Annotated in this window: 57 protein-coding genes, 2 tRNA genes and 2 rRNA genes (2 of these 61 cut by a window edge); 60 read left to right on the forward strand and 1 reads right to left on the reverse strand. The window is 43.5% G+C overall.

Going from position 1 to position 57671, the window contains the following annotated elements; genetic code table 11:
- The 11 genes from CDO84_RS20460 to rsmI form a co-directional block, all read left to right on the forward strand.
- Window positions 1-757: the 3' portion of a toxic anion resistance protein gene (locus CDO84_RS20460; protein ID WP_040081091.1), read on the forward strand. 404 nt of this gene lie to the left of the window's left edge; 757 of the gene's 1161 nt are visible here — the last part of the coding sequence; its start codon lies off the left edge, out of view; the stop codon is at window positions 755-757.
- Window positions 758-838: 81 nt separating this feature from the next.
- Window positions 839-2281 carry an aminotransferase class I/II-fold pyridoxal phosphate-dependent enzyme gene (locus tag CDO84_RS20465; protein WP_040081089.1) on the forward strand — a complete coding sequence of 481 codons (1443 nt, stop codon included), beginning with the start codon at window positions 839-841 and terminating at the stop codon, window positions 2279-2281.
- Window positions 2278-2916 carry a dTMP kinase gene (gene tmk / locus CDO84_RS20470; protein ID WP_040081088.1) on the forward strand — a complete coding sequence of 213 codons (639 nt, stop codon included), beginning with the start codon at window positions 2278-2280 and terminating at the stop codon, window positions 2914-2916. The genes CDO84_RS20465 and tmk overlap by 4 nt, the downstream gene beginning before the upstream one ends.
- A 73-nt stretch (window positions 2917-2989) precedes the next feature.
- The gene (gene darA, locus CDO84_RS20475; RefSeq protein WP_003242755.1) at window positions 2990-3319 is read left to right on the forward strand and encodes a cyclic di-AMP receptor DarA; all 330 of its coding nucleotides are present in this window, start codon (window positions 2990-2992) and stop codon (window positions 3317-3319) included.
- Window positions 3320-3331: 12 nt separating this feature from the next.
- The gene (locus tag CDO84_RS20480; protein ID WP_040081086.1) at window positions 3332-3772 is read left to right on the forward strand and encodes a YaaR family protein; all 441 of its coding nucleotides are present in this window, start codon (window positions 3332-3334) and stop codon (window positions 3770-3772) included.
- A gap of 11 nt (window positions 3773-3783) precedes the next feature.
- Window positions 3784-4773, forward strand: coding sequence for a DNA polymerase III subunit delta' (gene holB / locus CDO84_RS20485; protein WP_014662475.1), 990 nt, complete (start codon window positions 3784-3786; stop codon window positions 4771-4773).
- A 2-nt stretch (window positions 4774-4775) separates the two neighbouring features.
- Window positions 4776-5603: a competence/sporulation regulator complex protein RicT gene (ricT, locus tag CDO84_RS20490; protein WP_003226767.1), complete on the forward strand. Its 828-nt coding sequence runs from the start codon at window positions 4776-4778 to the stop codon at window positions 5601-5603.
- Window positions 5604-5617: 14 nt separating this feature from the next.
- Window positions 5618-5977 carry a replication initiation-control protein YabA gene (gene yabA / locus CDO84_RS20495; protein WP_003218308.1) on the forward strand — a complete coding sequence of 120 codons (360 nt, stop codon included), beginning with the start codon at window positions 5618-5620 and terminating at the stop codon, window positions 5975-5977.
- A 58-nt stretch (window positions 5978-6035) separates the two neighbouring features.
- Complete coding sequence (locus CDO84_RS20500) at window positions 6036-6779, forward strand: tRNA1(Val) (adenine(37)-N6)-methyltransferase (protein ID WP_040081085.1); 744 nt, start codon at window positions 6036-6038, stop codon at window positions 6777-6779.
- A complete protein-coding gene (locus tag CDO84_RS20505) occupies window positions 6766-7065 on the forward strand; it encodes a GIY-YIG nuclease family protein (protein WP_014662477.1) in 300 nt (99 codons plus the stop codon). Before CDO84_RS20500 ends, CDO84_RS20505 begins: the two co-directional genes overlap by 14 nt.
- Window positions 7040-7918, forward strand: coding sequence for a 16S rRNA (cytidine(1402)-2'-O)-methyltransferase (gene rsmI, locus CDO84_RS20510; RefSeq protein ID WP_040081083.1), 879 nt, complete (start codon window positions 7040-7042; stop codon window positions 7916-7918). Before CDO84_RS20505 ends, rsmI begins: the two co-directional genes overlap by 26 nt.
- A gap of 48 nt (window positions 7919-7966) precedes the next feature.
- Here rsmI and abrB read toward each other — a convergent pair whose 3' ends face one another.
- Window positions 7967-8257: a transition state genes transcriptional regulator AbrB gene (gene abrB, locus CDO84_RS20515; RefSeq protein ID WP_003226760.1), complete on the reverse strand. Its 291-nt coding sequence runs from the start codon at window positions 8255-8257 to the stop codon at window positions 7967-7969.
- Window positions 8258-8751: 494 nt separating this feature from the next.
- Here abrB and metG point away from each other — a divergent pair, with 494 nt between their 5' ends.
- The 49 genes from metG to CDO84_RS20770 all read left to right on the forward strand — a co-directional run.
- Window positions 8752-10746 (forward strand): methionine--tRNA ligase, encoded by a 1995-nt coding sequence (metG, locus tag CDO84_RS20520; RefSeq protein WP_040081081.1) that lies wholly within the window; start codon window positions 8752-8754, stop codon window positions 10744-10746.
- 78 nt (window positions 10747-10824) lie between these two features.
- Window positions 10825-11592: a TatD family hydrolase gene (locus tag CDO84_RS20525; protein WP_014475570.1), complete on the forward strand. Its 768-nt coding sequence runs from the start codon at window positions 10825-10827 to the stop codon at window positions 11590-11592.
- Window positions 11593-11747: 155 nt separating this feature from the next.
- Window positions 11748-13061, forward strand: a complete 1314-nt coding sequence (locus tag CDO84_RS20530) for a ubiquitin-like domain-containing protein (RefSeq protein ID WP_040081079.1) — start codon at window positions 11748-11750, stop codon at window positions 13059-13061.
- Window positions 13062-13204: 143 nt separating this feature from the next.
- Complete coding sequence (gene rnmV, locus CDO84_RS20535; RefSeq protein WP_014662481.1) at window positions 13205-13765, forward strand: ribonuclease M5; 561 nt, start codon at window positions 13205-13207, stop codon at window positions 13763-13765.
- A complete protein-coding gene (gene rsmA / locus CDO84_RS20540) occupies window positions 13758-14636 on the forward strand; it encodes a 16S rRNA (adenine(1518)-N(6)/adenine(1519)-N(6))-dimethyltransferase RsmA (protein WP_040081077.1) in 879 nt (292 codons plus the stop codon). Before rnmV ends, rsmA begins: the two co-directional genes overlap by 8 nt.
- 360 nt (window positions 14637-14996) lie before the next feature.
- Window positions 14997-15869 (forward strand): sporulation-specific protease PrtG, encoded by an 873-nt coding sequence (prtG, locus tag CDO84_RS20550; protein ID WP_040081075.1) that lies wholly within the window; start codon window positions 14997-14999, stop codon window positions 15867-15869.
- A gap of 209 nt (window positions 15870-16078) precedes the next feature.
- On the forward strand, window positions 16079-16339 hold the full coding sequence (gene veg / locus CDO84_RS20555) for a biofilm formation stimulator Veg (RefSeq protein WP_003218330.1): 261 nt from the start codon (window positions 16079-16081) through the stop codon (window positions 16337-16339).
- A gap of 159 nt (window positions 16340-16498) precedes the next feature.
- Complete coding sequence (locus CDO84_RS20560; RefSeq protein ID WP_040081073.1) at window positions 16499-16684, forward strand: small, acid-soluble spore protein, alpha/beta type; 186 nt, start codon at window positions 16499-16501, stop codon at window positions 16682-16684.
- Window positions 16685-16830: 146 nt separating this feature from the next.
- Window positions 16831-17700 carry a 4-(cytidine 5'-diphospho)-2-C-methyl-D-erythritol kinase gene (ispE, locus tag CDO84_RS20565; protein WP_040081072.1) on the forward strand — a complete coding sequence of 290 codons (870 nt, stop codon included), beginning with the start codon at window positions 16831-16833 and terminating at the stop codon, window positions 17698-17700.
- A gap of 55 nt (window positions 17701-17755) precedes the next feature.
- Entirely contained in the window at window positions 17756-18613 is an 858-nt protein-coding gene (gene purR / locus CDO84_RS20570; RefSeq protein WP_014662485.1) for a pur operon repressor, read from the forward strand.
- A complete protein-coding gene (gene ridA / locus CDO84_RS20575; RefSeq protein WP_003226738.1) occupies window positions 18610-18987 on the forward strand; it encodes a 2-iminobutanoate/2-iminopropanoate deaminase in 378 nt (125 codons plus the stop codon). Before purR ends, ridA begins: the two co-directional genes overlap by 4 nt.
- Before the next feature lie 194 nt (window positions 18988-19181).
- Complete coding sequence (gene spoVG / locus CDO84_RS20580; RefSeq protein ID WP_003218346.1) at window positions 19182-19475, forward strand: septation regulator SpoVG; 294 nt, start codon at window positions 19182-19184, stop codon at window positions 19473-19475.
- Between the two features lie 192 nt (window positions 19476-19667).
- Window positions 19668-21038 carry a bifunctional UDP-N-acetylglucosamine diphosphorylase/glucosamine-1-phosphate N-acetyltransferase GlmU gene (glmU, locus tag CDO84_RS20585; protein WP_040081070.1) on the forward strand — a complete coding sequence of 457 codons (1371 nt, stop codon included), beginning with the start codon at window positions 19668-19670 and terminating at the stop codon, window positions 21036-21038.
- Window positions 21039-21060: 22 nt separating this feature from the next.
- Complete coding sequence (locus CDO84_RS20590; RefSeq protein ID WP_003218353.1) at window positions 21061-22014, forward strand: ribose-phosphate diphosphokinase; 954 nt, start codon at window positions 21061-21063, stop codon at window positions 22012-22014.
- Window positions 22015-22098: 84 nt separating this feature from the next.
- A complete protein-coding gene (locus CDO84_RS20595) occupies window positions 22099-22716 on the forward strand; it encodes a 50S ribosomal protein L25/general stress protein Ctc (RefSeq protein WP_040081068.1) in 618 nt (205 codons plus the stop codon).
- Window positions 22717-22822: 106 nt separating this feature from the next.
- Window positions 22823-23389, forward strand: a complete 567-nt coding sequence (gene pth, locus CDO84_RS20600) for an aminoacyl-tRNA hydrolase (protein ID WP_040081067.1) — start codon at window positions 22823-22825, stop codon at window positions 23387-23389.
- Between the two features lie 59 nt (window positions 23390-23448).
- Window positions 23449-23679 carry an anti-sigma-F factor Fin gene (fin, locus tag CDO84_RS20605; RefSeq protein WP_003243417.1) on the forward strand — a complete coding sequence of 77 codons (231 nt, stop codon included), beginning with the start codon at window positions 23449-23451 and terminating at the stop codon, window positions 23677-23679.
- Window positions 23680-23748: 69 nt separating this feature from the next.
- The gene (gene mfd / locus CDO84_RS20610) at window positions 23749-27282 is read left to right on the forward strand and encodes a transcription-repair coupling factor (RefSeq protein ID WP_040081065.1); all 3534 of its coding nucleotides are present in this window, start codon (window positions 23749-23751) and stop codon (window positions 27280-27282) included.
- 135 nt (window positions 27283-27417) lie between these two features.
- Window positions 27418-27954: a stage V sporulation protein T gene (gene spoVT / locus CDO84_RS20615; protein WP_014662490.1), complete on the forward strand. Its 537-nt coding sequence runs from the start codon at window positions 27418-27420 to the stop codon at window positions 27952-27954.
- Window positions 27955-28136: 182 nt separating this feature from the next.
- The gene (locus CDO84_RS20620; protein ID WP_040081063.1) at window positions 28137-29735 is read left to right on the forward strand and encodes a putative polysaccharide biosynthesis protein; all 1599 of its coding nucleotides are present in this window, start codon (window positions 28137-28139) and stop codon (window positions 29733-29735) included.
- Window positions 29725-31194, forward strand: a complete 1470-nt coding sequence (mazG, locus tag CDO84_RS20625; protein WP_014662492.1) for a bifunctional methyltransferase/pyrophosphohydrolase YabN — start codon at window positions 29725-29727, stop codon at window positions 31192-31194. The genes CDO84_RS20620 and mazG overlap by 11 nt, the downstream gene beginning before the upstream one ends.
- A gap of 2 nt (window positions 31195-31196) precedes the next feature.
- Window positions 31197-31457 (forward strand): RNA-binding S4 domain-containing protein, encoded by a 261-nt coding sequence (locus CDO84_RS20630; RefSeq protein WP_003226716.1) that lies wholly within the window; start codon window positions 31197-31199, stop codon window positions 31455-31457.
- Window positions 31458-31535: 78 nt separating this feature from the next.
- Window positions 31536-31838, forward strand: a complete 303-nt coding sequence (gene yabP, locus CDO84_RS20635; RefSeq protein WP_003226714.1) for a sporulation protein YabP — start codon at window positions 31536-31538, stop codon at window positions 31836-31838.
- Window positions 31835-32470, forward strand: a complete 636-nt coding sequence (gene yabQ / locus CDO84_RS20640; RefSeq protein WP_014662494.1) for a spore cortex biosynthesis protein YabQ — start codon at window positions 31835-31837, stop codon at window positions 32468-32470. The genes yabP and yabQ overlap by 4 nt, the downstream gene beginning before the upstream one ends.
- A gap of 17 nt (window positions 32471-32487) precedes the next feature.
- Window positions 32488-32865 (forward strand): cell division protein DivIC, encoded by a 378-nt coding sequence (gene divIC / locus CDO84_RS20645; RefSeq protein WP_040081060.1) that lies wholly within the window; start codon window positions 32488-32490, stop codon window positions 32863-32865.
- 80 nt (window positions 32866-32945) lie between these two features.
- The gene (locus CDO84_RS20650) at window positions 32946-33332 is read left to right on the forward strand and encodes a S1 domain-containing RNA-binding protein (protein WP_003218379.1); all 387 of its coding nucleotides are present in this window, start codon (window positions 32946-32948) and stop codon (window positions 33330-33332) included.
- Window positions 33333-33500: 168 nt separating this feature from the next.
- Window positions 33501-33577, forward strand: a tRNA-Met gene (locus CDO84_RS20655).
- Window positions 33578-33586: 9 nt separating this feature from the next.
- Window positions 33587-33658 (forward strand) — tRNA-Glu (locus tag CDO84_RS20660).
- A gap of 200 nt (window positions 33659-33858) precedes the next feature.
- On the forward strand, window positions 33859-36342 hold the full coding sequence (gene spoIIE, locus CDO84_RS20665; RefSeq protein WP_040081059.1) for a stage II sporulation protein E: 2484 nt from the start codon (window positions 33859-33861) through the stop codon (window positions 36340-36342).
- Between the two features lie 84 nt (window positions 36343-36426).
- On the forward strand, window positions 36427-37164 hold the full coding sequence (locus tag CDO84_RS20670; RefSeq protein WP_082032930.1) for a vWA domain-containing protein: 738 nt from the start codon (window positions 36427-36429) through the stop codon (window positions 37162-37164).
- Entirely contained in the window at window positions 37130-38146 is a 1017-nt protein-coding gene (gene prkT / locus CDO84_RS20675; protein ID WP_040081057.1) for a serine/threonine protein kinase PrkT, read from the forward strand. The genes CDO84_RS20670 and prkT overlap by 35 nt, the downstream gene beginning before the upstream one ends.
- A gap of 103 nt (window positions 38147-38249) precedes the next feature.
- Window positions 38250-39668, forward strand: coding sequence for a tRNA lysidine(34) synthetase TilS (tilS, locus tag CDO84_RS20680; protein ID WP_040081055.1), 1419 nt, complete (start codon window positions 38250-38252; stop codon window positions 39666-39668).
- Window positions 39665-40207 (forward strand): hypoxanthine phosphoribosyltransferase, encoded by a 543-nt coding sequence (gene hpt, locus CDO84_RS20685; RefSeq protein ID WP_014662497.1) that lies wholly within the window; start codon window positions 39665-39667, stop codon window positions 40205-40207. The genes tilS and hpt overlap by 4 nt, the downstream gene beginning before the upstream one ends.
- Before the next feature lie 97 nt (window positions 40208-40304).
- A complete protein-coding gene (gene ftsH / locus CDO84_RS20690; RefSeq protein ID WP_014662498.1) occupies window positions 40305-42218 on the forward strand; it encodes an ATP-dependent zinc metalloprotease FtsH in 1914 nt (637 codons plus the stop codon).
- Between the two features lie 192 nt (window positions 42219-42410).
- Window positions 42411-43187: a type III pantothenate kinase gene (locus CDO84_RS20695; RefSeq protein WP_003218395.1), complete on the forward strand. Its 777-nt coding sequence runs from the start codon at window positions 42411-42413 to the stop codon at window positions 43185-43187.
- A gap of 11 nt (window positions 43188-43198) precedes the next feature.
- A complete protein-coding gene (hslO, locus tag CDO84_RS20700; protein ID WP_014662499.1) occupies window positions 43199-44074 on the forward strand; it encodes a redox-regulated molecular chaperone HslO in 876 nt (291 codons plus the stop codon).
- Window positions 44075-44120: 46 nt separating this feature from the next.
- Window positions 44121-45014 (forward strand): peptidyl-prolyl cis-trans isomerase, encoded by an 894-nt coding sequence (locus CDO84_RS20705; protein ID WP_040081053.1) that lies wholly within the window; start codon window positions 44121-44123, stop codon window positions 45012-45014.
- Between the two features lie 75 nt (window positions 45015-45089).
- On the forward strand, window positions 45090-46016 hold the full coding sequence (gene cysK, locus CDO84_RS20710) for a cysteine synthase A (protein WP_014662501.1): 927 nt from the start codon (window positions 45090-45092) through the stop codon (window positions 46014-46016).
- A 163-nt stretch (window positions 46017-46179) separates the two neighbouring features.
- Window positions 46180-47592: an anthranilate synthase component I family protein gene (locus CDO84_RS20715; protein WP_040082473.1), complete on the forward strand. Its 1413-nt coding sequence runs from the start codon at window positions 46180-46182 to the stop codon at window positions 47590-47592.
- A 13-nt stretch (window positions 47593-47605) separates the two neighbouring features.
- Window positions 47606-48190 carry an aminodeoxychorismate/anthranilate synthase component II gene (pabA, locus tag CDO84_RS20720; RefSeq protein ID WP_014475585.1) on the forward strand — a complete coding sequence of 195 codons (585 nt, stop codon included), beginning with the start codon at window positions 47606-47608 and terminating at the stop codon, window positions 48188-48190.
- A complete protein-coding gene (gene pabC, locus CDO84_RS20725) occupies window positions 48190-49071 on the forward strand; it encodes an aminodeoxychorismate lyase (RefSeq protein ID WP_014662503.1) in 882 nt (293 codons plus the stop codon). Before pabA ends, pabC begins: the two co-directional genes overlap by 1 nt.
- Entirely contained in the window at window positions 49053-49910 is an 858-nt protein-coding gene (gene folP, locus CDO84_RS20730; protein WP_040081051.1) for a dihydropteroate synthase, read from the forward strand. Before pabC ends, folP begins: the two co-directional genes overlap by 19 nt.
- Window positions 49903-50265, forward strand: a complete 363-nt coding sequence (folB, locus tag CDO84_RS20735; RefSeq protein ID WP_040081049.1) for a dihydroneopterin aldolase — start codon at window positions 49903-49905, stop codon at window positions 50263-50265. The genes folP and folB overlap by 8 nt, the downstream gene beginning before the upstream one ends.
- Entirely contained in the window at window positions 50262-50765 is a 504-nt protein-coding gene (gene folK / locus CDO84_RS20740) for a 2-amino-4-hydroxy-6-hydroxymethyldihydropteridine diphosphokinase (RefSeq protein ID WP_040081047.1), read from the forward strand. The genes folB and folK overlap by 4 nt, the downstream gene beginning before the upstream one ends.
- On the forward strand, window positions 50717-50926 hold the full coding sequence (locus tag CDO84_RS20745) for a helix-turn-helix domain-containing protein (protein ID WP_014662507.1): 210 nt from the start codon (window positions 50717-50719) through the stop codon (window positions 50924-50926). The genes folK and CDO84_RS20745 overlap by 49 nt, the downstream gene beginning before the upstream one ends.
- A gap of 23 nt (window positions 50927-50949) precedes the next feature.
- Window positions 50950-51951: a tRNA dihydrouridine synthase DusB gene (dusB, locus tag CDO84_RS20750; RefSeq protein ID WP_040081046.1), complete on the forward strand. Its 1002-nt coding sequence runs from the start codon at window positions 50950-50952 to the stop codon at window positions 51949-51951.
- A 91-nt stretch (window positions 51952-52042) separates the two neighbouring features.
- The gene (lysS, locus tag CDO84_RS20755; protein ID WP_040081045.1) at window positions 52043-53542 is read left to right on the forward strand and encodes a lysine--tRNA ligase; all 1500 of its coding nucleotides are present in this window, start codon (window positions 52043-52045) and stop codon (window positions 53540-53542) included.
- A 309-nt stretch (window positions 53543-53851) separates the two neighbouring features.
- Window positions 53852-55401 (forward strand): 16S ribosomal RNA (locus tag CDO84_RS20765).
- A gap of 170 nt (window positions 55402-55571) precedes the next feature.
- Window positions 55572-57671 (forward strand): 23S ribosomal RNA (locus tag CDO84_RS20770); it runs 828 nt beyond the window's last position.
- The 16S and 23S rRNA genes sit together here, the layout of an rRNA operon.

The raw sequence follows: 57671 nt of genomic DNA on the forward strand, positions 1-57671 counted from the left end.
AGAGGTGCTGTCTAAATATCAAAAGACCAGCGTGCAGATAGACAGAATCAGCTTGAAGCTGGAGCACTCTAAAAATGCTTTAATCAGTGACAATAAGCTATTAGAGCAGTTATATGAAAAAAATAAAGAGTATTTCGCAGCGCTGAATGTTTATATTGCTGCAGGAGAACTGAAGCTGGAGGAATTAAAAACAAAAACAATTCCTGAACTGAAGCAACAGGCTGAATCGAGTGATCATAACCAAATGGCCGTTCAAGAAGTAAATGATTTGATGCAATTTGCTGACCGATTAGATAAAAGAGTGCACGATTTGCTGCTTAGCAGGCAAATTACAATCCAAAGTGCTCCGCAAATCAGACTGATTCAAAATACAAACCAAGCGTTAGCTGAAAAGATCCAGTCATCCATTGTGACAGCGATTCCGCTTTGGAAAAATCAAGTTGCGATCGCACTGACACTTTTAAGGCAGCGGAATGCAGTGGATGCACAGCAGAAAGTATCGGATACAACCAATGAGCTTTTGCTGAAAAATGCGGAGCTTTTAAAAACCAATACAATTGAAACCGTACGGGCAAATGAACGAGGCCTAGTTGATATAGATACCTTAAAAAAGGTGCAGGAAAGCTTAATAAGCACGCTTGAAGAAACATTGACTATACAAGAAGAAGGACGGATCAAACGCCGTCAGGCAGAAGAAGAGCTCATGATGATGGAAGGCGACCTAAAGCAAAAGCTGCTTACAATAAAGGAAAGATAGTTACCAGTAAGTCTGGCTTTAAGTTCTGTCAGAGGCACGATATAATAAAGTGTAAGAAGACACATTCAAAGGATTGTTTTCATGAACACACCTTTATATAAAGCATTAATTCAACATGCGAGAAGAAATTCTCATTCATTTCATGTTCCGGGACATCACAATGGAGATGTCTTTTTTGATGACACCAAGTCAATATTCGATCCTCTTCTCACCATTGATGTAACTGAACTGGCAGGGCTGGATGATCTCCATCATCCTTCCGGGGTAATTAAGGAAGCTCAGGAGCTTGTCAGTCAATTATATGGTTCGGCCGAAAGTTTTTTTCTGGTGAACGGTACGACTGTCGGAAACTTAGCGATGATTTTATCTGTTTGTGAACCTGGTGATACAATTTTGGTTCAAAGAAACTGTCATAAGTCTGTATTTCATGCTGTTGATTTGGCTGGTGCAGAGCCGGTTTATCTCGCACCTGACGTTGATCCAGCGATGCATGTGCCTATGCATGTTCCGCTTGGTACAATTAAAGAAGCCTTGGCAGCATATCCTGATGCGAAAGGCTTGGTACTGACCAATCCCACATATTATGGGCATAGTGCTGATTTGACCGAGATCATTACGGAGGCCCATCATTACGGGATTCCTGTTTTGGTGGACGAAGCACATGGCGCACATTTTATTTTAGGAGAGCCTTTTCCAGTCTCAGCTTTAAAAATGGGGGCAGATATTGTTGTTCAGTCGGCCCACAAAACATTGCCTGCCATGACGATGGGCTCTTATTTGCACCTCAACAGCAGCTGCAGAGTTGACAGGGATCGGGTGGCAGAGTATTTAAACCGATTACAAAGCAGCAGCCCGTCTTATCCGATTATGGCTTCGTTAGACATTGCCCGTGCTTATGTACAGCATATTATAGAAGAACAAAAGCTTCCTGACATTTTGCAGCGAATACAAACACTTAAACAAACGTTTGATTCACTTACAAATGCAGAAGCTGTTAACCCTGCTAATACACAGGTTATAGCGGACCCGCTGAAGCTTACCATTCGTTCAAAACGCGGGCATTCTGGCTATACACTGCAAAGCATATTAGAGCGTGCTAACATATTCACTGAGCTTGCTGACGAAAATCAAGTACTGCTCGTTCTCCCACTGGGAGGAAAACGGAGAATAAACGCTGAAACCATTAGAAGCATTGATGAGGAGATTGAGAAAACGCCTCCGGATCAGCCTTTTGTGCCTGCAGAATGGGGAGCGCAGCCTGTTACTGTCTTGCCTTATCAAAAAAAGGTTTTATATTCGTTTAAGAAAGAATATGTGGACTTTGGGGAAGCGGCAGGTCGGCTGAATGCAGAGGATATCATCCCTTATCCTCCGGGTATCCCGATGATTATGGCGGGAGAAAGAATAACAAAAGAAAGTGTGCAAAAGCTCAGCCGCTTGATCAGCATGAAAACGCATGTTCAAGGGAATATGAAAATCAAAGAGAAACAACTACTTGTTTATATAGAAGAGGAGAAATCATGAGCGGTTTATTTATTACATTCGAAGGTCCTGAAGGGGCGGGGAAAACAACTGTTCTCCAGGAAATCAAAAACATACTGTCAGCTGAAGGCCTTCAGGTTATGGCAACTCGAGAGCCGGGCGGAATAGATATTGCAGAACAAATTCGAGAGGTTATTCTGAATGAGCACAACACATTAATGGACCCAAAAACAGAAGCTCTCTTATATGCGGCTGCGAGACGCCAGCATTTAGTTGAAAAAGTAAAACCTGCTTTAGATCAGGGGCATGTCGTTCTTTGCGACAGATTCATAGACAGTTCGCTTGCGTATCAAGGATATGCAAGAGGACTTGGAATTGATGAGGTTCTGTCCATTAATGAATTTGCCATTGGAGATATGATGCCCCATGTAACGGTTTATTTTTCAATTGATCCGGAAGAAGGACTGAAGCGTATTTATGCAAACGGCTCACGGGAGAAAAATAGGCTCGATTTAGAAAAACTGGACTTTCATACAAAGGTACAGGAAGGTTATCAAGAGCTGATGAAACGATTTCCGGAAAGATTCCATTCAGTTGATGCCGGGCAATCTAAAGACCTTGTCGTTCAGGATGTTCTAAAGGTGATCAATGAAGCATTGAAAAAAATTCAATTGTGACCTGTTTCCCAATAGTTGATATAATAATGTAAACGAGATCATGTTGTTTCCAATCTAAAGGAGGCCTTCACAGATGAAATTGATAGTGGCAGTTGTACAAGATCAGGACAGCAACAGACTTTTGAAAACCTTAACGGATCACAACTTCAGGGTCACAAAGCTTGCGACGACGGGAGGATTTCTTAAATCAGGCAATACAACGTTTATGATTGGTGTTGAGGATATACGCGTCAATAAAGCGTTGAGTCTTATTAAAGAAAACGGACAGAAACGTGACCAAATGATTGCCCCTGTATCTCCAATGGGCGGAAATGCTGATTCTTATGTCCCTTATCCAGTCGAAGTTGAAGTTGGCGGAGCGACAGTATTTGTCCTTCCAGTCGATGAATTTCATCAATTTTAAGGATTTGAAACTGTGAAAATTAATAAAGATATACGTACATTTATAGATAATAAGCAGCTTCCCTCTGTGAAAACATCTGAGATCACAGCATCATTTAAAACATCAATGGAAAACCAAAGCGGCAAATTGAAGCTTGATCAGCTTACCAGGCTGTTATCCGATATAGAGGCATTTGGAAAAAGGCTAACGAAATCGCGGAATTTTAAAGACTTAGCGAGATTTAAAGGACTTGTGAAACGTTTTGTCAAAGAAGCTGTGGACAGCGGCCTTTCACATGAAACGTCGAAAAGCTTTGATCTTTACGGGAACAGCAGAACGCTGGGACTTGTGAAAGAAATAGATGAAAAATTGATACAGCTTACAGAAGAGATGATGGATCAGGAAAAACCGGCAATTGATTTGCTGGAGCGTATTGGCGAAATAAAAGGTTTATTGATTAACCTTTACACATAGAGAGTGATACAATGGCAATATCCTGGAAGGAAATGAACGAGCTTCAGCCCAGAGTGATGAAGCTTTTATATAATAGTATTGAGAAGGACAGATTATCACACGCTTATTTGTTTGAGGGAAAAAAAGGAACAGGCAAGCTTGATGCCGCGCTGCTTCTTGCAAAAAGCTTCTTTTGTTTGGAGGATGGCGCGGAGCCTTGTGAGAGCTGCCGAAACTGTAAACGGATAGAGTCAGGGAACCATCCCGATCTCCATCTTGTTCAGCCTGATGGCTTATCAATCAAAAAGGCGCAAATTCAAGCGTTGCAAGAAGAGTTTTCTAAGACTGGGCTTGAATCGCATAAAAAGCTGTATATTATTTCGCACGCAGATCAAATGACAGCAAATGCGGCGAACAGCCTGCTGAAATTTTTAGAAGAACCGAATAAAGACACAATGGCCATCCTCATCACTGAGCAGCCCCAAAGGTTATTGGATACCATCATTTCAAGATGCCAAACCCTTCCCTTTCAGCCTTTGCAGCCAAAAGCAATTGAAGACAGACTGATCGAACAGGACGTCTCGCCTCATATGGCAAGGCTTCTGGCCAACATGACCAATAATGTGGCAGAAGCAGTCGAATTAAGTCGAAATGATGAGTTTGCAGAGTCTAGAGCGAAAGTGATAAAATTGTATGAAGTCCTACACCAGCGGAAAGGACATGCTTTTTTCTTTATTCAAGATCAATGGATGCCCTTTTTCAAAGAAAAAACCCATCAAGAAATGGGTCTTGATATGCTCTTATTGATATATCGTGATGTGTTGTCCATCCAAATAGGAAATGAAGATAAATTGATTTATCAAGACTTATTCCAATCAATAAAACAGCATGCGCTACAATCAACACAACAAAGCGTTACGAATCAGATACTTGCTGTTTTAGAAGCAAAGAAACGGCTTCATTCCAATGTGAATGTACAAGGATTAATGGAGCACTTGGTGTTAATGTTGCAGGAGGGATAAGCTTGTACAATGTAATTGGTGTCCGCTTTAAGAAAGCGGGTAAAATATATTATTTTGATCCGAATGGATTTCATATAGAACATGACAGCTGCGTAATTGTAGAAACTGTCAGAGGCGTTGAGTACGGCCAGGTCGTGATTGCAAATAAACAGGTGGATGAGCATGATGTGGTGCTTCCCCTTCGAAAAGTGATACGTGTGGCTGACGAGCGCGATCTTCTCATTGTAGAAGAGAATAAACAAGAAGCACTATCAGCATTTGATATCTGTCAAAAGAAAGTGATTGAACACGGCTTGGATATGAAGCTGGTCGATGTTGAATTCACGTTTGATCGCAATAAAGTCATTTTTTACTTCACTGCTGATGGCCGAGTGGATTTTAGAGAGCTTGTAAAGGATTTGGCTTCTATCTTTAAGACAAGAATTGAGCTGCGCCAAATCGGAGTGAGGGATGAGGCGAAAATGCTCGGAGGAATCGGTCCTTGCGGAAGAATGCTTTGCTGTTCAACTTTTCTTGGAGATTTTGAACCCGTTTCCATTAAAATGGCCAAGGATCAGAACTTGTCTTTAAATCCTACGAAGATTTCAGGTCTTTGCGGACGTTTGATGTGCTGTTTAAAATATGAGAACGATGAGTATGAGACCGCAAAAGAACAGCTTCCGGATATTGGAGAAATGATTACGACAGCAAACGGCCCCGCGAAGGTCGTCGGACTAAATATTCTGGAACGGGTGCTTCAGGTGGAACTGATAAACCGTGAAAAAGTGATAGAATATACTTGGGAAGAGCTCTTGGAAGAGGGCGTCGTATCCGCACAAACCACAGATTAACGAGGTGTGGAACCTTGGATAAAAAAGAGTTATTTGATACAGTCATTAACTTAGAAGAACAAATTGGTTCACTGTACCGGCAGCTGGGGGATTTGAAGCAGCATATCGGTGAGATGATTGAGGAAAATCATCATTTACAGCTTGAAAACAAGCATTTGCGCAAACGGCTGGACGATACGACGCAGCAGATTGAAAAGTTCAAAGCTGATAAAAAAGAATCAAAAACACAGAAGACAGAGCAAACTGATATAGGGGAAGGATATGATAATCTGGCACGACTGTATCAAGAAGGATTTCATATCTGCAATGTCCACTATGGAAGTGTTCGAAAAGAAGATTGTCTTTTCTGTCTGTCATTCTTAAATAAAAAATAGGGAAAAGGCTTCCGCATAAGACGGAAGCCTTTTTCAAAGGTACTGAAAGGATAAGAAGATGGTTTCATTACGTGATGATGAAAGATTAGATTATTTGCTGGCAGAGGACATGAAAATCATACAAAGTCCAACGGTGTTTGCTTTTTCATTGGACGCTGTGCTTCTGTCCAAATTTGCGTACGTTCCGATACAAAAAGGAAAAATTGTTGATTTGTGCACCGGCAATGGCATTGTGCCGCTGCTGCTCAGTACAAGATCAAAAGCAGACATTCTTGGAGTCGAAATTCAAGAAAGGCTGCATGATATGGCTATTCGCAGTGTGGAGTACAATAAGCTGCAGGGTCAGATTCAGATCATACATGATGATCTGAAAAACATGCCGGAGAAACTTGGACATAATCGATATGATGTTGTCACCTGCAACCCGCCGTATTTTAAAACGCCGAAACAAACTGAACAAAACATGAACGAGCATCTCCGAATCGCAAGACATGAAATCCACTGCACACTGGAGGATGTCATTTCAGTCAGCAGCAAGCTGCTCAAACAAGGAGGAAAAGCAGCGCTTGTTCACCGGCCGGGACGGCTTCTCGAGATTTTTGAACTGATGAAGGCTTATCAAATCGAGCCAAAGCGTGTGCAATTTGTCTATCCGAAGCAAGGGAAAGAAGCCAATACCATTTTGGTTGAAGGGATCAAAGGCGGGCGTCCAGATTTGAAAATTCTTCCTCCTTTGTTCGTTTATGATGAACAAAATGAATATACAAAAGAGATCAGGACCATTTTATATGGAGACAAATAATCATTTCTTCTACGTCGTGAAATGTAGGGACAATAGCTGGTATGCCGGGTATACCAACGATCTGCATAAACGGGTGAAAACACACAATGACGGAAAGGGCGCAAAGTATACAAAAGTAAGACGTCCGGTTGAATTGATTTTTGCTGAAGCTTTCGATACCAAACGAGAAGCTATGCAGGCTGAATATTATTTCAAAAAACTAACTCGAAAGAAAAAAGAGCTTTATATAGAAGAAAAGCGGAACAGCAAGGAGGCTGTATATGTTAAGGCGCCAAATGAGCTTTAATAAAAAGTCGGACATGGGAATTCTTTACTTGGTCCCAACCCCAATTGGAAATTTAGAGGATATGACATTCCGGGCGATCGATACGCTGAAATCAGTGGATGCGATTGCTGCGGAAGATACGAGGCAAACGAAAAAGCTTTGTCATGTATATGAAATTGAAACACCGCTGGTCAGCTATCATGAACACAATAAAGAAAGCAGCGGGCACAAAATTATTGAATGGCTGAAATCGGGAAAAAACATTGCTCTTGTCAGTGATGCCGGTCTGCCGACAATTTCTGATCCTGGAGCTGAAATCGTGAAAGATTTTACGGATATAGGCGGTTATGTTGTTCCGTTGCCGGGAGCCAATGCTGCATTAACAGCTCTTATTGCTTCAGGTATTGTACCGCAGCCTTTTTTCTTTTACGGTTTTCTTAACAGACAGAAAAAAGAAAAGAAGAAGGAGCTGGAAGCCCTTAAAAAACGGCGGGAAACGATCATTTTTTATGAAGCGCCTCACAGATTGAAGGAAACCTTGTCAGCGATGGCAGAGATATTAGGGGATCGAGAAATTGCCGTAACGCGTGAACTCACTAAAAAATATGAAGAGTTTATCCGAGGAACGATATCCGAGGTCATCGAATGGGCAAACGAGGATCAGATACGCGGCGAGTTTTGTCTTGTCGTAGAAGGAAGTAATAATGAAGAAGCAGATGAGGAAGAACAATGGTGGGAAACCCTCACTGCGAAAGAACATGTCGAGCATTACATCTCGAAAGGCGCTACTTCTAAAGAAGCCATTAAAAAAGCAGCAGTCGATCGCAATGTACCAAAGCGTGAAATGTACGATGCTTACCATATTAAGCAATAAAAAAACGTTCTTGTGTCATAACAAGAACGTTTTTTGTACAAGAAATGATTATTTAAGGTTTTGAAGCTGGTTTTGGATTTCGCTGATGATTTGCTCAGCGCCTTCTTTACTAAGAACCAATTTACCGCCTGCAAGTTTAAGGTTATCATCAGAAACTTCACCAGTTACTTGGCAAGTCATGTTTGGTTTATATTTTTTAAGGATGATTTTTTCATCATCAACATAAATTTCAAGAGCATCTTTTTCTGCGATTCCGAGAGTACGACGCAATTCGATAGGAATAACTACACGTCCTAATTCATCAACTTTACGTACAATACCAGTAGATTTCATAAACATTCTCCTCCCAAGAGATACTTATTTGTTTAAATTATATTTTTCTTCGTCATTATTCGACAAAATCCTTACCTTCATAGCATAACAAGGTTTCCAATAATCGTCAATCATTTTGTTTACTATTGATTGTAAGAATTAGTTCTTATAGTCAGTAATGTCTTGGAAACTACCGAAATAACAGCATTTTATAAATATTTAATAAAGCTATTATCCTACTAAAAATCCTTTTAAATCAAGACTTTCGAACCAAAGTTTTTTATTTCATTTGATTATATACGACAAAATTCGACACGAACAGACTTTTTTTATTTTCATTAAAGATTTTTAATTTTAATTATTCTTTTTCAGGGCATATGTATATATTCTTGATCTTAAAGGCTAAGATGGTATCATAGATAAAGGATAAATATAAAAAATATGCATATATGATTTGCACTTATCGCCGCTCTCGTCCTTTGGGCGGGAGCTTTTTGACATTCTGATTAGGAGGTTTCAAGATGCCGCAAGAAAACAATACATTTTATATTACAACACCGATTTATTATCCGAGCGGAAAATTACATATCGGCCATGCATATACGACAGTCGCGGGAGATGCAATGGCACGCTACAAAAGATTAAAAGGGTTCGATGTTCGCTATTTAACGGGAACGGACGAGCATGGACAAAAGATTCAGCAAAAAGCTGAACAGGAAAACATTACACCTCAGGAGTATGTGGATCGCGCAGCGGCAGATATTCAAAAACTGTGGAAGCAGCTTGAAATCTCAAACGACGACTTTATCCGTACGACAGAAAAACGGCATAAAGTTGTCATTGAAAAGGTGTTTCAAAGGCTTCTAGATAATGGGGACATCTATCTTGATGAGTATGAAGGCTGGTACAGCATCCCTGATGAAACGTTCTACACGGAAACGCAGCTTGTTGATATCGAGCGGAATGAAAAGGGAGAGGTCATCGGCGGAAAAAGCCCTGACAGCGGTCACCCAGTTGAATTGATCAAAGAGGAGTCTTATTTCTTCCGTATGGGCAAATACGCGGATCGTCTTTTGAAATACTATGAAGAAAATCCGACCTTCATCCAGCCGGAATCACGCAAAAATGAAATGATTAATAACTTTATCAAGCCTGGACTCGAGGATTTGGCAGTATCACGTACCACTTTTGATTGGGGCGTAAAGGTGCCGGAAAATCCAAAGCACGTTGTATATGTTTGGATTGACGCACTATTTAACTATTTAACAGCACTAGGTTATGATACAGAAAATGATGAGCTGTATCAAAAATATTGGCCTGCCGATGTTCATTTAGTCGGTAAGGAGATTGTACGATTCCATACGATTTACTGGCCAATTATGCTGATGGCTCTGGATCTGCCTCTGCCAAAGCAAGTATTCGCTCATGGCTGGCTTTTGATGAAAGACGGAAAAATGTCGAAATCAAAAGGAAACGTTGTAGATCCGGTTACATTAATTGAACGCTATGGGTTAGACGAGCTTCGCTATTACCTGCTTCGCGAAGTGCCGTTCGGATCTGACGGTGTATTCACGCCGGAAGGATTTGTTGAGCGGATCAACTATGATCTAGCGAATGATTTAGGAAACCTATTGAATCGTACTATTGCGATGATCAATAAGTATTTTGACGGACAGATCGGTTCTTACAAAGGTGCTGTTACGGAATTTGACCAAACGCTCACTTCGGTTGCTGAAGAAACAGTGAAAGCTTATGAGAAAGCAATGGAAAACATGGAATTCTCGGTAGCACTTTCGACTTTATGGCAGCTCATCAGCCGCACCAACAAATACATTGATGAGACAGCTCCATGGGTGCTTGCGAAAGATCCGGCAAAAGAAGAAGAATTGCGATCCGTTATGTATCATCTCGCTGAATCATTGCGTATTTCAGCGGTACTGCTTCAGCCATTCTTAACAAAAACACCGGAAAAAATGTTCGAGCAGTTGGGCATTACTGATGAATCTTTAAAAGCTTGGGACAGCATTACAGCTTTCGGCCAGCTGAAAGATACAAAAGTACAAAAAGGCGAGCCGTTGTTCCCACGTTTAGAGGCAGAGGAAGAAATTGCTTATATCAAAGGGAAAATGCAAGGTTCGGCACCAGCGAAAGAAGAAACAAAAGAAGAAGAGCCGCAAGAGGTCGATCGTTTACCTGAAATTACGATTGATCAATTCATGGATGTAGAGCTTCGCGTAGCTGAGGTCATTGAGGCAGAGCCAGTGAAAAAAGCAGACCGGTTATTGAAGCTGCAGCTGGATCTTGGTTTTGAAAAGCGCCAAGTGGTATCTGGCATAGCGAAGCATTATACGCCTGAAGAGCTTGTTGGAAAGAAACTCGTTTGTGTAACAAATCTAAAACCGGTTAAACTGAGAGGCGAGCTTTCTCAAGGTATGATCCTTGCAGGGGAGGCAGACGGCGTTTTAAAAGTCGTATCTATCGATCAGTCATTACCAAAAGGCACAAGAATTAAATAATGATAAACAAAAGGTGTTTCACGTGTAACAATTCGTCGAACACCTTTTGTGTTTCGACAAGAAAGGAGTTTTTCACTTATGTTGTTTGACACACACGCGCATTTAAATGCGGAACAATATGATACTGATCTGGAAGAGGTTATTGAACGGGCAAAAGCTGAAAAAGTTGAACGAATTGTCGTAGTTGGTTTTGACCGGCCAACGATTACCCGTGCGATGGAAATGATTGAGGAATATGATTTTATTTATGCAGCCATCGGCTGGCACCCTGTTGACGCGATTGACATGACAGAGGAAGATTTAGCATGGATTAAAGAGCTTTCTGCTCATGAGAAAGTGGTAGCGATAGGTGAAATGGGACTTGATTATCACTGGGATAAATCACCTAAAGACATTCAAAAAGAGGTGTTTAGAAAACAAATTGCATTAGCGAAAGAGGTCAATCTGCCTATTATCATTCATAACCGTGATGCAACGGAGGATGTCGTGACTATTCTGAAAGAGGAAGGCGCAGAAGCTGTGGGCGGAATCATGCACTGCTTTACAGGAAGTGCGGAAGTGGCAAGAGAATGCATGAAAATGAATTTTTATTTATCATTTGGAGGGCCGGTGACATTCAAAAACGCGAAGAAACCGAAGGAAGTAGTGAAGGAAATTCCGAATGACCGGTTGCTGATTGAAACGGACTGCCCGTTTCTCACGCCTCACCCTTTCCGCGGGAAAAGAAATGAACCGAGCTATGTGAAATATGTGGCAGAACAAATCGCAGAATTAAAAGAAATGACATTTGAGGAGATTGCCTCAATCACTACTGAAAATGCGAAAAGACTTTTCCGTATAAACTGACAAAAAACGCTAGCGGGTTTTGTAAGAGCTTGTCCCTTACAGCGTTTTTCTATAAAAGTTCTACATGCTTTCTTCTCCTCATAGGATAGGTTTGTCGACAAGTCTTTCTTCCGTTTCTCAGTGTATTTCAGGATAATGAAGAAGACACTGAGCTTTTGGGAGAAAGAGAAGGGAGGGTTGACAGCCTTTTAGATACTCTATATAATCTCTCCGAGGAGAAGGAGGCGTTTTTCATCACACAAAAAATGAAAAAGCTGTTTTCCGTAAAGCTTAGCAAAAGCAAAGTCATTCTGGTTGCTGCTTGTTTGCTTTTGGCAGGAAGCGGGACTGCGTACGCGGCTCATGAGCTGACGAAACAATCAGTCTCAGTTTCTATCAATGGCAAAAAGAAACATATACGCACACATGCAAGTACAGTCGGTGATCTTTTGGAGACGCTTGATATCAAGACAAGAGACGAAGACAAGATCACACCTGCTAAACAGACAAAGATAACAGCAGATATGGACGTTGTGTATGAGGCTGCAAAACCTGTGAAGCTTACAATAAACGGGGAAGAAAAGACATTATGGTCAACAGCAAAAACGGTCGGTGCATTACTGGACGAACAAGATGTTGATGTGAAAGAACAAGATCAAGTTGATCCCGCAATAGATACAGATATTTCGAAAGACATGAAGATTAACATAGAGCCCGCATTTCAGGTTACTGTGAATGATGCAGGAAAACAAAAGAAGATCTGGACGACTTCGACTACGGTCGCTGACTTTTTAAAACAGCAAAAGATGAACATAAAAGACGAAGATAAAATCAAGCCTGCGTTAGATGCAAAGCTGACGAAAGGAAAGGCTGATATTACAATTACTCGTATCGAAAAGGTCACCGATGTAGTTGAAGAGAAGATTGCGTTCGATGTGAAAAAGCAAGAAGACGCTTCTCTTGAAAAAGGGGAAGAAAAGGTCGTCCAAAAAGGAAAAGAAGGCAAGCTTAAGAAACATTTCGAGGTCGTTAAAGAAAACGGCAAAGAAGTGTCCAGAGAGCTTGTAAAAGAAGAAACAGCTGAACAAAGCAAAGATAAAGTCATTGCTGTCGGCACAAAGCAGAGCAGTCCAAAAGTTGAAAAGGTCAGCGCTTCAGGTGATTCAAAAACAGTTGTGTCCCGCAGCAATGAATCATCAGGAAAAGTCATGACTGTATCTTCTACGGCTTATACGGCAAGTTGCAGCGGCTGTTCAGGACATACAGCGACAGGCGTCAATTTAAAAAATAATCCGAATGCCAAAGTCATCGCTGTGGATCCCAATGTCATTCCGCTAGGCTCCAAAGTCCACGTGGAAGGCTATGGATATGCCATTGCTGCAGATACTGGTTCAGCGATTAAAGGGAACAAAATAGACGTCTTTTTCCCAGAGAAATCATCGGCGTACCGATGGGGAAATAAAACAGTCAAAATTAAAGTCTTAAATTAATATATACTTATGATTCAGAGGGTTTTGCGCCCTCTGTTTTTTTCGTTATAATAGACAAAGTGTATTTTATGCTTATTAGACGCTCGACATAAGAAAAAGTTTCATAAATATACAAAAGTTTTTATTTTGTCTTGGAGGAAATAATGAAAATAAAAGAGATCATTGTGGTCGAGGGGCGTGACGATACGGCCCGCATCAAATTGGCTGTTGATGCAGACACAATTGAAACAAATGGTTCAGCTATCGACGATCATGTGATTGACCAAATCCGTTTGGCTCAGAAGACCAGAGGCGTGATTATTTTAACGGATCCGGACTTTCCGGGAGAGAAGATCCGCAAAACCATTTCAGAGGCTGTACCCGGCTGTAAGCATGCATTTTTGCCAAAGCACCTTGCCAAACCTAAAAACAAGCGGGGAATTGGTGTGGAGCATGCATCGGTTGAAAGCATTAGGGCATGTTTAGAAAATGTCCATGAAGAGATGGAAGCGCAGCCGAGTGAGATTTCGGCTGAGGATTTGATTCATGCCGGACTAATAGGCGGATCTGCGGCCAAACGCCGCCGCGAACGACTGGGTGATCTGTTGAAAATCGGCTATACAAATGGCAAACAACTTCAAAAACGGCTGCAAATGTTTCAAATTAAAAAAAGTGATTTTATGAGTGCGCTCGATACCGTTATGCGGGAGGAACAGAATGAATAAAGATATTGCGACACCGATTAGAACGAAAGAGATATTGAAGAAATACGGTTTTTCTTTTAAAAAGAGCTTAGGACAGAATTTCTTAATTGATACGAACATTTTAAACCGAATTGTCGATCACGCAGAAGTGACGGAGAAAACAGGTGTCATTGAAATCGGCCCAGGAATCGGTGCTTTAACCGAACAGCTTGCCAAGCGGGCGAAAAAAGTCGTGGCATTTGAGATTGACCAGCGTTTACTGCCGATTCTGAAGGACACGCTGTCACCTTACGACAATGTCACTGTCATTCATCAGGACGTGTTAAAGGCTGATGTCAAATCGGTCATTGAAGAACAATTTCAAGACTGCGATGAGATCATGGTAGTAGCCAACCTTCCTTATTACGTAACAACACCGATTATCATGAAACTGCTTGAAGAGCATCTTCCGCTGAAAGGGATTGTGGTCATGCTGCAAAAAGAAGTGGCTGAGCGCATGGCGGCTGATCCTTCATCTAAGGAATACGGCTCGCTTTCAATCGCGGTGCAGTTTTATACAGAAGCCAAAACGGTGATGATCGTTCCGAAAACCGTATTTGTCCCTCAGCCTAATGTCGATTCCGCAGTCATCCGTCTGATTCTCCGAGACGGCCCGGCAGTGGACGTAGAAAACGAATCCTTTTTCTTTCAGCTCATCAAGGCAAGCTTTGCACAGCGCCGTAAAACGCTGCTCAATAACTTAGTTAACAATCTGCCTGAAGGAAAAGCACAAAAATCAACGATTGAGCAAGTGCTTAAAGAAACAAATATTGACGGCAAACGCCGAGGTGAATCCCTGTCTATCGAGGAGTTCGCAGCGCTGTCTAACGGATTGTATAAAGCCCTTTTCTAAAAGGGCTTTCAGCGTATCGACAAACCCTCGCATTCGTTGTCAAGGCTGCGCTTCAATGCTCACGAATTATAACATTCGCTGCGCTCCGATGCTCGCCTTTCCTAGACTTCAAGGGTTTTCAATCACGCTGAAAGGAGAAAAAAACGCTAAAGAGAAACCGTTTTAGCGTTTTTTCACCAATAGGAAAGCCCTTTTCTAAAAGGGCTTTTTGTTTTGCGCACCACATGGACTGCCGCTACATAGGCTAGAGAAGGACCTTTCATTCAATGATAAGAAAAAACTTGGACTCAGCGAAAAAAGGCGCATTCTCAAGGCTCTTTCTTTCATGATGAGGCTTAGTCTATGTGTGGAGTGAGGAACGTGCAATTTCAAATAGGGGATATGGTAGCCAGAAAATCCTATCAGATGGATGTTTTGTTTCGAATTATAGGAATAGAGCAAACAAGCAAAGGAAATTCAATTGCCATTTTGCATGGAGATGAAGTCAGGCTGATTGCTGATTCGGATTTTTCTGATCTGGTGGCAGTGAAAAAGGATGAGCAGATGATGCGGAAAAAGAAAGATGAGAGCAGGATGAATGAGTCGCTCGAATTGCTCCGCCAGGATTATAAGCTGCTCAGAGAAAAGCAGGAGTACTTTGCGACAAGCCAATATCAGCATCAGGAGCATTATTTCCATATGCCTGGCAAAGTGCTCCATCTGGATGGTGACGAAGCATATCTGAAAAAATGCCTGAATGTCTATAAAAAAATTGGAGTGCCGGTCTATGGCATCCATTGCCACGAAAAGAAAATGTCTGCTTCTATTGAAGAATTGCTCGACAAATATCGACCAGATATCCTGGTGATCACAGGGCATGATGCGTATTCGAAGCAAAAGGGCGGTATTGATGATTTGAACGCGTACAGACATTCTAAGCACTTTGTTGAAACCGTTCATAAAGCCCGAAAAAAGATCCCTCACTTAGATCAGCTTGTTATTTTTGCGGGGGCCTGCCAATCCCATTTTGAATCACTCATCAGAGCGGGTGCAAATTTTGCGAGTTCGCCATCAAGAGTAAATATTCACGCGCTTGATCCGGTATATATCGTCGCGAAGATCAGCTTTACGCCATTTATGGAACGGATCAATGTATGGGAAGTGCTTCGTAATACGCTGACAAGAGAGAAAGGGCTTGGAGGTATTGAAACAAGAGGAGTACTGAGAATTGGCATGCCTTATAAGTCCAATTAACAGTTAAAACCTGCATAGTAGATCTATGCGGGTTTTTTATTTTGCATAATGATACATAATTTACCGAAACTTGCGGAACATAATTGAGGAATCATAGAATTTTGTCAAAATAATTTTATTGACAACGTCTTATCAACGTTGATATAATTTAAATTTTATTTGACAAAAATGGGCTCGTGTTGTACAATAAATGTAGTGAGGTGGATGCAATGGCGAAGACGTTGTCCGATATTAAAAGATCGCTTGATGGGAATTTAGGTAAAAGGCTGACGTTAAAAGCAAACGGTGGCCGCCGAAAAACGATTGAGCGTTCGGGCATTTTAGCTGAGACGTACCCTTCTGTTTTTGTGATACAACTAGATCAAGACGAGAACTCGTTTGAAAGAGTTTCATACAGTTATGCTGATATTTTGACTGAGACTGTTGAGCTGACATTTAATGATGACGCAGCAAGCTCAGTGGCATTTTAACGGGCAGTGAACCTTTTGTTTACTGCTTTTTGTTTTGCCCTTTTTTGGTTTCCAGTAATTTTAACGAAAGTTCCATTTGATTTAACAAAAGATAAAACAGTCACATATTATCGTGACGTGCACGAATGGCTATCACTTCTAAAAAAGGGGTTGTTTCGTTTGGGCAGACGTCGTGGAGTTATGTCAGATGAGTTTAAATATGAGCTGGCTAAGGACCTTGGTTTTTATGACACAGTAAAAAATGGCGGTTGGGGCGAAATTCGGGCCCGCGATGCTGGTAATATGGTAAAGCGCGCCATTGAAATCGCTGAACAGCAAATGGCTCAGAATCATAATAACCGATAAGGATGTGACCCGGGGGACGTGCCGTTCCCCGGTTTTTTATATTGGATATAAATACATAATGGGCTGAATATGGATATGTTCATCCTGTACTTCAAATGTGATACAATGTTCATACTTATGTTTAGATGGAGAAGTAGGTGAAAGCTATGCGTATTTTAGAAAAAGCGCCAGCCAAGATCAATCTGTCACTTGACGTCACCCGAAAACGCCCGGATGGTTATCATGAAGTCGAAATGATCATGACGACAATTGATTTAGCTGATCGAATTGAATTGACGGAGCTGGCAGAGGATGAAGTGAGGGTTTCCTCCCACAACCGTTTTGTGCCTGATGACCAAAGAAACTTAGCTTATCAGGCCGCCAAGCTGATCAAGGACAGATACAACGTGAAAAAGGGAGTTTCCATCATGATTACGAAGGTAATTCCGGTGGCTGCCGGTCTTGCCGGCGGAAGCAGTGATGCGGCGGCGACGCTCAGAGGGCTGAACAGACTGTGGAATTTAAATCTTTCTGCGGAAACGCTTGCTGAGCTTGGAGCGGAAATTGGCTCCGACGTTTCATTTTGTGTCTATGGAGGAACTGCACTTGCAACAGGGCGCGGCGAGAAAATTAAACATATCAGCACGCCTCCGCACTGCTGGGTCATTTTAGCGAAGCCGACAATCGGTGTTTCAACTGCTGAAGTGTACAGAGCGCTGAAACTGGATGACATAGAACATCCTGATGTACAAGGCATGATCGAGGCGATAGAGGAAAAGAGTTTTCAGAAGATGTGCAGCCGTTTAGGCAATGTGCTCGAATCTGTTACGCTTGATCTGCATCCTGAAGTCGCGATGATCAAAAACCAGATGAAACGCTTTGGTGCAGATGCCGTGTTAATGAGCGGGAGCGGTCCGACAGTGTTTGGACTGGTTCAGTATGAGTCGAAGGTGCAGAGAATTTATAACGGGTTAAGAGGCTTCTGCGATCAAGTTTATGCGGTGAGAATGATCGGCGAACAGAACGCTCTTGATTAAATCCGTATGTTAAGTTATATTGATCTTAAAATATTCGGATTTTGGGGGTAAGTTCATGAAGTTTCGTCGCAGCGGCAGATTGGTGGACTTAACAAATTACTTGTTAACCCATCCGCACGAGTTAATACCGCTAACCTTTTTCTCTGAGCGGTATGAATCTGCAAAATCATCGATCAGTGAAGATTTAACAATTATTAAACAAACCTTTGAACAGCAGGGGATCGGTACTTTGCTTACTGTTCCCGGTGCTGCCGGAGGCGTTAAATATATTCCGAAAATGAAGCAGGCTGAAGCTGAAGAGTTTGTGCAGACTCTTGGACAGTCGCTGGCAAATCCTGAACGTATCCTTCCGGGCGGTTATGTATATTTAACGGATATCTTAGGAAAGCCATCTGTACTCTCCAAGGTAGGGAAGCTGTTTGCTTCCGTGTTTGCAGAGCGCGATATTGATGTTGTCATGACCGTTGCCACGAAAGGCATCCCTCTTGCGTACGCAGCTGCGAGCTATTTGAATGTGCCTGTTGTGATCGTTCGTAAAGACAATAAGGTAACAGAAGGCTCCACAGTCAGCATTAATTACGTTTCAGGCTCCTCAAACCGCATTCAAACAATGTCACTTGCGAAAAGAAGCATGAAAACGGGTTCAAACGTACTCATTATTGATGACTTTATGAAAGCAGGCGGCACAATAAATGGTATGATTAACCTGTTGGATGAGTTTAACGCAAATGTGGCGGGAATCGGCGTCTTAGTAGAGGCCGAAGGAGTAGATGAACGTCTTGTTGATGAATATATGTCACTTCTTACTCTTTCAACCATCAACATGAAAGAGAAGTCCATTGAAATTCAGAATGGCAATTTTCTGCGTTTTTTTAAAGACAATCTTTTAAAGAATGGAGAGACAGAATCATGACAAAAGCAGTCCACACAAAACATGCCCCAGCGGCAATTGGGCCTTATTCACAAGGGATTATCGTCAACAATATGTTTTACAGCTCAGGTCAAATCCCTTTGACTCCTTCAGGCGAAATGGTGAACGGAGATATTAAGGAGCAGACACATCAAGTATTCAGCAACTTAAAAGCGGTTCTGGAAGAAGCGGGTGCTTCTTTTGAAACAGTTGTAAAAGCAACTGTGTTTATCGCGGATATGGAACAGTTTGCGGAAGTAAACGAAGTGTACGGACAATATTTTGACACTCACAAACCGGCGAGATCTTGTGTGGAAGTCGCAAGACTCCCGAAGGATGCGCTAGTCGAAATTGAAGTTATTGCATTGGTAAAATAATAAGAAAAGTGATTCTGGGAGTGCCCGGGATCACTTTTTTATTTACCTTATGCCCGAAATAAAAGCGATATGACCTAATTGTGTAACTATATCCTATTTTTTCAAAAAATATTTTAAAAACGAGCAGGATTTCAGAGAAAATCGTGGAATTGATACACTAATGCTTTTATATAGGGAAAAGGTGGTGAACTACTGTGGAAGTTACTGACGTAAGATTACGCCGCGTGAATACCGATGGTCGCATGAGAGCGATTGCATCCATCACGCTGGATCACGAATTTGTTGTACATGATATTCGTGTGATTGATGGAAACAATGGTCTTTTCGTTGCGATGCCGAGTAAACGCACCCCTGATGGAGAGTTCCGCGATATTGCTCATCCTATTAATTCAAGCACGCGAGGAAAGATTCAAGATGCCGTGTTAAATGAGTATCATCGTCTGGGTGACACTGAAGCATTAGAATTCGAAGAAGCTGGAGCTTCTTAAAAAATAACCAAAAAGCAAGGACTGCTGAAAGGGCTGACATAAGCCTTTTGCCGGCGGTCCTTTTTTAATTCTGATTTTTCAAACGTATTTGCACTCAATAGAAAATTCTTGCACTTCATGAAGTCTCCTTGAAATCAGAAGATATTTAGGATATATTTTTCTATGGATAAAAGGGATATTGGAGGCCAATAAATGGATAAGCGGTTTGCAGTTGTTTTAGCGGCTGGACAAGGAACGAGAATGAAATCGAAGCTTTATAAAGTCCTTCATCCAGTTTGCGGTAAGCCTATGGTAGAGCACGTCGTGGACGAAGCCTTAAAATTATCTTTATCAAAGCTTGTCACGATTGTCGGACATGGTGCGGAAGAAGTGAAAAAGCAGCTTGGTGATAAAAGCGAGTACGCGCTTCAAGCAGAACAGCTTGGCACTGCTCATGCTGTAAAACAGGCACAGCCATTTCTTGCTGACGAAAAAGGCGTCACGATTGTCATTTGCGGAGATACGCCGCTTTTAACAGCAGAGACGATGGAAGAGATGCTGAAAGAACATACACAAAGAGAAGCGAAAGCTACGATTTTAACTGCGGTTGCAGAAGATCCAACCGGATATGGCCGCATTATTCGCAGCCAAAACGGAGCGGTTCAAAAAATCGTTGAGCATAAGGACGCCTCTGAAGAAGAACGTCTTGTAACTGAGATCAATACCGGTACGTATTGTTTTGACAATGAAGCGCTATTCCGGGCTATTGATCAGGTGTCTAATGATAATGCCCAAGGCGAGTATTATTTGCCGGATGTCATAGAGATTCTTAAAAATGAAGGCGAAACTGTTGCCGCTTACCAGACTGGTAATTTCCAAGAAACGCTCGGAGTTAATGATAGAGTTGCTCTTTCTCAAGCAGAACAATTTATGAAAGAGCGTATTAATAAACGGCATATGCAAAATGGCGTGACGTTGATTGACCCGATGAATACGTATATTTCTCCTGACGCTGTTATCGGAAGCGATACTGTGATTTATCCTGGAACTGTAATTAAAGGTGAGGTGCAAATCGGAGAAGATACGATAATTGGCCCTCATACGGAGATTATGAATAGTTCCATCGGCAGCCGTACGGTTATTAAACAATCGGTAGTCAATCACAGTAAAGTGGGGAATGATGTAAACATAGGACCTTTTGCTCACATCAGACCTGATTCTGTCATCGGGAATGAAGTGAAGATCGGAAACTTTGTTGAAATAAAAAAGACTCAATTCGGAGACCGAAGCAAGGCATCTCATCTAAGCTATGTCGGTGATGCTGAGGTAGGCACTGATGTAAACCTGGGCTGCGGTTCAATTACTGTCAATTATGATGGGAAGAATAAGTATTTGACAAAAATTGAAGATGGCGCGTTTATCGGCTGCAACTCCAACTTGGTTGCCCCTGTCACAGTCGGAGAAGGCGCTTATGTGGCGGCAGGTTCAACTGTTACGGAAGATGTACCTGGAAAAGCGCTTGCTATTGCCAGAGCGAGACAAGTTAATAAAGACGATTATGTGAAAAATATTCATAAAAAATAATCCTAAATTCGGAGGTTTATCCATGTCTAATCAATACGGAGATAAGAATTTAAAGATTTTTTCTTTGAATTCGAATCCAGAGCTTGCAAAAGAAATCGCAGATATAGTTGGAGTTCAATTAGGGAAATGTTCTGTCACAAGATTTAGTGACGGGGAAGTCCAAATTAATATCGAAGAAAGTATTCGCGGATGTGATTGTTACATCATCCAGTCTACAAGTGACCCCGTTAACGAGCATATTATGGAACTGCTGATTATGGTAGATGCGTTAAAACGCGCTTCTGCAAAAACGATTAACATTGTTATTCCTTATTACGGTTATGCGCGTCAAGACAGAAAAGCAAGATCCCGTGAGCCAATCACAGCTAAACTTTTCGCTAACCTGCTTGAAACAGCTGGTGCGACTCGTGTGATTGCACTCGACCTGCATGCGCCGCAAATTCAAGGATTCTTTGATATACCGATTGACCACTTAATGGGTGTTCCGATTTTAGGAGAATATTTTGAAGGCAAAAACCTTGAAGATATCGTCATTGTTTCACCAGACCACGGCGGTGTGACACGTGCCCGCAAACTGGCTGACCGACTAAAAGCGCCGATTGCGATTATCGATAAACGCCGTCCGCGTCCAAACGTGGCGGAAGTTATGAATATTGTAGGTAATATCGAAGGGAAGACTGCTATCCTCATCGATGACATTATTGATACTGCAGGTACGATTACACTTGCTGCTAATGCGCTCGTAGAAAACGGAGCGAAAGAAGTATATGCATGCTGTACACACCCTGTACTATCAGGCCCTGCGGTTGAACGAATTAATAATTCAACAATTAAAGAGCTCGTTGTGACAAACAGCATCAAGCTTCCTGAAGAAAAGAAAATTGAACGCTTTAAGCAGCTTTCAGTCGGGCCGCTTCTGGCTGAAGCGATTATTCGCGTTCATGAGCAGCAATCAGTCAGCTATCTGTTCAGCTAAACCGTTTTTTGAGGTTTAAATCCTAATCGTTATGGGTATTGTTTGTAATAGGACAATTAAAACGATAATAGGATGGTGCTGAATATGGCAACTTTAACGGCAAAAGAAAGAACGGACTTTACTCGTTCATCTCTTCGGAATATCCGTACTTCAGGACATGTTCCAGGTATCATATATGGGAAGGATACTGGCAACAAACCAGTGTCATTAGACAGTGTGGAGCTGATCAAAACGCTGAGGGACGAAGGCAAAAATGCAGTCATTACGCTTGAGGTCAGCGGAGAAAAACACTCTGTCATGGTGACAGACCTGCAAACGGACCCGCTGAAAAATGAAATCACTCATGCTGATTTTCAAGTAGTCAATATGAGTGAGGACATTGAAGTGGAAGTTCCGATTCATCTGACCGGAGAAGCCATTGGTGTGAAAAACGGAGGCGTATTGCAGCAGCCGCTATATGCACTTACTGTAAAGGCTAAGCCAAAAGCCATTCCGCAAACGATTGAGGCTGATATTTCTAATCTCGATGTAAATGAAGTACTGACGATCGCGGATTTGCCTGCTGGCGGTGACTACTCCTTTCATCATGATTCAGGTGAGGTCGTGGCTTCTATCCTTCCTCCGCAGCAGCAGGAAACAGCTGAGATCGATGAAGAGGAATCTGCTGATGCTCAGCCTGAAGGTGAAAACAAAGAACAATAATAGCTTAAGGCGTAACCCTCCCGCGGTTACGTCTTTTGTGCTAGAATGAGAAGAATTATAGCCCGTTTATGAAGACGGGAGTTATGTGACTAAGGGAGGATTCGCCATGCTAGTGATTGCCGGTCTCGGAAACCCGGGAAAGAACTATGAAAATACACGGCATAATGTCGGATTTATGGTGATAGATCAGCTTGCAAAGGAATGGAATATAGAGCTGAATCAAAATAAATTTAACGGATTATACGGAACCGGATTTGTTTCCGGCAAAAAGGTTCTACTTGTTAAACCGCTTACATATATGAATTTATCAGGAGAATGTTTGCGGCCTTTAATGGATTACTATGATGTCGATAACGAAGATTTGACAGTCATTTACGACGATCTCGACCTTCCGACTGGCAAGATTCGGTTAAGAACGAAAGGAAGCGCCGGAGGGCACAACGGCATCAAATCACTGATCCAGCATCTTGGAACATCCGAGTTTGACCGGATCCGCATCGGAATCGGCCGGCCTGTAAACGGCATGAAGGTCGTTGATTATGTGTTAGGCTCCTTTACAAAGGAGGAGGCACCTGAGATCGGGGAAGCGGTTGATAAATCTGTGAAGGCTTGTGAGGCTTCTCTGAGTAAACCGTTTTTAGAAGTCATGAACGAATTTAACGCAAAGGTATAAAATGAAACAACAAAGTCCATACTACACCAAAATGACTTTTTCATCAGGAGGTCCCTTGTATGGCTTTGCATTATTATTGTCGTCATTGCGGAGTGAAAGTAGGCAGTCTCGAATCTTCAATGGTATCGACAGACTCACTTGGATTTCAGCACTTAACAAATGAGGAAAGAAACGATATGATTTCTTATAAAGAAAATGGAGATGTCCATGTTTTGACGATATGTGAAGACTGCCAAGAGGCGCTTGACCGAAATCCGCATTACCACGAATATCACACATTTATTCAATAAAAAGCTTTGGTGTAGACACTAGACCAAAGCGTTTTTCTGTTCTCACAGGAAACAGAGAGGAGGGGCCATATGGACAACATTCAAACCTTTATAAAAGAAAGCGATGACTTTAAATCCATCATCAACGGTTTACACGAGGGCCTGAAGGAACAACTGCTCGCGGGTCTGTCGGGTTCCGCGCGTTCTGTTTTTACTTCTGCCCTGGCTAATGAAACGAATAAGCCTATCTTTCTCATCACCCATAACTTATATCAAGCCCAGAAAGTAACAGATGATCTGACTTCACTTCTGGAGGATCGGTCTGTCCTTTTGTACCCCGTCAATGAACTCATTTCATCAGAAATCGCAGTGGCAAGCCCTGAATTGCGGGCGCAGCGATTAGATGTCATTAATAGATTAACGAATGGAGAAGCGCCGATTGTCGTTGCTCCTGTAGCTGCCATCAGAAGAATGCTGCCGCCTGTAGAGGTGTGGAAAAGCAGCCAGATGCTCATTCAAGTAGGGCATGATATCGAACCAGACCAGCTAGCGTCACGGCTGGTAGAGGTAGGGTATGAACGGTCTGATATGGTATCTGCGCCCGGAGAATTCAGTATTCGCGGAGGAATCATTGATATTTATCCGCTGACTTCAGAAAATCCGGTGAGAATTGAACTTTTTGACACTGAAGTCGATTCAATCCGCAGCTTTAACTCAGATGATCAGCGGTCAATTGAGACCCTTACCTCGATCAATATCGGTCCCGCGAAGGAATTAATTATCAGACCGGAAGAAAAAGCACGGGCGATGGAGAAAATCGATAGCGGTCTTGCTGCGAGCTTGAAAAAATTAAAGGCTGACAAGCAAAAAGAAATACTTCATACGAATATTTCTCACGATAAAGAACGCTTGTCTGAAGGCCAGACAGATCAGGAGCTCGTGAAGTATCTCTCATATTTCTATGAAAAGCCTGCTAGTTTACTAGATTATACACCTGAAAATACACTTCTGATTTTGGATGAAGTCAGCCGGATTCATGAGATGGAAGAACAGCTTCAAAAAGAAGAAGCAGAGTTTATAACAAATCTTCTTGAGGAAGGCAAGATTTTGCATGACATTCGTTTGTCATTCAGCTTCCAAAAAATAGTGGCTGAGCAAAAACGGCCTCTGCTGTACTATTCTTTATTTTTGCGGCATGTACAGCATACGAGTCCGCAAAATATCGTCAATGTGTCAGGCCGTCAAATGCAGAGTTTCCATGGGCAAATGAACGTGCTCGCGGGTGAAATGGAGCGTTTTAAAAAATCAAATTTCACTGTTGTGTTCTTAGGAGCAAACAAGGAACGTACACAGAAATTGTCATCTGTTTTGGCTGATTATGATATCGAGGCCGCCGTGACAGACAGCAAAAAAGCGCTTGTTCAGGGACAGGTCTATATCATGGAAGGTGAGCTCCAATCGGGATTTGAGCTGCCATTAATGAAGCTTGCCGTTATTACGGAAGAAGAACTGTTCAAAAACCGTGTGAAAAAGAAGCCGCGAAAACAGAAGCTTACCAATGCAGAGCGCATCAAGAGCTATTCTGAGCTTCAAATTGGTGATTATGTCGTTCATATTAATCACGGGATCGGAAAATACCTGGGAATCGAAACCCTTGAAATCAACGGAATTCATAAAGACTATTTAAATATTCATTATCAGGGAAGTGACAAGCTTTACGTCCCTGTAGAACAAATTGATCAGGTGCAAAAATATGTCGGCTCCGAAGGAAAAGAGCCAAAGCTGTATAAATTAGGCGGAAGCGAATGGAAACGGGTTAAGAAAAAAGTAGAGACATCCGTTCAGGATATTGCTGATGACTTAATTAAGCTCTATGCCGAAAGAGAAGCGAGCAAGGGATACGCGTTTTCTCCTGACCATGAGATGCAGCGTGAATTCGAATCAGCTTTCCCTTATCAAGAGACTGAGGATCAGCTCCGTTCGATTCACGAAATCAAAAAAGACATGGAAAGAGAACGTCCGATGGACCGCTTGCTGTGCGGAGATGTGGGCTACGGTAAAACAGAGGTTGCCATACGTGCCGCGTTTAAGGCGATCGGCGACGGAAAGCAGGTAGCTCTGCTCGTCCCGACAACCATTTTGGCACAGCAGCACTATGAAACCATTAAAGAGCGCTTCCAGGACTATCCGATTAATATCGGCCTTCTCAGCAGGTTCAGAACAAGAAAAGAAGCAAACGAAACAATCAAAGGATTGAAAAACGGGACGGTTGATATCGTCATCGGGACGCATCGGCTGCTATCAAAAGATGTCGTGTATAAAGACTTAGGGCTCCTCATCATTGATGAAGAGCAGCGTTTCGGTGTAACCCATAAAGAAAAGATCAAGCAAATTAAGGCCAATGTTGATGTTTTAACGCTAACAGCAACGCCGATTCCTCGTACGCTGCATATGTCTATGCTTGGCGTAAGGGATCTTTCAGTCATCGAAACTCCGCCGGAAAACCGCTTCCCCGTACAGACGTATGTTGTGGAATACAATGGCGCTCTTGTCAGAGAGGCAATTGAACGTGAGCTTGCACGCGGGGGCCAGGTCTATTTCTTGTACAACCGGGTAGAGGACATCGAGCGGAAAGCGGATGAGATCTCAATGCTTGTCCCGGACGCAAAGGTGACGTACGCCCACGGAAAAATGACAGAAAATGAATTAGAAACCGTTATGCTGAGTTTCCTTGAAGGAGAATCAGACGTTCTCGTCAGTACAACCATTATTGAAACAGGTGTGGACATCCCAAACGTCAATACGCTGATCGTATTTGACGCCGACAAGATGGGTCTTTCTCAGCTTTACCAGCTGCGGGGGCGTGTCGGCCGTTCTAACCGTGTGGCGTATGCGTACTTCACGTACCGTCGGGATAAAGTGCTGACAGAAGTAGCTGAAAAAAGGCTGCAGGCCATTAAAGAATTCACAGAGCTAGGTTCCGGTTTTAAAATCGCAATGCGTGACTTAACCATTCGCGGAGCCGGGAATCTTCTTGGCGCCCAGCAGCATGGCTTCATCGATTCGGTCGGATTTGACCTCTATTCCCAAATGCTGAAAGAGGCCATTGAAGAACGTAAAGGAGACACAGCGAAGACAGAGCAGTTTGAAACAGAAATTGATGTCGAGCTTGATGCGTATATTCCAGAAACATATATTCAAGACGGCAAACAGAAAATTGATATGTATAAACGCTTTAGATCTGTGGCGACAATCGAAGAGAAGAACGAGCTTCAGGATGAAATGATCGACCGCTTTGGAAACTATCCAAAAGAAGTCGAATACTTGTTTACTGTTGCAGAAATGAAGGTTTATGCGAGACAGGAACGTGTCGAGCTGATTAAGCAGGATAAAGACGCTGTCAGATTGACGATCTCTGAAGAAGCAAGTGCTGAAATTGACGGACAGAAGCTGTTTGAGCTTGGCAATCAATATGGCAGACAAATCGGACTGGGAATGGAAGGGAAAAAACTCAAAATCTCCATACAGACGAAAGGCCGTAGTGCCGATGAGTGGCTCGACACCGTGCTGGGCATGCTGAAGGGCTTAAAAAATGTGAAAAAGCAAACCATTTCATCAACGTAAATTTTGTTACTCTCTGGTGTATATTACATTTGATGTGACGGATACTAATTTCAAGCGAGGCGGAAGGTACATAAAGTGACTGCTTTAGGTCTTTCCCACATATATATACCATCAAATGAAAGAGAGGCACCAGAGATGAAAGCAACCGGTATCGTACGTCGTATTGATGACTTAGGTCGGGTCGTGATTCCTAAAGAAATTCGAAGAACTCTGAGAATCAGGGAAGGCGATCCGCTTGAGATTTTTGTGGATCGTGACGGAGAAGTGATTTTGAAAAAGTACTCTCCGATCAGTGAGCTTGGAGACTTTGCAAAAGAGTATGCAGACGCGCTTTACGACAGTCTCGGCCATTCAGTGCTGATTTGTGATCGTGATGTATATATTGCCGTGTCTGGCAGCTCCAAAAAAGATTACTTAAACAAGTCAATCAGCGAAATGCTGGAAAGAATAATGGATCAGCGCAGCTCTGTGCTTGAGAGTGATGCGAAATCAGTACAGCTTGTGAATGGCATAGATGAGGACATGAATTCTTATACTGTCGGCCCAATAGTGGCGAATGGCGATCCGATAGGTGCTGTGGTGATTTTTTCAAAAGATCAATCAATGGGCGAAGTAGAGCATAAAGCCGTTGAAACAGCAGCTGGATTTTTGGCTCGTCAAATGGAACAGTAGGTCTTATTCCTTTTATCGAAAATAGGTATGAAAAGAACAGCTCTCCCTTGAGACGCTGTTCTTTTTCATGCGTGCCGAAATAGGATTCCAAGGGTTGGGATATGGTATAATAACCTCGTTTTTATTTGTGCCGCGGTAATACGTGAACCGTATTGCCCTTGACGTTGGGAAGGAGCTTTTGGATGGACGATTCAATAGGCGTTAAACGGCATTGGGTTTGGCAGGGGGCATTTGTTTTAATTCTGGCAGGCGTCATCACAAAAATTTTAAGCGCCGTTTACAGAGTCCCGTTTCAAAACATTGTCGGCGATGTTGGATTCTATATATATCAGCAGGTATATCCCTTTCTTGGTATTGCGGTTATGCTGTCAACATCAGGATTTCCGGTCATTATTTCGAAACTGATGAATGATTATAGCGAAAAAAATCATCACACTATATTAAAAATATCAGCGTGGTTTTTGTCTTTAATCGGTATGTTATTATTTCTTTGTTTATATTTGGGTGCTGTTCCCATCGCGCTCTTTATGGGGGATTCGCATCTCGCTGAGTTAATTCAAGTGACCGCGTATGCATTTCTGTTGTTCCCATTTGTCGCGTTGCTTAGAGGCGGTTTTCAAGGGCGGCACGAAATGCTCCCTTCGGCTCTATCACAGATGACAGAGCAGTTTCTGCGAGTTGCGGTGCTCTTAGGGTTATCATTTTGGCTCGTCAAAAAAGGAGCCTCACTTTATACTGCGGGAGCGGCAGCAGCTTCCGGATCTCTTGCCGGAAGTTTCGTTGCATTGATAATACTCGGATTTTTTTGGTTCAAAATGAAAAGAGACAAGCAAACGGGTAGGCAAAATGAAAATGACATCACCACAAAAGAATTGACGAAAAAACTGCTGTTATATTCGGTTACAATTTGTGTAAGCAGTTTGCTGCTTTTGTTTATCCAGCTTGTTGATGCTTTGAATTTATATGCTTTGCTATCAGGTGGTGAGGCAAGCGAAGAAGCGAAACGCCTAAAGGGAATTTATGATCGGGGACAGCCCTTGCTGCAGCTCGGCTCAGTGTTTGCCGTAAGCATTGCGACGTCACTCGTTCCGTATATTTCTATGGCTGTAAAAAACAAAGAGCTGAAGATCATGAAAGAAAAAATCACGTCATCTTTGAAACTATGCCTTGTGCTCGGTACAGGCGCATCGGCTGGATTAATTTGCATTCTTAAGCCGGTGAATATCATGCTGTTTCAAAATGGAGAAGGGACAGGCGCATTACAAGTATTTAGCAGCTCTATTTTGTTTGCATCTATGGCGGTAACGGCAGCGGCAGTCTTACAGGGCGCGGGGTACACAGTTTTTCCTGCGATAGCGGTAGGCATGGGTGTTGCAGTGAAATGGGTGTTAAACACTCTTTTGGTTCCGCGCTATGGGATTGAAGGTGCATCGCTTGCGACAGCGGCTTCTTTTGCTGCTGTCGCCGGCCTTAACTTGTATCAGCTTCGGCAAAAGGAATGGCTCGATAAGCTTAGAGGTGTTTTGATTCCGATTATTGGATCTGCTCTTTTGATGTCAGCTGTTTTGCTTGCTTATACGCGTCTCTGGACTTTCTTGTTTCCTGCAACAGGAAGAGGAGCGGCTGTGATTGAGAGTCTTTCTGCTGTTGCTATTGGTGGCGCGGTGTTTATTTATTGTATGATGAGATTGGGAATATTTACAGATGAAGAGCTGAACAGTGTGCCATTCGGCAGCAAGTTAAGCAAATTCATGAGAAGGAGAGAACAAAATGGCGGGTAAAATTACTGTCGTCGGACTTGGTGCCGGAGACATGGACCAATTGACAATTGGTATACACAAGCTGCTGACGAAGGCAGATACGCTGTATGTCAGAACCAAGGATCATCCTTTAATTGAGGAGCTTGAAAAAGAAACGAAGAACATCCGTTACTTTGACGATATATATGAGAAGCATGATCAGTTTGAGGCGGTATATGAAGAAATTGCTGACATCCTCTTTGAAGCGGCGCAGCATGAGGATGTGGTTTATGCTGTACCGGGACACCCGTTTGTCGCAGAAAAAACAGTTCAGCTGCTGACGGAGCGGCAGGAAAAGGAAAACGTTCAAGTGAAAGTCGCAGGGGGACAAAGTTTCCTTGATGCCACATTCAATGCCTTGCAAATCGACCCGATTGAAGGTTTTCAATTTGTGGATGCCGGCACATTGTCCGCGGATGAGCTAGAGCTCAGCCATCATTTGATTATATGTCAGGTTTACGACCAAATGACGGCCTCAGAAGTGAAGCTGACATTAATGGAGAAGCTGCCTGATGATTATGAGGTCGTGATCGTGACTGCAGCAGGCAGCCGTGACGAAGATATCAGGACAGTGCCATTATTTGAGCTGGACCGCAATGTCGCCTTGAATAACTTAACAAGTGTGTATATTCCGCCGATTAAAGAAGAGAAGCTGCTTTATCACGAATTCTCCACGTTCCGAAGCATCATCAGAGAGCTTCGCGGACCTAATGGATGTCCGTGGGATAAAAAGCAGACGCATCAGTCATTAAAGCAGTACATGATTGAAGAATGTTATGAGCTTCTCGAAGCAATTGACGAAGAAGACACAGACCATATGATCGAAGAGCTTGGCGACGTTTTGCTTCAGGTCTTGCTTCACGCGCAAATTGGTGAAGATGAAGGTTATTTCACAATTGATGATGTCATAAAAGGAATCAGTGAAAAAATGGTCCGAAGACATCCCCATGTGTTTAAAGATGTTAAGGTTCAGGATGAGAACGATGTATTGGCAAATTGGGAAGATATAAAAAAGGCTGAAAAAAACACATCTGAATCATCGTTATTAGACAGCGTACCGAAGACTCTTCCAGCTCTTTCGAAAGCTGCTAAATTGCAGAAAAAAGCAGCGAAGGTCGGTTTTGACTGGGAAGACGTCAGCGATATTTGGGAAAAGGTAAGTGAGGAAATGAAGGAATTTTCTTCTGAGGTTTCTGAAGCTCCTCATGAACACAATCTTAAAGCCGAGTTTGGCGACATTTTGTTCGCGCTGGTGAATGTAGCCCGCTTCTACAAAATAGAGCCAGAGGAAGCGCTGACTATGACTAATGACAAATTCCGGAGACGGTTCTCATACATTGAAGAAACAGCGAAGGAAAAGGGAATCGAGCTGGCTGATATGTCTCTTGAGGACATGGACAAACTGTGGAACGAAGCAAAAGAAACTGAGAGGAGATCATAGATATGAGATTAGATAAATTTTTAAAAGTATCACGGCTGATCAAACGACGTACACTAGCGAAGGAAGTAGCTGACCAAGGACGAATCTCTATAAACGGAAATCAGGCGAAAGCAAGCTCTGACGTAAAACCGGGAGATGAACTAACGGTCCGCTTCGGCCAAAAGCTTGTAACGGTTCAAGTTAATGAATTGAAAGACACAACGAAAAAAGAAGAAGCTGCAAACATGTATACGATTCTAAAAGAAGAAAAACTCGGCGAATAGGCTTGTTCTAAAAAAATCCCCCTCCTCATACAATGCAGTAATAGTGCTAAAAGTATCGAGGATATGGGGGCTGAATAGATGAATTCATATTATGATCAAAAAGGTTCTTCGTCTGTTCCGGAACAGCATGATGTGACAATGAAAGGCCGGAAGCATTTAGATATTTCTGGGGTTAAGCATGTGGAGAGCTTCGATAATGAAGAATTCCTGCTAGAAACGGTGATGGGAATGCTCTCCGTCAGAGGCCAAAACCTGCAGATGAAAAATCTAGATGTGGAAAAAGGGATTGTTTCTATTAAAGGCAGGGTATTTGATTTAGTGTACTTAGACGAACAACAAGGGGATAAAGCTAAAGGATTTTTTAGCAAGTTGTTTAAATGACGCTGACGACACAATTCTATACAATGCTGGCGATGTCCGGTATGGGTCTCTGGCTTGGTGCTTCGCTTGATACATACCGGCTCTTTGTCATTCGTGCTAAAACAGCCAGATGGCTATTATTTATTCATGATATTCTTTTCTGGATTGTGCAAGGGCTGCTTTTCTTTTATGTCTTGCTTCATGTAAATGAGGGAGAATTCAGGATTTACATCTTTTTAGCGGTTCTGCTGGGCATTGCGACGTATCAGAGCCTTTGCAAACGAATCTATATAAAAATACTGAAATTCGTCATTTACCTTGTTGTTTCTGTTTATCAATTCTTCAAAAAACTCATTCAGCACGTGTTATTTCGTCCTATTGTGTGGACATGCGGAGCGATCATCTGGATGGCGGCATTTTTATTCAAGAAAACATACCGCCTGATCGGTTTTCTCCTGCTGTGTCTTTATAAAATAGTCATGGTTCTGTGTTTTCCGATCCGTTTTATCGTGAAACAATGTTTGAAACTTCTTCCTGTGAGAATGCGTCTAACTTTTAGACGTTTATTTGAAAAAGGTGCAGGATTTCTCAAAAAGAAGAAGAAACTATTGATAACCATAAGAACGACCATCACAAGTTTTTTGAAGAGATGAAAGGAGGACCGTCTGGTTTGAATTTTTCCAGGGAACGAACGATAACTGAAATACAAAACGACTATAAAGAACAAGTGGAACGGCAGAATCAGCTGAAGAAAAGAAGACGCAAAGGGCTGTACAGACGGTTGACTGTATTCGGCGCCCTAGTATTCCTGACGGCAATTGTGCTGGCAAGCTCTGTATGGTCCCAAACATCTTCCCTTAGCGCAAAAGAAGAAAAGAAAGAACAGCTTGAAAAAGAACTGAAAAATTTAAAGACAAAACAAGCGGATTTAAAAGAAGAAATATCCAAATTGAAGGATGAGGATTACGTCACAGAGCTTGCCAGAAGGGACTTATTCATGTCTGGAGACGGAGAAATTATCTTCAATGTGGAGAAGAAGAGCAAGTAGCCTTGTTGACACTTAAATTTTTATTTAGGTATAATTAAGCAAACGATCTTTTTATAAGCCTAAGGAGGAGCACTTTTTTTATGTCGATTGAAGTTGGCAGCAAGTTGCAAGGGAAAATTACAGGTATTACAAATTTTGGAGCATTTGTTGAATTGCCTGGAGGCTCAACCGGTCTCGTTCACATTAGTGAGGTAGCTGATAATTATGTCAAAGACATTAACGACCACTTAAAAGTCGGCGACCAAGTTGAAGTGAAAGTCATCAACGTTGAAAAAGACGGGAAAATTGGTTTATCTATTAAAAAAGCTAAAGACCGTCCGCAAGCCAGACCTAGAAATGATTTCCGTCCGAAAGAATCTTTTGAACAGAAAATGAATAAGTTTTTAAAAGACAGCGAAGATCGCTTGTCATCTTTAAAACGCAATACGGAATCAAAACGTGGAGGGCGCGGAGCAAGAAGAGGATAACTTGCTGCTTTCTATAAAATAAATGAAGCATCCGTTCATCCCGACGGATGCTTTTTTATTATCCTCACCCTCTCCAAGAGTCAGAAAATTACAACATTAAAGTTTCTGTTGACGAAAGAGGCAAACCTTTGTATTATATAACTTGTGCTTAGAAGCACAAAACAATATGGCGGTGTAGCTCAGCTGGCTAGAGCGTACGGTTCATACCCGTGAGGTCGGGGGTTCGATCCCCTCCGCCGCTACCATATTTGTTTGGCCCGTTGGTCAAGCGGTTAAGACACCGCCCTTTCACGGCGGTAACACGGGTTCGAATCCCGTACGGGTCATCCTAAGAAAATCGGTTTCTCTTGCAGAAACCGATTTTTTTCATTTTTAGACAACATTCCAGAAATTCTTTTGATAAACGAATATCAAGGCAGAAACCGTCGAAGATTTCTTCGGTATTGTTACCTTCTTTTGACAAAATCCTATCTGTGCATTCGCTATAATGACAGGCAACGAATATAACAGGTGGGAGATGAGAGGAATGGAAAAAGCAGAAAGAAGAGTGAACGGGCCAATGGCGGGACAGGCTTTGGAAAAACTCCAATCGTTTTTTAACAGGGGAACGAAGCTGGTGACCCATCATTTGCATTCACTGTTTTTCTATAAAGGATTCATTTATGTCGTCATCGGATTTTTGCTTGGACGAGCTTTCATATTATCCGAGGTGCTTCCTTTCGCACTTCCTTTCTTTGGAGCGATGCTTCTCATCAGAAGAGACAAAGCGTTTTATGCGGTTTTGGCCGTGCTTGCAGGTGCGCTGACTATATCTCCGAAGCACTCATTGCTCATACTAGCGGCATTGCTGGCATTCTTCGTATTTTCTAAAGTGGCCGCCTTCATTACCGACGATCGCGTAAAAGCACTCCCGATTGTCGTGTTCTTCTCCATGGCTGCAGCAAGAGCAGGGTTTGTTTATGCCCAAAATGGCGCATTTACAACCTATGATTATGTAATGGCTGTCGTTGAGGCTGGACTATCGTTTATCTTAACATTGATATTCCTTCAGAGCCTTCCAGTTTTCACTGTGAAAAAAGTGAAACAATCATTAAAAATAGAGGAAATCATTTGCTTTATGATCCTGATTGCTTCTGTGTTAACGGGACTGGCCGGCTTGTCCTACCAAGGGATGCAGGCAGAACATATATTGGCTCGCTATGTTGTATTGAGTTTTTCCTTTATTGGCGGAGCAAGCATTGGCTGTACGGTTGGCGTCGTGACCGGCCTGATTCTTGGCTTAGCGAATATCGGAAACCTCTATCAAATGAGTCTGCTTGCTTTTTCCGGTTTATTAGGCGGCTTGCTGAAGGAAGGGAAAAAAGCAGGTGCGGCGATCGGCCTGATCGTTGGGTCGCTTCTTATATCTTTATATGGTGAAGGCTCTGCCGGTCTGATGACAACGCTCTATGAGTCACTAATCGCAGTCGGCCTGTTTTTGCTCACACCTCAATCTATTACAAGGAAAGTGGCGAGATATATTCCGGGAACTGTGGAGCATCTTCAAGAGCAGCAGCAATACGCAAGAAAAATCCGAGATGTCACTGCTCAGAAGGTAGACCAGTTCTCCAATGTATTTCACGCGCTGTCTGAAAGCTTTGCAACCTTTTACCAAGCATCAGACGAACAGACAGATGACAGCGAAGTGGATCTGTTTTTAAGCAAAATCACGGAGCATTCCTGTCAGACGTGTTACAAGAAAAACAGGTGCTGGGTACAGAACTTTGATAAAACATATGACTTAATGAAACAAGTTATGCTTGAAACAGAAGAAAAAGAATATGCATCAAACCGAAGGCTGAAAAAAGAGTTTCATCAGCATTGTTCTAAATCAAAGCAGGTTGAAGAGCTGATTGAGGATGAGCTCGCACATCATCATGCCCATTTGACGCTCAAGAAAAAAGTCCAGGACAGCAGGCGTCTTGTTGCCGAACAGCTTTTAGGCGTTTCTGAGGTCATGGCCGACTTTTCTCGGGAAATAAAAAGAGAGCGAGAACAGCACTTTCTGCAGGAAGAGCAAATCATAGAGGCACTTCAGCATTTCGGAATTGAGATTCAGCATGTAGAGATCTATAGCCTTGAACAAGGAAATATCGATATTGAAATGACGATTCCGTTCAGCGGACATGGAGAAAGTGAAAAAATCATTGCCCCTATGCTTTCTGACATTCTGGAAGAACAAATTCTTGTGAAAGCCGAACAGCACTCTCCGCATCCGAATGGATACAGCCATGTCGCCTTTGGATCAACTAAATCATACAGGGTGTCTACAGGTGCAGCACACGCTGCGAAGGGCGGCGGCCTTGTCTCCGGCGACAGTTACAGCATGATGGAGCTAGGAGCCAGAAAATATGCTGCGGCAATCAGTGACGGAATGGGCAATGGCGCAAGAGCGCACTTTGAAAGCAATGAAACGATCAAGCTTCTTGAGAAAATCCTTGAATCCGGCATTGATGAAAAAATAGCAATTAAAACCATTAACAGCATATTGTCCTTAAGGACAACTGACGAGATATATTCCACGCTTGACCTATCTATTATCGATCTACAAGATGCAAGCTGTAAATTTCTGAAGGTTGGATCGACGCCTAGCTTTATCAAACGGGGTGACCAGGTCATGAAAGTTCAAGCGAGCAATCTGCCAATCGGTATTATTAATGAATTCGATGTGGAGGTTGTGAGTGAACAGCTAAAAGCGGGTGACCTCTTAATTATGATGAGTGATGGCATTTTTGAGGGGCCTAAGCATGTGGAAAATCACGACTTATGGATGAAGCGTAAAATGAAAGGGTTGAAAACAAATGACCCGCAGGAGATTGCCGATTTGCTTATGGAAGAAGTCATCCGCACAAGGTCCGGCCAAATTGAGGACGATATGACTGTTGTTGTCGTCCGGATTGATCACAATACACCGAAGTGGGCATCCATTCCTGTTCCGGCAATCTTTCAAAACAAACAAGAAATTTCATAACGCTTCCGTATAAATCAAATTTCTTCTGGCGAAGATGGGAATATATGAATCTGAGAATCCTCGTATTCTCCAGGAGGAATGAATGTGAATAACGGACATTTAAATCAAATTTTGCTGATAACGGATGGCTGCTCGAACCATGGGGAAGACCCGCTTGCAATGGCTGCTTTTGCTAAAGAGCAGGGGATTACGGTAAACGTCATAGGTATAATGGAAGAAAATCAAATTGACCCTGAGGCTATGAAGGAAGTTGAAGGGATTGCGCTTGCCGGAGGCGGCGTGCACCAGGTCGTTTATGCATCTCAGCTTTCACAAACCGTTCAAATGGTAACAAAAAAAGCGATGACGCAAACCCTGCAAGGTGTCGTCAATCAAGAACTGAAACAAATTCTCGGAAAGAATGTGGAAATAGAAGAGCTTTCTCCGGAAAAACGCGGCGAAGTCATGGAAGTGGTAGACGAGCTTGGAGAAACGGTGCATCTTCAGGTTTTGGTTCTTGTTGATACAAGTGCAAGTATGGCGCCAAAGCTTCCAACAGTAAAAGAGGCGCTGATTGATTTGTCTGTCAGCCTCAATTCCCGAATCGGGAATAACGAATTTGCGATGTGTATATTTCCCGGGAAAAAACAAGAAGTCGAGCTTGTGCTGAACTGGACACCGAAGCTGCAATCTCTTTCCACCCTCTTTGCAAAGCTTTCGACAGGAGGCATCACGCCGACAGGTCCGGCGATTCGTGAAGCGACACTGCAATTCGAAAAAATACGCTCAAGAAGGGGCATGCTGGCAGATGATGAACGACGCTTTGACGAGTTTGGCATGTAGCCTAAAGCCTGGTACGACAATCAAAGGCAAGTGGAATGGAAACACTTATACATTGCGTAAACAGCTTGGTAAAGGGGCCAATGGAATTGTGTATTTGGCAGAAGCATCAGATGGACATGTTGCCTTAAAGGTGAGTGATGACAGCCTGTCTATTACTTCTGAAGTGAATGTCTTGAAATCTTTCTCAAAGGCCCAGTCCGTTACGATGGGGCCTTCTTTTTTTGATACGGATGATGCCTATATTCCCAGTGCCAATACGAAAGTTTCATTTTATGCAATGGAATACATAAAAGGGCCGCTGCTTTTGAAGTATGTCAGTGATAAAGGAGCAGAATGGATACCGGTATTAATGATTCAGCTATTATCCAGTTTATCGCTGCTTCACCAGCAAGGATGGATATTCGGCGATCTTAAACCTGATAATCTGATCGTAACTGGCCCGCCCGCAAGGATCCGCTGTATTGATGTGGGCGGCACGACAAAGGAAGGCCGGGCGATAAAAGAGTATACGGAGTTTTATGACAGAGGCTATTGGGGGTATGGAACAAGAAAGGCAGAGCCATCCTACGATTTGTTCGCGGTTGCTATGATTATGATCAACAGTGTGCACAAAAAAGAATTTAAGAAAACAAACCAGCCCAAAGAACAGCTTAGGTCGCTCATTGAAGGTAACCCGTTGCTGCATAAGTATAAAAAAGTGCTTCTTTCAGCCTTGAACGGAGAATATCAATCCGCAGATGAAATGAAGAAGGATATGCTCGACGCGGGGCAAAAAGCAGTACAAAGAAAACAACCTGTAAAAACATCACCGCAGCCTGCCGCACGACAGAGGCAGCAAAAACCTCGTCAAGGAAAAGTAGCGAAGACCCGGTACACCCCAAAACAGAAACCGGCTAAGTCTGGGGGGGTATTTGAAACAACGCTCATCGTGATCAGTGTTTTAGCGCTTTATTTCGCCTACATTATCTTTTTCTTAATCTGAATGGCGCAAACTCCAGAGCCTATGCTTCTTCTTTGCTTGGAGGGATTGAAAGTGATAGGATATGAATATCTTTAAAATACCTGCTCATTGTGAGGAGGACATTGTGAAAAGTGTCAAAGATTTTTTAAACAAACACAATCTTACGTTAAAAGGGGCGACAATTATTGTAGGCGTTTCCGGCGGTCCGGACTCAATGGCTCTTCTTCACGCATTGCATACTTTATGCGGCCGTTCAGCAAATCTTATTGCAGCTCACGTTGATCATCGGTTCAGAGGCGCGGAATCCGAGGAGGATATGCGTTTTGTCCAAGCTTATTGTAAGGCTCAACAGCTCGTGTGTGAAACGGCTCAAATCAATGTAACCGCATATGCACAGGAAAAAGGACTCAATAAGCAGGCTGCAGCACGTGATTGCCGCTATCAGTTTTTTGAGGAAATCATGTCAAAGCACCAAGCGGACTATCTGGCGCTTGCTCATCATGGAGATGACCAGGTTGAAACAATGCTTATGAGATTGGCTAAGGGCGCGCTTGGAACGGGGCTTGCGGGAATGCAGCCGGTTAGACGTTTTGGGACGGGGCGGATCATCAGGCCGTTCCTAACGATTACAAAGGAAGAGATCCTTCGCTATTGCCGTGAAAACGGCTTGAGCTACCGGACGGATGAAAGCAACGCCAAAGATGACTACACAAGAAACAGATTCAGAAAAACAGTGCTCCCGTTCTTGAAAAAGGAGTCTCCGGATGTGCATAAAAGGTTTCAGAAAGTGAGTGAAGCACTGACGGAAGATGAGCAATTCTTACAGTCATTAACGAAAGATGAAATGAATAAAGTAATCACAAGCCAGTCTAATACATCAGTTGAAATCAATTCCTCTCAATTGCTTGCCCTCCCGATGCCTTTACAAAGAAGAGGAGTTCAACTAATATTAAACTATCTTTATGAAAACGTTCCATCATCCTTTTCAGCCCATCACATTCAACAGTTTCTTGATTGGGCGGAAAATGGCGGTCCTTCAGGAGTATTGGACTTTCCGAAAGGGCTGAAGGTGGTCAAATCATATCAGACATGTTTGTTTACATTTGAACAATGGCAGTGCAAAAATGTTCCCTTTGAATACCAAATAAGCGGAGCTGCTGATGAAACGGCAGTGCTCCCCAATGGATATCTGATAGAGGCAAAGCATTATACGGATTCGCCTGAAGAACATGGGAATGCTGTTTTTATCACAAGTGAAAAAAAGGTGCAATTTCCCTTAACTATCCGGACAAGAAAAGCTGGAGACCGGATCAAACTAAAAGGGATGAACGGCTCAAAAAAGGTAAAGGATATATTTATTGATAAGAAAATGCCTCTCCAAGAAAGAGACAACTGGCCGATTGTGACGGACGCAAGCGGTGAAATTATCTGGATACCTGGCTTGAAAAAATCAATTTTTGAAGATCTTGTGATTCCAAACAGCGACCGCATTGTATTACAATATAGACAGCATGAAAAGTGTAGGGGGCAAGCAAAATCATGATGAAACATGATATCGAGAAAGTATTGATCTCAGAGGCAGAGATACAAGAGAAAGTAAAAGAGTTAGGCGCAGAATTAACGAGCGAGTATCAAGATACATTTCCGTTGGCAATCGGTGTGTTAAAAGGAGCACTTCCTTTTATGGCGGATCTTATCAAGCATATTGATACATATTTGGAAATGGATTTCATGGATGTATCAAGCTATGGAAATTCTACGGTTTCTTCTGGAGAAGTCAAAATCATTAAAGATTTGGATACATCTGTAGAGGGCCGGGACATCTTAATTATTGAAGATATCATCGACAGTGGGTTAACCTTAAGTTATCTCGTAGAGCTCTTCCGATACCGTAAAGCAAAATCAATTAAGATTGTTACCCTTTTGGATAAACCGAGCGGAAGAAAAGCGGACATCAAAGCAGACTTTGTAGGTTTTGAAGTTCCTGACGCGTTTGTAGTGGGTTACGGACTTGATTATGCTGAGCGCTATCGCAATCTGCCTTATATCGGAGTGTTAAAACCGGCAGTTTATGAAAGCTGATCGGCAGCCTGCTTCCGAGATGGTTATTGTTTGTATTGGAATGATTTTCTATGGTACTATTGAACATAGTTGTGCTTACTGTGGGAGGAGGTAAGGAATGAATCGGGTCTTCCGTAATACCATTTTTTATTTACTTATTTTATTAGTAGTAATCGGGGTTGTGAGCTACTTCCAGACCTCAAATCCGAAAACAGAAAATATGTCGTACAGTACGTTCATCAAAAACCTGGATGACGGGAAAGTTGATAGCGTATCGGTTCAGCCTGTCAGAGGTGTTTATGAGGTAAAAGGGCAGCTGAAAAACTACGACAAAGATCAATACTTTTTGACTCATGTTCCTGAAGGAAAGGGAGCAGACCAGATATTTAACGCTTTGAAAAAAACGGACGTAAAGGTTGATCCCGCTCAAGAAACAAGCGGATGGGTGACATTTCTGACGACCATCATCCCGTTTGTTATTATCTTTATTCTGTTTTTCTTCCTGCTCAATCAGGCTCAAGGCGGCGGCAGCCGTGTCATGAACTTTGGTAAGAGTAAGGCGAAGCTGTATACAGAGGAAAAGAAACGCGTCAAATTTAAAGACGTTGCAGGGGCTGACGAAGAAAAGCAAGAACTCGTTGAAGTTGTTGAGTTTCTGAAAGATCCCCGCAAGTTTGCCGAGCTTGGCGCCAGAATACCGAAAGGCGTGCTTTTAGTCGGACCTCCGGGTACCGGTAAAACATTGCTCGCCAAGGCTTGTGCAGGTGAAGCCGGCGTACCATTCTTCAGCATCAGCGGATCTGATTTCGTTGAAATGTTTGTAGGTGTCGGTGCTTCCCGTGTGCGTGACTTGTTTGAAAATGCGAAAAAGAATGCGCCTTGTTTGATTTTCATTGATGAAATTGACGCAGTGGGACGCCAGCGTGGAGCGGGTCTCGGCGGCGGACACGATGAACGTGAACAGACGCTAAACCAATTGCTTGTTGAAATGGACGGATTCAGCGCTAATGAAGGAATTATCATCATTGCTGCGACGAACCGTGCGGACATCTTGGACCCAGCCTTACTTCGTCCGGGACGTTTTGACCGTCAAATCACAGTGGATCGTCCAGATGTCATTGGCCGTGAAGCTGTATTGAAAGTCCATGCGAGAAACAAACCGCTGGATGAAACGGTTAACCTTAAATCAATTGCCATGAGAACACCAGGCTTCTCAGGCGCTGACTTAGAAAATCTCTTGAATGAAGCTGCGCTTGTGGCGGCTCGTCAAAATAAGAAAAAAATCGATGCGCGTGATATTGACGAAGCGACGGACCGTGTAATTGCCGGACCTGCTAAGAAGAGCCGCGTTATCTCCAAGAAAGAACGCAATATCGTGGCTTATCACGAAGGCGGACACACTGTTATCGGACTCGTTTTAGATGAGGCAGATATGGTTCATAAAGTAACGATTGTACCTCGGGGTCAGGCTGGCGGTTATGCTGTTATGCTGCCAAGAGAAGACCGTTACTTCCAAACGAAGCCGGAGCTGCTTGATAAAATTGTCGGCCTCTTGGGCGGGCGTGTTGCTGAAGAGATTATCTTCGGTGAAGTCAGCACAGGAGCGCACAATGACTTCCAGCGTGCGACGAATATTGCAAGACGAATGGTTACGGAATTCGGTATGTCAGAAAAACTGGGGCCGTTGCAATTTGGACAGTCTCAGGGCGGTCAGGTATTCTTAGGCCGTGATTTCAACAACGAACAGAACTACAGTGATCAAATCGCTTACGAAATTGATCAGGAAATTCAGCGCATCATCAAAGAATGTTATGAACGCGCGAAACAAATCCTGACTGAAAATCGTGACAAGCTTGAATTGATTGCCCAAACGCTTCTGAAAGTTGAAACGCTTGACGCTGAACAAATCAAACACCTTGTCGATCATGGAACATTGCCAGAACGCAATTTCTCTGATGATGAGAAAAATGATGATGTGAAAGTAAACATTCTGACAAAAACAGAAGAAAAGAAAGACGATACGAAAGAATAATTCGCTTTCTCTCTAAAAACTGCCGGCTGACGCTGGCAGTTTTTTTATGTAATTGATGGGCTCAGCTGCGTCTTTTACAATCATCCAATTCTGGTATCGATTTGTTTACAAATGAGCCGCTGATCGTGTATGGTATTGTAGAATGTTTGTAAAAAGTAAAGTAGAGAAACTATTCAAAAGTGGTGATAGAGGTTGTTACTGGTTATCGATGTTGGGAACACCAATACTGTACTTGGTGTATATCATGATGGAAAATTAGAATATCACTGGCGTATAGAAACAAGCAGGCATAAAACAGAAGATGAGTTTGGAATGATTTTACGCTCGTTATTTGAGCATTCCGGGCTTATGTTTGAACAGATAGATGGCATCATTATTTCATCAGTAGTGCCGCCAATCATGTTTGCGTTAGAAAGAATGTGCACAAAATACTTTCATATCGAACCGCAAATTGTCGGTCCGGGTATGAAAACTGGTTTAAATATAAAATACGACAATCCGAAAGAAGTGGGGGCAGACAGAATCGTAAATGCTGTCGCTGCGATACACTTATACGGCAATCCATTAATTGTCGTTGATTTTGGAACAGCCACAACGTACTGCTATATTGACGAAAACAAACAATACATGGGCGGGGCGATCGCTCCTGGGATTACAATTTCGACAGAGGCGCTTTACTCACGTGCAGCGAAGCTACCGCGTATCGAAATTACCCGGCCCGACAATATTATCGGAAAAAACACTGTAAGCGCGATGCAATCTGGAATTTTATTTGGCTATGTCGGCCAAGTGGAAGGAATCGTTAAGCGAATGAAATGGCAGGCAAAACAGGAACCAAAGGTCATTGCGACAGGAGGACTGGCGCCGCTCATTGCAAACGAATCAGATTGTATTGATATCGTTGATCCATTCCTAACCCTAAAAGGGCTGGAATTGATTTATGAAAGAAACCGCGTAGGAAGTGTATAGGAGGTTTTGTAATGGATTATTTAGTAAAAGCACTTGCGTATGACGGAAAAGTTCGGGCTTATGCAGCGAGAACGACTGATATGGTAAATGAAGGACAGAGACGCCATGGTACGTGGCCGACAGCATCCGCTGCATTAGGGCGCACAATGACAGCTTCACTTATGCTCGGCGCTATGCTGAAGGGCGAAGATAAGCTGACTGTGAAAGTCGAGGGCGGAGGTCCGATTGGAGCTATTGTAGCTGATGCCAATGCCAAAGGAGAAGTCAGAGCCTATGTCTCTAACCCACAAGTTCATTTCGATTTAAATGAACAAGGCAAGCTTGATGTCAGACGTGCGGTTGGAACAAGCGGAACGTTAAGTGTTGTAAAAGATTTAGGTTTGCGTGAGTTCTTCACAGGACAAGTAGAAATCGTTTCAGGAGAATTAGGAGATGATTTTACTTACTATCTTGTGTCATCTGAGCAGGTACCTTCATCAGTGGGTGTAGGTGTGCTCGTCAATCCTGACAATACCATTCTTGCGGCAGGGGGCTTTATTATTCAGCTGATGCCGGGAACAGATGACGAAACCATCACAAAAATTGAACAGCGCCTATCTCAAGTTGAGCCGATTTCTAAGCTCATCCAAAAGGGATTGACACCCGAAGAAATTTTAGAAGAAGTCCTAGGTGAGAAACCAGAGATTTTGGAAACAATGCCTGTCAGATTCCATTGTCCTTGTTCAAAAGAACGGTTCGAAACAGCCATTTTAGGACTAGGCAAAAAAGAAATTCAAGATATGATAGAAGAAGATGGACAAGCCGAAGCAGTATGCCATTTTTGTAATGAAAAGTACTTATTTACAAAAGAAGAGCTGGAAGGGCTTCGTGACCAAACTACCCGCTAAGCTCTTTAGCGGGTTTTTAATTTGAGAAAAGGGGCTGAAAGCAGGTTTGAAATCAAGAACAATCTGGACCATTATTTTAGGGGCGCTGTTGGTTTGCTGTATTGCTGTTGCGTATACGCTGACGAAATCCCAAGCCGGCGCATCGTCATCCGGTGAGTCTATTGCGACTATCGGAGGCAAGAGTGTGACAAGAGAAGAATGGCTGAAAGAAATGGAAGACCAGTATGGGAAGTCAACGCTTGAAGATATGATCAATGTCCGAGTCGTTGAGCAGCTGGCCAAAAAGAACAACCTTAAAGTATCCAAAAGCGAAATTGATCGGGAGTTTTTGCTGATCAAAGCGGTCAATAATTCCTTTTACGAAGATGAACATACGACTGAGAAAGAGTGGAAAGACCAAATTCGTTATAATATCCTCCTTGAACAATTGTTAACAAGGGATATCGACATCTCAAACAAAGAATTGGAATCATTTTATCATAAAAATAAGGAACTATATCAGTTTGATGATTCGTATCGAATTCGGCACATTGTTGTAAAAGATGAAGAAGAAGCGAGAGAAGTCCTGAAAGAACTGAAAGGCGGCTCAAGCTTTGAAGCTGTCGCGGCGGAGAGATCTACTGACAGATATACATCACCATACGGCGGAGATTTAGGTTTTGTCACAGAGGCATCAGACAACATTCCGTCAGCATACATTGAAGAGGCGAAAACACTCAAAACGGATGAATGGTCTCAGGAACCCATCAAGGTCAGCAATGGATATGCCATTATCCAGCTTAAAGAAAAACTAAAAGCAAGAACATTCTCATATGATGAAGTAAAGGACCAGATCAGACGGCAAATCGCAATGGATCAGCTTGGCGATAAAGCGACAGTTAAAACACTTTGGAAAGAAGCCGATGTATCTTGGTTTTATGGGGAAAAAAGTACTAAGTGATTGACAAAAAATTTTGAAATTGATAGATTATATACATAATACCAATACAAATAGTCGGAAATTGAGGTGTCGAGAATGGTACGTGTAGCAAACTCCATTACTGAATTAATTGGGAATACGCCAATCGTTAAATTAAATCGCCTTGCAGATGAAAACAGTGCGGATGTATATCTAAAGCTTGAATACATGAACCCTGGAAGCAGTGTAAAAGACCGTATCGGTTTAGCCATGATTGAAGCGGCTGAAAAAGAAGGAAAATTAAAAGCCGGTGATACAATCATTGAACCGACAAGCGGAAATACTGGAATCGGGCTTGCAATGGTTGCTGCTGCTAAAGGATTAAAAGCTATTTTGGTTATGCCTGATACAATGAGCATGGAGCGCCGCAACCTTCTTCGCGCATACGGTGCTGAGCTTGTGCTGACTCCTGGTGCGGAAGGCATGAAAGGCGCCATTCAGAAAGCTGAAGAGCTTGCTGAAAAGCACGGATACTTTGTGCCGCAGCAGTTCAACAACCCGTCTAACCCAGAAATTCACCGCCAAACAACGGGTAAAGAAATCGTTGAGCAATTCGGTGACGACCAGCTTGACGCATTTGTAGCCGGAATTGGCACAGGCGGAACGATTACGGGAGCTGGCGAAGTACTGAAGGAAGCATACCCTTCCATCAAGATTTACGCTGTTGAACCGTCAGATTCCCCAGTGCTTTCAGGAGGAAAACCAGGCCCCCACAAAATTCAGGGAATCGGAGCTGGATTCGTGCCGGACATCTTAAACACTGAAGTATACGATGAAATCTTCCCGGTGAAGAATGAAGAAGCATTCGAATATGCCCGCAGAGCTGCACGTGAAGAAGGAATTCTCGGAGGCATCTCATCGGGTGCGGCAATTTATGCTGCACTTCAAGTAGCGAAAAAACTCGGAAAAGGCAAAAAAGTATTGGCCATCATTCCAAGTAACGGTGAACGTTATCTAAGCACGCCGCTGTATCAATTCGATTAAAAAAAGCCAAAACTCCCGGTTCGCCGGGAGTTTTTTTATTTCGTGCATCAAATATGCCATGTCTGCGACGAATGTTATTCTTGGAAGAGAAATTCACTTTTTTCACTAACAACATTGCTTTACAATGAAAACAAGCAAAAAAGAAAATAGAGGAATGATACAAATGGCACAACGCAGACCGGCAGGCAAAAAAGTACCTTTTCAAAAAGACTCATTCTTACAACAATTTGAGAAACTTGCGCAATCCCGAAAACACCATGTACTTCTCGAAAGTGCAAGAGGCGGCAGATACAGTATAGCCGGTCTTGATCCAATTGCGACTGTAAAAGGAAAAGACGGAATAACGACTATTAAGCATGGTGATGACATGCTGTTTAGAGAAGGTGACCCATTACGGGCCTTCCACAGCTGGTTTAAAACACTGGAAACAGAAACGAATCATGAGTTCCCCGACTTTCAAGGCGGAGCAATCGGGTTTCTCAGCTATGATTACGCACGTTATATTGAAAATTTTAAAATGCTCTCGTTAGATGATCTAGAAACGCCAGATATTTATTTTCTTGTTTTTGATGATATAGCGGTTTATGACCATCAAGAAGAATCTCTATGGCTGATTACTCATGTAAATGACTCTGATCAGGAAACAGCGGATGTGAAACTATCTGAGTTAGAGCAGATGTGGCTGACTGAGCTTCCCGCTGTCCCTTCGCGAGAGATGAAGCCTAAAACAGATGGTTCCTTCGCGGCGCCATTTACCGAGGATGGATTCTCACAAGCTGTAGAGAAAATCAAACAATACATTGCCAACGGAGATGTGTTTCAAGTTAATCTATCAATAAGGCAGTCACAGTCACTGCCAGCTCATCCATATCAAATTTACAAAACCTTGAGAGAAGTAAATCCTTCTCCGTACATGGCGTATTTAGAAACGCCTGATTTCCAAATCATTTGCGGATCGCCTGAACTGCTTGTCAGCAAAAAGGGCAAACGATTAGAGACGAGACCGATCGCTGGCACCCGTTCCAGAGGGAAAACGAATGAAGAAGATGAGGCGCTTGCAAACGAATTGATCCACAACGAAAAAGAACGCGCGGAACATGTCATGCTGGTTGATCTTGAGCGAAATGATCTGGGAAGAGTATCACGTTACGGGTCTGTGCGCGTGAATGAATTCATGGCGATTGAAAAATACTCGCATGTGATGCACATTGTGTCTAACGTCCAGGGTGAACTGCAGGATGGGTATGATGCTGTAGATATTATTCATGCTGTGTTTCCTGGAGGGACCATTACAGGTGCACCAAAAGTAAGGACAATGGAAATTATAGAAGAACTTGAGCCGACACGCCGCGGGCTTTATACTGGATCTATAGGATGGTTTGGATATAATCACGATCTGCAGTTTAATATCGTTATTCGAACCATTTATGCAACCGGAGGGCAGGCATTTATGCAGTCCGGCGCAGGAGTTGTGATTGATTCTGTTCCAAAGCATGAATACAGGGAATCATTCAAAAAAGCTTTTGCGATGCAAAAGGCGTTAGAGCTGAGCAAAGAAGAGACAAAAATTAGATGAGGTGAGCGGAGAAATGATTTTAATGATTGATAACTACGATTCATTCACGTACAACTTGGTACAGTATTTGGGCGAGCTTGGGGAAGAGCTGGTTGTGAAACGCAATGACAGCATCACAATCGAAGAAATTGAAGAACTGTCTCCGGACTTTCTGATGATATCTCCCGGACCGTGCAGCCCTGATGAGGCGGGAATCAGCCTCGAAGCCATTAAACATTTTGCAGGGAAAATTCCTATTTTCGGTGTGTGCCTTGGACATCAGTCCATTGCACAAGTGTTCGGTGGCGACGTGGTTAGGGCAGAACGGCTTATGCACGGGAAAACCTCGGATATCGAGCATGACGGCAAGACCATTTTTGAAGGGTTGAAGAATCCCCTTGTTGCGACACGTTACCACTCGCTGATCGTAAAACCTGAGACGCTGCCAAGCTGTTTTACAGTAACAGCCCAAACGAAAGAAGGAGAAATCATGGCTATTCGCCACAATGACCTCCCGATAGAGGGCGTGCAATTTCACCCCGAGTCTATCATGACCTCCTTTGGAAAAGAAATGCTCAGAAATTTTATTGAGACATACCGCAAGGAAGTTATTGCGTGATGATATATGTGAACGGCCGGTATATGGAGGAGAAAGATGCAGTTCTTTCTCCTTTTGACCATGGTTTTTTATACGGGATCGGTGTTTTCGAAACCTTCAGGCTCTACGAAGGCTGCCCGTTTTTGATTGATTGGCATATAGAACGGCTTGAACGCGCGCTTAAGGATCTGCAAATTGAATATACTGTTTCAAAGCATGAGATCCTTGAGATGTTGGACAAGCTGCTAAAGCTAAATGATATCAAGGATGGAAATGCCCGCGTCAGACTGAACATATCAGCGGGGATCAGCGATAAAGGCTTTGTCGCCCAGACGTACGATAAGCCGACCGTTTTATGCTTTGTGAATCAGCTGAAACCAGAAAGCCTCCCATTGCACAAAGAAGGAAAGGTTTTATCGATACGGAGAAACACTCCAGAGGGATCGTTCCGGTTAAAATCTCATCATTATCTAAATAATATGTATGCGAAACGGGAGATTGGAAATAACCCGCGTGTCGAGGGAATATTCTTAACGGAGGATGGAGCTGTTGCAGAGGGTATCATATCTAATGTCTTCTGGAGAAAAGGCAGCTGTATCTATACGCCATCGCTTGATACTGGTATTCTGGACGGCGTCACGAGGCGTTTTATCATAGAAAATGCAAAGAATGCAGGTCTGGATCTCAAAACGGGCCGATATGAGCTAGAAGCTCTCTTGACAGCTGACGAAGCGTGGATGACGAACTCGGTTCTTGAAATCATCCCGTTTACTAAAATAGAAGAAGTAACCTATGGAAGCCAAAGCGGAGAAGCAGTCTCCGCTCTTCAATTGCTATATAAAAAAGAGATAAAGAACATGATACATGAAAAGGGAGGAAGAGCATGGCGCAGCAAACGATAAATCAAACACAAGTCATCCACACCAAGCCCAGCGCTTTATCATATAAAGAGAAGACGCTGGTGATGGGAATTTTAAACGTAACGCCTGACTCTTTCTCGGACGGCGGGAAGTATGACAGCTTGGACAAGGCATTGCTGCACGCGAAAGAGATGATCGATGACGGTGCCCATCTCATAGATATCGGAGGAGAATCGACAAGGCCTGGCGCTGAGTGCGTGTCTGAAGATGAGGAGATGTCCAGAGTCATTCCGGTGATTGAGAGAATAACAAAGGAGCTTGGTGTTCCTATTTCTGTAGATACGTACAAGGCTTCTGTCGCAGATGAAGCTGTGAAAGCCGGCGCATCCATTATCAATGATATTTGGGGAGCCAAACATGATCCGAGGATGGCTTCCGTTGCAGCTGAACACAATGTTCCGATTGTTCTCATGCATAACCGCCCAGAAAGAAACTACAATGACTTATTGCCGGATATGCTGTCGGACTTAATGGAGAGTGTAAAAATTGCTGTTGAGGCTGGAGTAGACGAGAAGAACATTATTCTTGATCCCGGTATCGGTTTCGCGAAAACCTATCACGACAACTTGGCAGTGATGAACAAGCTGGAGATTTTCAGCGGATTGGGATATCCGGTTCTTCTGGCAACCTCCCGCAAAAGATTCATCGGACGTGTTCTGGATCTTCCGCCCGAGGAGCGGGCTGAGGGCACGGGCGCGACTGTGTGTCTCGGCATTCAAAAAGGCTGTGACATTGTCAGGGTCCATGATGTAAAACAAATTGCCAGAATGTCGAAAATGATGGACGCGATGCTGAATAAGGGAGGGGTGCACCATGGATAAAGTTTATGTAGAAGGTATGGAGTTTTACGGATATCACGGTGTGTTCAAAGAAGAAAACAAACTTGGCCAGCGGTTTAAAGTCGATTTAACCGCTGAGCTGGATTTAAGCAAAGCCGGACAAACAGACGACCTTGAGCAAACGATCAACTATGCTGAGCTCTATCACGTATGTAAAGATATCGTGGAAGGGGAGCCTGTAAAATTGGTGGAAACGCTGGCAGAACGTATTGCCGACACTGTTCTCAAACAATTTCAGCCGGTTCAGCAATGTACGGTGAAAGTCATTAAGCCAGATCCGCCAATTCCGGGACACTATAAATCAGTAGCAATTGAAATCACGAGAAAAAAGTCATGAACAACATAGCTTATATTGCACTTGGATCTAACATTGGAAATAGAGAAACGTATTTAAGGCAAGCAGTGTCACTGCTGCATCAGCATGCTGCTGTGACAGTCACTAACGTGTCGTCTATTTACGAAACTGACCCGGTCGGATACGAAGACCAAGATGAGTTTTTGAATATGGCTGTTGAAATCAAAACATCACTTAACCCTTTTGAACTCCTTGAACTGACGCAGCAGATAGAAAACGAATTAGGCAGAACAAGGGAAGTAAGATGGGGGCCGCGGACGGCAGACCTTGACATTTTGTTATTTAATCGTGAAAATATTGAAACAGAGCAACTAATTGTTCCGCATCCGAGAATGTATGAGCGTTTGTTTGTCCTTGCGCCGCTTGCGGAAATTTGCCAGCAGGTTGAAAAAGAGGCTACAAGCGCTGAAACAAACCAAGAAGGTGTAAGAGTATGGAAGCAGAAATCTGGGGTAGACGAATTCGTGCATTCAGAAAGCTGAAAGGTTATACTCAAGAAGGATTTGCAAAGGCGTTAGGTATATCAGTTTCTATTCTCGGCGAAATTGAACGCGGAAACCGATTGCCGTCGGCTGTCATCATTCAAGATGCGGCAGATGTTTTAAATATAAGTGCGGACGAATTGGCACCGCCAGAAAAATAGAACAAACGAAAGGAGGAGAAAAATTGTTCAAAATCGGAAATATTCAATTGAAAAACCGGGTTGTGCTCGCACCTATGGCTGGTGTCTGCAACTCTGCGTTCAGATTGACTGTAAAGGAATTCGGAGCCGGATTGGTATGCGCTGAAATGGTCAGTGACAAAGCGATCCTTTACAACAATGCAAGAACAATGGGTATGCTTTATATCGATGAACGTGAGAAACCTCTAAGCCTACAAATTTTCGGAGGACAAAAGGATACCCTTGTGGAAGCGGCGAAGTTTGTAGACCAGAACACAACTGCTGATATCATTGATATTAACATGGGATGTCCTGTGCCAAAGATTACAAAATGCGATGCGGGAGCCAAATGGCTTCTTGATCCTGATAAGATTTATGAGATGGTTTCTGCAGTAGTAGATGCCGTCGATAAACCAGTAACAGTGAAAATGAGAATGGGCTGGGATGAAGACCATATTTTCGCGGTAAAAAATGCACAAGCTGTAGAACGTGCGGGCGGTAAAGCAGTTGCGCTTCACGGCCGTACGAGAGTGCAGATGTATGAAGGAACGGCAAACTGGGACATCATCAAGGAAGTGAAACAATCCGTTTCGATTCCGGTTATCGGAAACGGCGATGTTAAAACACCGCAGGATGCTAAGCGCATGCTTGATGAAACAGGAGTAGACGGTGTCATGATCGGACGCGCTGCATTGGGCAACCCGTGGATGATTTACCGTACGGTTCAGTATCTTGAAACAGGTGAATTAAAAGAAGAGCCGCAAGTACGCGAAAAAATGGCCGTATGCAAACTGCATCTTGACCGCCTGATTGACTTAAAAGGTGAAAACGTAGCGGTAAGAGAAATGAGAAAGCATGCTGCATGGTATCTGAAAGGTGTAAAAGGCAATGCGAACGTTCGTAATGAAATCAATCATTGCGAGACAAGAGAAGAGTTTGTACAGCTTTTAGATGCGTTTACGGTTGAAGTTGAGGCAAAAGAGCTTCAAAATGCAAAAGTAGGATAATACCCACCTCTATTTGCTGCTCACTGCTAGTTTTACGCTGGCAGTTTTTCTGCTTTTTTCATGAAACAATAACTGTAATGGAGTGATAACAATGAGTCAAGAAGAGCATAACCATGAAGAATTGAATGATCAGCTGCAAGTCAGACGCGATAAAATGAATCAGCTGAGAGATAACGGCATCGATCCATTTGGGGCACGTTTTGAAAGAACTCATCAGTCTCAAGAAGTTATTTCGGCATATCAAGATCTAACCAAAGAAGAGTTAGAAGAAAAAGCGATTGAAGTTACAATCGCAGGCCGCATGATGACAAAACGCGGCAAAGGAAAAGCCGGCTTTGCTCATATTCAGGACTTAGAAGGGCAAATCCAAATCTACGTAAGAAAAGACAGTGTCGGTGACGACCAGTATGAAATCTTCAAGTCTTCTGACCTTGGTGATCTGATCGGCGTAACCGGAAAAGTCTTCAAAACAAATGTAGGCGAATTGTCTGTTAAGGCAACTTCCTTTGAATTGCTGACAAAAGCGCTTCGTCCGCTTCCTGACAAATACCATGGTTTAAAAGACGTTGAGCAGCGCTATCGTCAACGCTACCTGGATCTTATCGTAAACCCGGACAGCAAACATACATTCATTACCCGAAGCAAGATCATTCAAGCTATGAGAAGATATCTTGATGATCATGGATACTTAGAAGTAGAAACACCTACAATGCACAGCATTCCTGGGGGAGCTTCTGCACGTCCATTTATCACTCACCACAATGCGTTAGATATTCCACTCTATATGCGTATTGCAATTGAACTACACCTAAAACGCCTAATTGTCGGCGGTTTAGAAAAAGTATATGAAATCGGCCGTGTTTTCCGTAACGAAGGTGTCTCTACACGCCATAACCCTGAATTTACGATGATTGAATTATACGAAGCATATGCGGACTATAAAGATATCATGAGCTTAACTGAAAACCTTGTCGCTCATATCGCCCAAGAAGTGCTTGGCACAACTACAATTCAATACGGGGAAGAGCAAATCGACCTTAAACCGGAGTGGAAAAGAATCCATATGGTTGACGCAGTCAAAGAAGCGACTGGCGTTGATTTCTGGAAAGAGGTTACTGTTGAACAGGCGCGGGAATATGCAAAAGAACACGGTGTAGAAATTAAAGATTCTATGACAGTAGGGCATATCATCAACGAATTCTTCGAACAAAAAATTGAAGAAACGCTTATTCAGCCAACGTTTATTTACGGGCATCCTGTAGAAATTTCTCCTCTTGCTAAGAAAAACCCTGAGGACCCGCGTTTTACAGACCGTTTTGAACTGTTTATCGTCGGCCGTGAACATGCCAACGCGTTTACAGAGCTGAATGATCCTATTGATCAAAGAGAACGCTTTGAAGAGCAACTAAAAGAACGTGAAGCCGGTAATGATGAAGCTCATCTAATGGATGAAGACTTTGTTGAAGCTCTGGAATACGGTATGCCGCCAACAGGAGGTTTAGGCATCGGTATCGACCGTCTGGTTATGCTGTTGACGAATGCCCCTTCTATTCGCGATGTGCTGTTATTCCCGCAAATGAGACAACGCTAATAAAGAAGAGCGGTATCCTTTCTCTATGGAGGATACCGCTCTTTTTAAATTGCTTAGTATTTCTTCAAAAAAACTATTGCACTATTATTTACAAGGTGGTATATTATTATTCGTTGCCGCTAAACAAGGCGATAACGAAAAAAGAACTTCAAAAAAAGTTATTGACTTCACTGAGTCAACGAGTTATAATAATAAAGTCGCTTGAACGAAGTGAACAAAATGATCTTTGAAAACTAAACAAGACAAAACGTACCTGTTAATTCATTTTTTATAAATCGCACAGCGATGTGCGTAGTCAGTCAAACTACTTTATCGGAGAGTTTGATCCTGGCTCAGGACGAACGCTGGCGGCGTGCCTAATACATGCAAGTCGAGCGGACAGATGGGAGCTTGCTCCCTGATGTTAGCGGCGGACGGGTGAGTAACACGTGGGTAACCTGCCTGTAAGACTGGGATAACTCCGGGAAACCGGGGCTAATACCGGATGCTTGTTTGAACCGCATGGTTCAAACATAAAAGGTGGCTTCGGCTACCACTTACAGATGGACCCGCGGCGCATTAGCTAGTTGGTGAGGTAATGGCTCACCAAGGCAACGATGCGTAGCCGACCTGAGAGGGTGATCGGCCACACTGGGACTGAGACACGGCCCAGACTCCTACGGGAGGCAGCAGTAGGGAATCTTCCGCAATGGACGAAAGTCTGACGGAGCAACGCCGCGTGAGTGATGAAGGTTTTCGGATCGTAAAGCTCTGTTGTTAGGGAAGAACAAGTACCGTTCGAATAGGGCGGTACCTTGACGGTACCTAACCAGAAAGCCACGGCTAACTACGTGCCAGCAGCCGCGGTAATACGTAGGTGGCAAGCGTTGTCCGGAATTATTGGGCGTAAAGGGCTCGCAGGCGGTTTCTTAAGTCTGATGTGAAAGCCCCCGGCTCAACCGGGGAGGGTCATTGGAAACTGGGGAACTTGAGTGCAGAAGAGGAGAGTGGAATTCCACGTGTAGCGGTGAAATGCGTAGAGATGTGGAGGAACACCAGTGGCGAAGGCGACTCTCTGGTCTGTAACTGACGCTGAGGAGCGAAAGCGTGGGGAGCGAACAGGATTAGATACCCTGGTAGTCCACGCCGTAAACGATGAGTGCTAAGTGTTAGGGGGTTTCCGCCCCTTAGTGCTGCAGCTAACGCATTAAGCACTCCGCCTGGGGAGTACGGTCGCAAGACTGAAACTCAAAGGAATTGACGGGGGCCCGCACAAGCGGTGGAGCATGTGGTTTAATTCGAAGCAACGCGAAGAACCTTACCAGGTCTTGACATCCTCTGACAATCCTAGAGATAGGACGTCCCCTTCGGGGGCAGAGTGACAGGTGGTGCATGGTTGTCGTCAGCTCGTGTCGTGAGATGTTGGGTTAAGTCCCGCAACGAGCGCAACCCTTGATCTTAGTTGCCAGCATTCAGTTGGGCACTCTAAGGTGACTGCCGGTGACAAACCGGAGGAAGGTGGGGATGACGTCAAATCATCATGCCCCTTATGACCTGGGCTACACACGTGCTACAATGGACAGAACAAAGGGCAGCGAAACCGCGAGGTTAAGCCAATCCCACAAATCTGTTCTCAGTTCGGATCGCAGTCTGCAACTCGACTGCGTGAAGCTGGAATCGCTAGTAATCGCGGATCAGCATGCCGCGGTGAATACGTTCCCGGGCCTTGTACACACCGCCCGTCACACCACGAGAGTTTGTAACACCCGAAGTCGGTGAGGTAACCTTTTAGGAGCCAGCCGCCGAAGGTGGGACAGATGATTGGGGTGAAGTCGTAACAAGGTAGCCGTATCGGAAGGTGCGGCTGGATCACCTCCTTTCTAAGGATATTATACGGAATATAAGACCTTGGGTCTTATAAACAGAACGTTCCCTGTCTTGTTTAGTTTTGAAGGATCATTCCTTCGAAACGTGTTCTTTGAAAACTAGATAACAGTAGACATCACATTCAATTAGTAATACAAGATATCACATAGTGATTCTTTTTAACGGTTAAGTTAGAAAGGGCGCACGGTGGATGCCTTGGCACTAGGAGCCGATGAAGGACGGGACGAACACCGATATGCTTCGGGGAGCTGTAAGCAAGCTTTGATCCGGAGATTTCCGAATGGGGAAACCCACCACTCGTAATGGAGTGGTATCCATATCTGAATTCATAGGATATGAGAAGGCAGACCCGGGGAACTGAAACATCTAAGTACCCGGAGGAAGAGAAAGCAAATGCGATTCCCTGAGTAGCGGCGAGCGAAACGGGATTAGCCCAAACCAAGAGGCTTGCCTCTTGGGGTTGTAGGACACTCTGTACGGAGTTACAAAGGAACGAGGTAGATGAAGAGGTCTGGAAAGGCCCGCCATAGGAGGTAACAGCCCTGTAGTCAAAACTTCGTTCTCTCCTGAGTGGATCCTGAGTACGGCGGAACACGTGAAATTCCGTCGGAATCCGGGAGGACCATCTCCCAAGGCTAAATACTCCCTAGTGACCGATAGTGAACCAGTACCGTGAGGGAAAGGTGAAAAGCACCCCGGAAGGGGAGTGAAAGAGATCCTGAAACCGTGTGCCTACAAGTAGTCAGAGCCCGTTAACGGGTGATGGCGTGCCTTTTGTAGAATGAACCGGCGAGTTACGATCCCGTGCAAGGTTAAGCAGAAGATGCGGAGCCGCAGCGAAAGCGAGTCTGAATAGGGCGCATGAGTACGTGGTCGTAGACCCGAAACCAGGTGATCTACCCATGTCCAGGGTGAAGTTCAGGTAACACTGAATGGAGGCCCGAACCCACGCACGTTGAAAAGTGCGGGGATGAGGTGTGGGTAGGGGTGAAATGCCAATCGAACCTGGAGATAGCTGGTTCTCTCCGAAATAGCTTTAGGGCTAGCCTCAAGGTAAGAGTCTTGGAGGTAGAGCACTGATTGGACTAGGGGCCCCTACCGGGTTACCGAATTCAGTCAAACTCCGAATGCCAATGACTTATCCTTGGGAGTCAGACTGCGAGTGATAAGATCCGTAGTCGAAAGGGAAACAGCCCAGACCGCCAGCTAAGGTCCCAAAGTATACGTTAAGTGGAAAAGGATGTGGAGTTGCTTAGACAACCAGGATGTTGGCTTAGAAGCAGCCACCATTTAAAGAGTGCGTAATAGCTCACTGGTCGAGTGACTCTGCGCCGAAAATGTACCGGGGCTAAACGTATCACCGAAGCTGCGGACTGTTCTTCGAACAGTGGTAGGAGAGCGTTCTAAGGGCTGTGAAGCCAGACCGGAAGGACTGGTGGAGCGCTTAGAAGTGAGAATGCCGGTATGAGTAGCGAAAGAGGGGTGAGAATCCCCTCCACCGAATGCCTAAGGTTTCCTGAGGAAGGCTCGTCCGCTCAGGGTTAGTCGGGACCTAAGCCGAGGCCGAAAGGCGTAGGCGATGGACAACAGGTTGATATTCCTGTACCACCTCCTCACCATTTGAGCAATGGGGGGACGCAGGAGGATAGGGTAAGCGCGGTATTGGATATCCGCGTCCAAGCAGTTAGGCTGGGAAATAGGCAAATCCGTTTCCCATAAGGCTGAGCTGTGATGGCGAGCGAAATATAGTAGCGAAGTTCCTGATTCCACACTGCCAAGAAAAGCCTCTAGCGAGGTGAGAGGTGCCCGTACCGCAAACCGACACAGGTAGGCGAGGAGAGAATCCTAAGGTGATCGAGAGAACTCTCGTTAAGGAACTCGGCAAAATGACCCCGTAACTTCGGGAGAAGGGGTGCTCTGTTAGGGTGCAAGCCCGAGAGAGCCGCAGTGAATAGGCCCAGGCGACTGTTTAGCAAAAACACAGGTCTCTGCGAAGCCGTAAGGCGAAGTATAGGGGCTGACGCCTGCCCGGTGCTGGAAGGTTAAGAGGAGCGCTTAGCGTAAGCGAAGGTGCGAATTGAAGCCCCAGTAAACGGCGGCCGTAACTATAACGGTCCTAAGGTAGCGAAATTCCTTGTCGGGTAAGTTCCGACCCGCACGAAAGGCGCAACGATCTGGGCACTGTCTCAACGAGAGACTCGGTGAAATTATAGTACCTGTGAAGATGCAGGTTACCCGCGACAGGACGGAAAGACCCCGTGGA

The sequence above is a fragment of the Bacillus sp. MD-5 genome, from assembly GCF_002201875.1.
Lineage (GTDB): Bacteria > Bacillota > Bacilli > Bacillales > Bacillaceae > Bacillus > Bacillus stercoris.

What these genes read in the sequence shown, in the direction of transcription:
- veg (WP_003218330.1), top strand. Translation starts at nt 16,079, where the DNA reads ATGGCGAAGACGTTGTCCGATATTAAAAGATCGCTTGATGGGAATTTA.
- cysK (WP_014662501.1), top strand. Translation starts at nt 45,090, where the DNA reads ATGGTACGTGTAGCAAACTCCATTACTGAATTAATTGGGAATACGCCA.
- mazG (WP_014662492.1), top strand. Translation starts at nt 29,725, where the DNA reads ATGGCGGGTAAAATTACTGTCGTCGGACTTGGTGCCGGAGACATGGAC.
- CDO84_RS20630 (WP_003226716.1), top strand. Translation starts at nt 31,197, where the DNA reads ATGAGATTAGATAAATTTTTAAAAGTATCACGGCTGATCAAACGACGT.
- fin (WP_003243417.1), top strand. Translation starts at nt 23,449, where the DNA reads ATGGCTTTGCATTATTATTGTCGTCATTGCGGAGTGAAAGTAGGCAGT.
- rsmI (WP_040081083.1), top strand. Translation starts at nt 7,040, where the DNA reads ATGTTAAGGCGCCAAATGAGCTTTAATAAAAAGTCGGACATGGGAATT.
- purR (WP_014662485.1), top strand. Translation starts at nt 17,756, where the DNA reads ATGAAGTTTCGTCGCAGCGGCAGATTGGTGGACTTAACAAATTACTTG.
- folB (WP_040081049.1), top strand. Translation starts at nt 49,903, where the DNA reads ATGGATAAAGTTTATGTAGAAGGTATGGAGTTTTACGGATATCACGGT.
- tmk (WP_040081088.1), top strand. Translation starts at nt 2,278, where the DNA reads ATGAGCGGTTTATTTATTACATTCGAAGGTCCTGAAGGGGCGGGGAAA.
- mfd (WP_040081065.1), top strand. Translation starts at nt 23,749, where the DNA reads ATGGACAACATTCAAACCTTTATAAAAGAAAGCGATGACTTTAAATCC.
- prkT (WP_040081057.1), top strand. Translation starts at nt 37,130, where the DNA reads ATGATGAACGACGCTTTGACGAGTTTGGCATGTAGCCTAAAGCCTGGT.
- folP (WP_040081051.1), top strand. Translation starts at nt 49,053, where the DNA reads ATGGCGCAGCAAACGATAAATCAAACACAAGTCATCCACACCAAGCCC.
- CDO84_RS20595 (WP_040081068.1), top strand. Translation starts at nt 22,099, where the DNA reads ATGGCAACTTTAACGGCAAAAGAAAGAACGGACTTTACTCGTTCATCT.
- spoVT (WP_014662490.1), top strand. Translation starts at nt 27,418, where the DNA reads ATGAAAGCAACCGGTATCGTACGTCGTATTGATGACTTAGGTCGGGTC.
- hpt (WP_014662497.1), top strand. Translation starts at nt 39,665, where the DNA reads ATGATGAAACATGATATCGAGAAAGTATTGATCTCAGAGGCAGAGATA.
- darA (WP_003242755.1), top strand. Translation starts at nt 2,990, where the DNA reads ATGAAATTGATAGTGGCAGTTGTACAAGATCAGGACAGCAACAGACTT.
- rnmV (WP_014662481.1), top strand. Translation starts at nt 13,205, where the DNA reads ATGAAAATAAAAGAGATCATTGTGGTCGAGGGGCGTGACGATACGGCC.
- glmU (WP_040081070.1), top strand. Translation starts at nt 19,668, where the DNA reads ATGGATAAGCGGTTTGCAGTTGTTTTAGCGGCTGGACAAGGAACGAGA.
- CDO84_RS20650 (WP_003218379.1), top strand. Translation starts at nt 32,946, where the DNA reads ATGTCGATTGAAGTTGGCAGCAAGTTGCAAGGGAAAATTACAGGTATT.
- abrB (WP_003226760.1), bottom strand. Translation starts at nt 8,257, where the DNA reads ATGTTTATGAAATCTACTGGTATTGTACGTAAAGTTGATGAATTAGGA.
- CDO84_RS20505 (WP_014662477.1), top strand. Translation starts at nt 6,766, where the DNA reads ATGGAGACAAATAATCATTTCTTCTACGTCGTGAAATGTAGGGACAAT.
- rsmA (WP_040081077.1), top strand. Translation starts at nt 13,758, where the DNA reads ATGAATAAAGATATTGCGACACCGATTAGAACGAAAGAGATATTGAAG.
- folK (WP_040081047.1), top strand. Translation starts at nt 50,262, where the DNA reads ATGAACAACATAGCTTATATTGCACTTGGATCTAACATTGGAAATAGA.
- CDO84_RS20715 (WP_040082473.1), top strand. Translation starts at nt 46,180, where the DNA reads ATGGCACAACGCAGACCGGCAGGCAAAAAAGTACCTTTTCAAAAAGAC.
- spoIIE (WP_040081059.1), top strand. Translation starts at nt 33,859, where the DNA reads ATGGAAAAAGCAGAAAGAAGAGTGAACGGGCCAATGGCGGGACAGGCT.
- CDO84_RS20525 (WP_014475570.1), top strand. Translation starts at nt 10,825, where the DNA reads ATGTTGTTTGACACACACGCGCATTTAAATGCGGAACAATATGATACT.
- yabP (WP_003226714.1), top strand. Translation starts at nt 31,536, where the DNA reads ATGAATTCATATTATGATCAAAAAGGTTCTTCGTCTGTTCCGGAACAG.
- pabC (WP_014662503.1), top strand. Translation starts at nt 48,190, where the DNA reads ATGATATATGTGAACGGCCGGTATATGGAGGAGAAAGATGCAGTTCTT.
- ftsH (WP_014662498.1), top strand. Translation starts at nt 40,305, where the DNA reads ATGAATCGGGTCTTCCGTAATACCATTTTTTATTTACTTATTTTATTA.
- CDO84_RS20500 (WP_040081085.1), top strand. Translation starts at nt 6,036, where the DNA reads ATGGTTTCATTACGTGATGATGAAAGATTAGATTATTTGCTGGCAGAG.
- lysS (WP_040081045.1), top strand. Translation starts at nt 52,043, where the DNA reads ATGAGTCAAGAAGAGCATAACCATGAAGAATTGAATGATCAGCTGCAA.
- ridA (WP_003226738.1), top strand. Translation starts at nt 18,610, where the DNA reads ATGACAAAAGCAGTCCACACAAAACATGCCCCAGCGGCAATTGGGCCT.
- CDO84_RS20620 (WP_040081063.1), top strand. Translation starts at nt 28,137, where the DNA reads ATGGACGATTCAATAGGCGTTAAACGGCATTGGGTTTGGCAGGGGGCA.
- CDO84_RS20590 (WP_003218353.1), top strand. Translation starts at nt 21,061, where the DNA reads ATGTCTAATCAATACGGAGATAAGAATTTAAAGATTTTTTCTTTGAAT.
- pabA (WP_014475585.1), top strand. Translation starts at nt 47,606, where the DNA reads ATGATTTTAATGATTGATAACTACGATTCATTCACGTACAACTTGGTA.
- ispE (WP_040081072.1), top strand. Translation starts at nt 16,831, where the DNA reads ATGCGTATTTTAGAAAAAGCGCCAGCCAAGATCAATCTGTCACTTGAC.
- holB (WP_014662475.1), top strand. Translation starts at nt 3,784, where the DNA reads ATGGCAATATCCTGGAAGGAAATGAACGAGCTTCAGCCCAGAGTGATG.
- yabQ (WP_014662494.1), top strand. Translation starts at nt 31,835, where the DNA reads ATGACGCTGACGACACAATTCTATACAATGCTGGCGATGTCCGGTATG.
- pth (WP_040081067.1), top strand. Translation starts at nt 22,823, where the DNA reads ATGCTAGTGATTGCCGGTCTCGGAAACCCGGGAAAGAACTATGAAAAT.
- hslO (WP_014662499.1), top strand. Translation starts at nt 43,199, where the DNA reads ATGGATTATTTAGTAAAAGCACTTGCGTATGACGGAAAAGTTCGGGCT.
- metG (WP_040081081.1), top strand. Translation starts at nt 8,752, where the DNA reads ATGCCGCAAGAAAACAATACATTTTATATTACAACACCGATTTATTAT.
- CDO84_RS20745 (WP_014662507.1), top strand. Translation starts at nt 50,717, where the DNA reads ATGGAAGCAGAAATCTGGGGTAGACGAATTCGTGCATTCAGAAAGCTG.
- CDO84_RS20465 (WP_040081089.1), top strand. Translation starts at nt 839, where the DNA reads ATGAACACACCTTTATATAAAGCATTAATTCAACATGCGAGAAGAAAT.